Below are 56,580 nucleotides of genomic sequence, written 5' to 3' on the forward strand. Positions count from 1 at the left end.
GCTGTTTATCTGGTACTTCCTGGTGCCCGACCTGCTGCCAGCAGACCTGCAGGAATGGTACAAACAGGACCTGAACCCCACGACCTCGGCCTATTTGAGCGTTGTGGTGTGCCTGGGCCTGTTCACCGCTGCCCGGGTCTGCGAACAGGTTCGCACCGGTATCCAGGCGCTGCCGCGCGGCCAGGAAGCCGCCGCCCGGGCCATGGGTTTCAAGCTGCCGCAAATCTACTGGAACGTGCTGCTGCCCCAGGCCTACCGGATCATCATTCCGCCGCTGACCTCGGAATTCCTGAACGTCTTCAAGAACTCCTCCGTGGCCTCGCTGATCGGCCTGATGGAACTGCTCGCACAGACCAAACAGACTGCCGAGTTCTCCGCCAACCTGTTCGAAGCCTTCACCCTGGCGACGCTGATCTACTTCACCCTGAACATGAGCCTGATGCTGCTCATGCGCATGGTCGAGAAGAAGGTCGCGGTGCCCGGCCTGATTTCCGTGGGGGGTAAATAATGGAACTCGACTTCACTGGCATCATCCCGGCCATTCCCGGTTTGTGGAACGGCATGGTGATGACGCTCAAGCTGATGGCCCTGGGCGTCGTCGGCGGGATCATCCTGGGGACGATCCTGGCGCTGATGCGCCTGTCCCATAACAAACTGATCTCCAGCATTGCTGGCGCCTACGTCAACTACTTCCGTTCGATCCCGCTGCTGCTGGTCATCACCTGGTTCTACCTGGCGGTGCCGTTCGTACTGCGCTGGATCACCGGCGAAGACACACCGATCGGTGCGTTTGGCTCCTGCGTCGTGGCGTTCATGATGTTCGAAGCGGCGTACTTCTGCGAAATCGTACGGGCCGGCGTGCAGTCGATCCCCAAGGGTCAGATGGGCGCTGCCCAGGCGCTGGGCATGAATTATGGCCAGACCATGCGCCTGATCATCCTGCCCCAGGCGTTTCGCAAGATGACCCCGCTGCTGTTGCAACAAAGCATCATCCTGTTTCAGGACACCTCGCTGGTCTACACGGTCGGTCTGGTGGATTTCCTCAATGCTTCGCGGGCCAATGGCGACATCATCGGCCGCTCCCATGAGTTCCTGATCGTCGCAGGTCTCGTGTACTTCACAATCAGCTTTGCCGCCTCGCTGCTGGTCAAGCGTCTGCAAAAAAGGTTCGCCGTATGATCTCTATCAAGAACATCAACAAGTGGTATGGGGACTTCCAGGTACTGACCAATTGCAGCACCGAGGTCAGCAAGGGGGAGGTTGTGGTGGTGTGCGGCCCTTCGGGTTCGGGCAAGTCCACGCTGATCAAGTGCGTGAACGCCCTGGAGCCGTTCCAGGAAGGTGACGTCGTGGTCGACGGCACGTCCATCGCCGACCCGAAGACCAACCTGCCAAAACTGCGCTCGCGCGTCGGCATGGTGTTCCAGCACTTCGAGCTGTTTCCACACCTGACCATCACCGAAAACCTGACCATCGCGCAGATCAAGGTGCTGGGGCGCAGCAAGGAAGAAGCCACCCAGAAAGGGCTGCAACTGCTTGAGCGGGTCGGTCTGTCGGCCCATGCCCACAAGCACCCGGGCCAGCTCTCCGGCGGCCAGCAGCAGCGTGTGGCGATTGCCCGTGCCCTGGCGATGGACCCGATCGTGATGCTGTTCGACGAACCGACCTCGGCCCTTGACCCGGAAATGGTCAACGAAGTGCTCGACGTGATGGTGCAACTGGCCCACGAAGGCATGACCATGATGTGCGTGACCCACGAAATGGGCTTCGCCCGCAAAGTGGCGAACCGGGTGATCTTCATGGACCAGGGCCAGATCATCGAAGACTGCGAGAAGGAAGAGTTCTTCGGCGACATCAGCGCTCGCTCCGAACGTGCGCAGCATTTCCTTGAGAAAATCCTGCAGCACTAAAAACACCGCTCCAATCCTGTGGGAGCGAGCTTGCTCGCGATAGCAGACTGTCAGTCAACATTATTGTCGGCCGGTAAGCAGTCATCGCGAGCAAGCTCGCTCCCACAAGGATCCAGTGTTGGTTTGTAGATTTGTGTTGTGGTTGACCCAAGGCTTCTGTGATGAAATGCGACCCCACTCTCTATCGCGCCGCGCCGCCATCACTTGCCGTGAAACCCCGTCTGATTCGCCATCTGTTCCTGCCGCCGCTGATCATTGCCCTGATGATCGGCCTGGGTTACCTCGGTTTCTGGATCAGTGAGCACTACGGCATTCGTGGTTTGGGCGAGAACGGCGAGCGCCAGTTGGAACTGCACGCCCGTGCGGTCGAGAGCGAGATCAGCAAGTACACCTACCTGCCCAGCCTGCTGGAGCTTGAATCCAGCGTTTCGCAACTGCTCGACGACCCCACGCCCGAGCATCGCAAGACCGTCAACGAATACCTCGAAGGCCTGAACCGGCGCAGCCGCAGTCGGGCCATTTACGTGATGGACACCACAGGTCGGGTCATGGCGACCAGCAACTGGCGCGACGTCGACAGTTACCTGGGCGAAGACCTGTCCTTTCGCGCCTATTTCCAGAACGCCGTACGCGGCCAGCCCGGGCGCTTCTATGGCATCGGCAGCACCAGCGGCGAGCCTGGCTATTACCTGGCCCATGGCCTGGAACAGCAGGGCAAGATCATCGGCGTGGCGGTGGTCAAAGTGCGCCTGGAAGCCATGGAAGAGCGCTGGCAGCGCGCGCGCCTGGAAGCCTTCGTCAGCGACGAAAATGGCATCATCATTTTGTCCAGCGATCCGGCGCGACGGCTCAAGTCCGTGCGACCTTTGAGCGACGAAACCAAGGAGCGCCTGGCTCGCAGCCTGCAGTATTACTGGTTCCCGTTGAATGAGCTGATTCCCCTGGCTCGCGAACGACTGGCCGAAGGCATGGAGAAACTGACCTTCCCGGCCAACGCCGAACTGGTGTCCGACGAACGGGCCATCAGCTACCTGTCACAGACCCGCCCCTTGAGCGACACGCCCTGGAATTTCACCCTGCTGACGCCCCTTGAAGACCTGCGTCGCCAGGCGATCAACCAGGGCATCCTGGTGGCCGTGGCCTTCGCCCTGGTGGCGTTCCTGCTGATCGCCTGGAACGAGCGGCGCAAGGTCATCGCCACTCGCCTCGCTGCCCGGGAAGCCTTGCAGGAAGCCAACAATCAGCTCGAACGTCGGATTACCGAACGCACCACCGACCTGCGGGCCAGCAATGAACGGCTCAAGGGCCAGATCCGCGAACGGCGGCAGGCCGAAGAGACGTTGCGCCGGGCCCAGGACGAACTGGTGCAGGCCGGTAAGCTCGCCGCCATCGGCCAGATGTCCACCAGCATCGCCCATGAACTCAACCAGCCGCTGGCCGCGTTGCGCACCTTGTCCGGCAACACCGTGCGCTTCCTGGAGCGGGGTCAACTGGATATCGCCAGCGCCAACCTCAAGACCATCAACGACCTGATCGACCGCATGGGCCGGATCACCGCCAGCCTGCGTTCCTTTGCCCGACGCGGTGACGATCAGGGCCGGGCCAGCCTTGGCAAGGCAGTCGAAGCCGCGCTGCAACTGCTGGGTGGACGCCTCGAAAGCCTGAAGATCCAGGTGCATGCCGGTTACGACGACGTGCAGGTACAGATCGACCAGACGCGTCTTGAACAAATCCTGGTGAACCTGATCGGCAACGCCCTGGACGCTATGCAGAGCCAACCCGAGCCGCGGCTGGGGCTTGAAGGCACTGCCTCGGATGGCAAATATCGCCTGCGGGTACGGGATAACGGCCATGGCATCGACCCCGAGGCGCGCAAGCATTTGTTCGAACCGTTCTTTACCACCAAACCCGGCGAACAGGGCCTTGGCTTGGGCCTGACCCTCTCGGCAAGCCTGGCCGCCGCCGCGGGTGGCCATCTGGGCGTCGAGCACCCCACCGAAGGTGGAACCACTTTTATCCTCAGTTTACCGTTGGTAAGCCCTCAACCTGCCGAGCAGCCATGAATAACGACCTGAGCGTACTGATCGTCGAAGACGACCCGCATGTCCTGCTGGGTTGCCAGCAGGCCCTGACCCTGGAAGACATTCCCTGCATCGGTGTAGGCAGCGCCGAAGAGGCTCTGGAGCGGGTCGGCGATGACTTTGCCGGCATCGTCATCAGCGACATTCGCCTGCCGGGTATCGATGGCCTGGAGCTGCTGACCCGCCTCAAGGCCCGGGACCGCAGCCTGCCGGTGGTGCTGATCACTGGCCACGGCGATATCTCCATGGCCGTGGGGGCCATGCAAAAAGGCGCCTATGACTTCATGGAGAAACCCTTCTCCCCTGAACGCCTGGTGGACGTCGCCCGCCGTGCCCTGGAGCAACGCAGCCTGGCCCGGGAGGTTTCATCGCTGCGCCGGCAACTGGCCGAACGCGACTCCCTGGAAGGCCGGATCATCGGCCGCTCACCGGCCATGCAGCACCTTCGCGAGCTGATCGCCAACGTGGCCGACACCTCGGCCAACGTACTGATCGAAGGTGAAACCGGCACTGGCAAGGAACTGGTCGCTCGCTGCCTGCACGACTTCAGTCGACGCCACAGCAAACAATTCGTCGCGCTCAACTGCGGCGGCCTGCCGGAAAACCTCTTCGAAAGCGAGATTTTCGGCCATGAAGCCAATGCCTTTACCGGTGCCGGCAAACGCCGGATCGGCAAGATCGAGCACGCCGATGGCGGCACCCTGTTTCTCGATGAAGTGGAAAGCATGCCCCTGCCCTTGCAGATCAAGTTGCTGCGGGTGTTGCAGGAACGCACCCTCGAGCGCCTGGGATCAAACCAGAGCGTGGCGGTGGATTGCCGGGTCATCGCCGCCACCAAGTCCGATCTGGACGAACTGGGCCGGGCCGGGCAGTTTCGCAGCGACTTGTATTACCGCCTCAACGTGGTAACCCTGGAACTGCCGCCACTGCGCGAGCGCCGCGAAGACATTCTGCAACTGTTCGAACATTTTCTTCAGCAGTCGTCCCTGCGCTTCGACCGCACCGTGCCGGAGCTGGATAACCAGACGCTGTCCAACCTGATGAGCCACGACTGGCCGGGCAACGTGCGGGAACTGCGCAACGTTGCCGAACGCTATGCACTGGGCCTGCCGGCCTTCAAGAAGTCGGGGGCCAGCGGCGCCAGCCAGGGCCTGGCCTTCGCCGAAGCAGTAGAAGCCTTCGAACGCAACCTGCTGGTGGACGCCCTGCAACGCAGCGGTGGCAACCTGACCCAGGCCAGCCAGGAGCTGGGCATGGCCAAAACCACGCTGTTCGACAAAGTCAAAAAATATGGCCTGAGCCATTAACCTGGGGCAGTAGACCTGTGGACCTGATTTTCAAAGCAGCGCTCGGTGCCTCCGTGGTGGTCATCCTGGCGATGCTCGCCAAGACCAAGAACTATTACATCGCCGGGCTGGTGCCACTGTTTCCCACCTTCGCCCTGATCGCCCACTACATTGTTGGCAAGGGCCGTTCGGTGGACGATCTGAAAACCACCATCGTGTTCGGCATGTGGTCGATCATCCCCTACTTCGTGTACCTGGCCACACTGTATGTGATGGTCGACCGGATGCGCCTTGAGGCTTCGCTGGCCGTGGCAGCGGTGGCGTGGCTGATGGCGGCGACGGTGCTGGTCAGCGTGTGGATGAGACTCCACAGCTGACCCCCGTAGGAGCTGCCGAAGGCTCGGGCCGCGTTCGGACGATCTTTTGATCTTGACCTTGATCGTTCGCTCGCGACTCAATTGCCAGGGGCAAGATCGCAGCCTCGTTGCACTCGGCAGCTCCTACAGTTCGCGCAGGTCAGAAAGTTCGTGCAGGTTGTGCAAGATCAATAACCGACGGTAAAGCGCTGCCGCGAAAACTGCGGGGCCTCCACTTCATCGATCATTGCAATGGCGTAATCGGCAAAGCTGATCCAACTGCGCCCGGTGGCATCGAACAGCAGGTGATCCTTGCCGATACGGAACTGCCCGGTGCGCTCGGTCTCGACGAACTCCGCCGAAGGCGAGAGGAAGGTCCAGTCCAGGTCCTGCTCCTTGAGCAGCACGTCCAGGAACAATGCGCCGGCGCTGGCTTCGGCGAGGTATTCCTCAGGGAAGCCTTCGCTGTCGATCACACGGCTATTGTCCGGCAGCAGCAACGAACCGGCCCCGCCCACCACCAGCAAGCGCTTGACGCCGGCCGCCTTGACGGGGGCGATCACTTTGTCGGCCGGCACGGTGGCGAAATGGGCGGCGCAGATCACCGCGTCATGACCGGCTACCGCTGCGGTCAACGCCTCGCTGTCCAATACATCCAACTGCTGGCTGACCACACCGGCCCGCTCGCCGATTTTTGCGGTGTTACGGGCAATGGCCGTCACGCTGTGACCGCGACGCAAGGCTTCTTCCAACAACTGGCTGCCGGCCCGACCGGTGGCGCCGATGATTGCGATTTTGCTCATGATGTTCTCCGTTGGTTAGCGATGTTTGAAAGACAGGCTGATGGGGCGCTACAACCGAATCACCACTTCATCTCACCCTTGGCCACCTTGGCACTGAGCGCCAGGGAGCTGTCTTCCCCCAGATCGGGGTAGCGCTGCTTCATGGCGGCGATCAGGGCAGCGGAATCCTTGGCTTTGGCGGTTTCCTCGTCGAAGGCCTTGATGTAGTCGGCGGTGAATTTCACCGGCGCCAGGGACCGGGCGCTTTCACCCAGGTAATGGCCGGGAACCACGGTGTTCGGTTGCAGTTTTTCAATGCCCTTCAGCGTCGCCAGCCAATCCTTGTGGGACTGCGGCGTCTGCGTGTCGGCCATCCAAACGTGAATGTTCTCAGCCACCACGACGCCGCCGACCACCGCCTTGATCGACGGGATCCAGACGAAGCTGCGGTCCGGTTGCGGGCCATCAAGGCCGATGATCTGCAAGCGTTTGCCCTCCAGGGTCAGGCTGTCGCCCTTGAGTACCTGGGGCACAATCGCTTTGCTCGGCGCATCAGCCTTGAGGATCGGCCCCCAATATTTCAACTTGCCGTCCAGGGTGTGCTTGATGTGTTCGACGGTCGGCGCAGAGGCCAGCACCTTGGCGTCCGGGAACGCGGCGGTCAGGCTCTCCAGACCAAAATAGTAGTCGGGATCGCCGTGGCTGATGTAAATCGTGGTCAATTGCTTGCCGCTGGCGCGGATTTTCTGCACCAGTTGTTCGGCCTGAGACTTACCAAACTGGGCGTCCACCAGAATCGCCTCTTTTTCCCCACTGACCAATACCGAGGTCACCGGAAAAATCGCCGACGCGCCAGGATTGTAGACATCCAGCGTGAGGTCGGCGGCCCAGGTGTGGGCTGCAAAAGCCATCGTGACGGTCGCCAGCAACAGGCGCTTGAGTGAGGTAAATCCGGTCATGGGGTGCTCCGTTGTGTAAATGCCCGAGAGGGAATGAGACGGAGCTTACTGGCCTCAATCGTTTCAAAAAATGCGATGATCACACATAGTTTGTTTCTAAAATCGGGCAAATCATGGATCGTCTACAAGCAATGCGGGTGTTCGTCACGGTGACAGAGCTGGGCAGCCAGTCGGCGGCGGCCGAACACCTGGAGCTGTCGCGACCGGTGGTGTCACGGTATCTGGCGGAACTGGAAGACTGGGTCGGAGCCCGGTTGATGCACCGCACCACCCGCAAGTTGAGCCTGACGGCTGCGGGCTTGGAAATCCTGCCGCGCTGTCGGCAGATGCTGGAGCTGTCCGGCGACATGCAGGCCGCCGTCAGTACGCCGGACGACGCGCCCCGGGGCATGCTGCGCATCAGCGCCAGCACCTCCTTCGGCCAGGCCCAACTGGCGGCAGCCATGGCCGAGTTCGTCGGGCGTTATCCGGGGGTCAGCATCGACCTGCAAATGCTCGATCGCACCGTGAACCTGGTGGACGAACGCATCGACCTGGCAATCCGCATGAGCAACGACCTTGACCCGAACCTGATTGCCCGGCGTTTGACGGTCTGTCATTCGGTGATCTGCGCCTCGCCCGCTTACCTGCAGGAACATCCGGCGCCACAGCGGGTCGAGGACCTGAGCCGGCACAACTGCCTGACCCACTCCTACGTCGGAAAAAGCCTGTGGCATTTCGAGCAGGACGGCGAGCAGGTCTCGGTGCCGGTGCAGGGCAACATCAGCGTCAACGAGGCCAGCACCCTGTTGCGAGCGACCATGGCGGGGGCCGGCGTAGCGATGCTGCCCAGCTACCAGGCGGGCACGCACATCCAGAACGGCGAGCTGATCCGCCTGCTGCCCCACGCCGAACCCCGGAAAATGAACATGTACGCGGTGTATGCATCACGCAAGCACATGCCCTCGGCGCTGCGCAGCCTGCTGGATTTTTTGGTGCTCAAATTCCCCGAGACGCCGGAGTGGGATATTGGGTTGTAAACGATCTCCGCCTCACCGCCGATCTCCTGTGGGAGCGGGCTTGCTCGCGCAGGCGTAGTGTCAGCCAACTCGATGTCGACTGATACACCGCTTTCGCGAGCAAGCCCGCTCCCACAGGGGGTCACCGCGGGTCTCAAGTACTGCACCAGGATTTCACCAATAGCCCGCCCCAAGGCATACTGGCCACCCTCCGTATTCCAGAACCCAAAACCGCCCCATGCGTATCCACGTCAGTTTCATCGACCGCGTCGGCATTACTCAGGAAGTCCTGGCTTTGCTGGGTGGGCGCAATCTCAATCTGGATGCGGTGGAGATGGTGCCGCCCAACGTCTACATCGACGCCCCGACCCTCAGCCCGCAGGTGCTGGACGAATTACGTGAGGCGCTGTTCAGCGTGCGGGGCGTGCAGGCCGTCACCGTGGTGGACATCCTGCCAGGCCAGCGTCGGCACTTGCAGCTCGACGCCCTGCTCGCGGCCATGACGGACCCGGTACTGGCTCTGGACAGCGCCGGCCACGTGTTGCTGGCCAACCCGGCGCTGATCGCCCTGTACGGGCGTGAACCAGCCGGAGAAAGCGTTGCCGAACTGTTCGGGGACGAGGCCCTGTTGGGGGCGCTGCTGGAGAATGCTTTCCGCCTGCCGCTGCGGGAAATCACCCTCAACGGCCAGACTTTGCTGCTGGACGCCACGCCCATCACGAACGCCGGTGCGTTGCTGACCCTCTATCAGCCAAACCGCATCGGCGAACGCCTGTCGGCGCTGCACCACGACCACGCCGAAGGGTTTGACGCGTTGCTCGGCGAATCCCCGGCGATCCGCACCCTCAAGGCCCGGGCCCAGCGGGTGGCGGCGCTGGATGCGCCTTTACTGATCCAGGGCGAAACCGGCACCGGCAAAGAGCTGGTGGCCCGGGCCTGCCACGCTATCAGCGCCCGTCACGGCGCGCCGTTCCTGGCTTTGAACTGCGCCGCGTTGCCGGAAAACCTGGCCGAAAGCGAGCTGTTCGGCTACGCACCGGGCGCCTTCACCGGGGCGCAGCGGGGTGGCAAGCCAGGGCTGATGGAACTGGCGAACCAGGGCACGGTATTTCTCGATGAAATCGGCGAGATGTCGCCTTACCTGCAAGCCAAACTGCTGCGGTTCTTGAACGATGGCAGCTTCCGTCGGGTCGGCGGCGACCGGGAAATCAAGGTCAACGTGCGCATTCTCAGCGCGACCCACCGCAACCTGGAAAAAATGGTCAGCGAAGGGTCGTTCCGCGAAGACCTGTTCTATCGCCTGAACGTGCTCAACGTCGAAGTGCCGCCGCTGCGTGAACGCGGCCAGGACATCTTGCTGCTGGCGCGCTATTTCATGCAGCAGGCGTGCGCGCAGATCCAGCGCCCGGTCTGCCGCCTGGCCCCCGGCACCTACCCGGCACTGCTGGGCAACCGCTGGCCAGGCAATGTGCGGCAATTGCAGAACGTGATTTTCCGCGCCGCGGCCATTTGCGAGAGCAGCCTGGTGGACATTGGCGACCTGGACATTGCCGGCACTTCCGTGGCGCGCCAGGGTGACGTGGAAGTCGAGAGCCTTGAGCAAGCCGTGGAAGCCTTCGAAAAGCACCTGCTCGAAAGTCTCTACGTCAACTACCCCTCCACCCGCCAGCTCGCCAGCCGCCTGCAAACCTCCCACACCGCCATTGCCCATCGGTTGCGCAAATACGGGATTTCCGGCAAGCCGTAGCCTTACTCGGTCTCCTGTGGGAGCGGGCTTGCTCGCGAAGACGGAGTGTCAGCAAAGCAGATGTCGATTGACACACCGCTTTCGCGAGCAAGCCCGCTCCCACAGGGTTCAGTGTCGTATTCAAAAACGCCTCAAAAACGACCTCCATCTGTACTGAAAGCGCTACAGTGGAATGATATCGCTACAGCGGTCGCCAGGCAGCGCTGTGCAAGGCTTTGATCCCACTACGATTTTATCCGGGCGTGGATCTGTAGCGATTTCGCTACACACAGAATCAACCATGCTGCGTCAAAACCAGCCAATTCATTGATATATAACTACTTTTCTGTATTGGCCGCATTCTTGCTAAGGATATAACCATTCGGCCGGGCCAAGCCCCGTGCCTTTCTTCGCGTCCACCAGACGAATCTGGCCCCAGGAGTTTCCATGAGCGAGTTGCGTTTCACTGAAGATCACGAATGGCTGCGCACCGAAGCCGACGGCAGCGTTACCGTCGGTATTACCGCGTTTGCCCAGAACGCCTTGGGCGATGTGGTCTATGTTCAGTTACCGGAACTGCAAAGCTACGCCAAGGGTGACGAAGCCTCGACCGTGGAATCGGTAAAAGCCGCCAGCGGTGTGTACATGCCCCTGGACGGAGACGTGCTGGAAGTGAACCCGGCCCTGGAAAGCAATCCGGAACTGGTCAACGAAGATCCGCTGGGCGCAGGCTGGTTTTTCCGATTCAAGCCCGCCGACGCCAGCCAAGTTGGCCAACTGCTGAATCAGGACGCCTACGACCGCCTGATCAAAGCCAACGCCGAAGCCTGAGGAGCGCAACATGACCGTTAATCTCGGCACCGCCAACGAATTCATCGCCCGTCACATTGGCCCGCGCGCCAGCGACGAGCAAGCCATGCTCGAGCGCCTGGGCTACGACTCCCTGGAAGCGTTGAGCGCCAGCGTCATTCCGGAAAGCATCAAGGGCACCAGCGTGCTGGACATGGGCGACGGCCAGAGTGAAGCCGACGCACTGGCCTCGATCAAGGCCATCGCCGGCAAGAACCAACTGTTCAAGACCTACATCGGCCAGGGCTACTACAACTGCCACACGCCAGCGCCGATTCTGCGCAACCTGCTGGAAAACCCGGCCTGGTACACCGCCTACACCCCTTACCAGCCGGAAATTTCCCAGGGCCGTCTCGAAGCACTGCTGAATTTCCAGACCTTGATCAGCGACCTCACCGGTCTGCCGATCGCCAACGCATCCTTGCTGGACGAAGCCACCGCCGCCGCCGAGGCCATGACCTTCTGCAAGCGCCTGAGCAAGAACAAGAGCAGCAATGCCTTCTTCGCTTCCCGCCACTGCCACCCGCAAACCCTCGATGTGCTGCGCACCCGTGCCGAGCCCTTGGGCATCGACGTGGTCGTGGGCGACGAACGCGAACTGACCGATGTCGGCAGTTTCTTCGGCGCGCTGTTGCAATACCCAGCCAGCAACGGTGACCTGTTCGATTACCGTGAACTGACCGAACGCTTCCATGCCGCCAACGCCCTGGTCGCCGTGGCCGCCGACCTGCTGGCCCTGACCCTGCTGTCGGCACCGGGTGAGTTCGGCGCCGACGTGGCCATCGGCAGCGCCCAGCGCTTCGGCGTGCCATTGGGCTTTGGCGGCCCGCACGCGGCGTATTTCTCCACCAAGGATGCCTTCAAGCGCGATATGCCTGGCCGCCTTGTGGGTGTTTCCGTGGACCGTTTCGGCAAGCCAGCCTTGCGCCTGGCGATGCAGACCCGCGAACAACACATCCGTCGCGAGAAAGCCACGAGCAACATCTGCACCGCCCAGGTCTTGCTGGCCAACATCGCCAGCATGTACGCCGTGTATCACGGCCCTAAAGGCCTGACGCAAATCGCCAACCGCATCCACCACCTCACCGCGATCCTCGCCAAGGGCCTGGGCGCGTTGGGCCTGGCTGTCGAGCAGGACAGCTTTTTCGACACCCTGACCCTGCACACCGGCGCGCAAACCGCTGCCGTGCATGACAAGGCTCGCGCCCAGCGCATCAACTTGCGCGTGGTGGACGCTGAACGCCTGGGCCTGTCCCTGGACGAAACCACCTGCCAGGCAGACGTCGAAACGCTGTGGAGCCTGTTGGCCGACGGCAAGGCCCTGCCGGACTTCGCCGCCCTGGCTGCCACCGTGCAAAGCCGTATCCCGGCCGAACTGGTGCGCCAATCGGCGATCCTCAGCCACCCGGTGTTCAACCGCTATCACTCCGAAACCGAGCTGATGCGCTACCTGCGCAAGCTTGCCGACAAGGACCTGGCCCTGGATCGCACCATGATCCCGCTGGGTTCCTGCACCATGAAGCTCAACGCCGCCAGCGAAATGATCCCGGTGACCTGGGCCGAGTTCGGCGCCCTGCACCCGTTCGCCCCCGCCGAACAGAGCGCCGGCTACCAACAACTGACCGACGAACTGGAAGCCATGCTCTGCGCCGCCACCGGTTACGACGCGGTGTCGCTGCAACCCAACGCCGGTTCCCAGGGCGAATACGCCGGTCTGCTGGCCATCCGCGCCTATCACCAGAGCCGTGGCGAAGACCGTCGCGATATCTGTCTGATCCCATCGTCGGCCCACGGCACCAACCCGGCCACCGCCAACATGGCCGGCATGCGTGTGGTCGTGACCGCCTGCGATGCGCGCGGCAACGTCGACATCGAAGACCTGCGGGCCAAGGCCACCGAGCACCGCGAACACCTGGCGGCGCTGATGATCACCTACCCGTCCACCCACGGTGTGTTCGAAGAAGGCATCCGCGAAATCTGCGGCATCATTCATGACAACGGCGGCCAGGTGTACATCGACGGCGCCAACATGAACGCCATGGTCGGCCTCTGTGCGCCGGGCAAGTTTGGCGGCGACGTGTCGCACCTGAACCTGCACAAGACCTTCTGCATTCCTCACGGCGGTGGCGGCCCGGGTGTCGGCCCGATCGGCGTCAAGTCCCATCTGGCGCCGTTCCTGCCAGGCCATGCCAACATGGAACGCAAGGAAGGCGCGGTGTGCGCGGCGCCGTTCGGCAGCGCGAGCATCCTGCCGATCACCTGGATGTACATCCGCATGATGGGTGGCGCTGGCCTCAAGCGTGCCTCGCAACTGGCGATCCTCAACGCCAACTACATCGCCCGCCGTCTGGAAGAACACTACCCGGTGCTCTACTCCGGCAGCAACGGCCTGGTGGCCCACGAATGTATCCTCGACCTGCGTCCGCTCAAGGACAGCAGCGGCATCAGCGTCGATGACGTGGCCAAGCGCCTGATCGACTTCGGCTTCCACGCGCCGACCATGTCGTTCCCGGTGGCCGGTACGCTGATGATCGAGCCGACCGAAAGCGAATCCAAGGAAGAACTGGACCGCTTCTGCGACGCTATGATCTGCATCCGCGAAGAAATCCGTGCGGTGGAAAACGGCAGCCTGGACAAAGACGACAACCCACTGAAAAACGCCCCCCACACCGCCGCGGAAATCGTGGGTGAGTGGACTCATCCCTACAGCCGCGAACAGGCGGTCTACCCGGTGGCGTCGTTGATCGATGGCAAGTACTGGCCGCCGGTGGGCCGGGTCGACAACGTATTCGGCGACCGCAACCTGGTCTGCGCCTGCCCGTCGATCGAAAGCTACGCTTGACCTGTGGAGGGGGCGGGTTCGCCCTCCCCCTCCACAACACCGCATATCCCCTTGTGGGAGCGGGCTTGCTCGCGAAGGCGGTGTGTCAGCCAAGTAGATGTCGACTGACACTCCGCCTTCGCGAGCAAGCCCGCTCCCACATTGGATCTACGCCAAGCTCATAATCGTCGATCCTCATAAAAAGAAACCGGAGAAACACCATGTCGTTAAGCGTGTTCGACCTGTTCAAAATCGGCATCGGCCCCTCCAGTTCCCATACGGTCGGCCCGATGCGTGCCGCTGCCCGTTTCGTCGAAGGGCTGCGTCGTGATGACCTGCTCAACGCCATCACCAGCGTCAAGGTCGAGCTCTACGGCTCACTCGGCGCCACCGGCAAAGGCCACGGCAGTGACAAGGCCGTGCTGCTGGGCCTGGAAGGCGAACACCCGGATACCGTGGACACTGAAACGGTCGACGCCCGCTTGCGAGAGATTCGCAGCAACGGGCGCCTGAACCTGCTCGGTGAACATTGCATTGAATTCAACGAAAAACTGCACCTGGCGATGATTCGCAAGCCGCTGCCCTTTCACCCCAACGGCATGATTTTCCGCGCCTTCGACGCGGCGGGCCTGCAGGTGCGCAGCCGCGAGTATTACTCGGTGGGCGGTGGTTTTGTCGTCGACGAAAGCGCCGCTGGCGCCGACCGTATCGTCGAAGATGCCACCCCCCTGACCTTCCCGTTCAAAAGTGCCAAGGACCTGCTCGGCCACTGCACCACCTACGGCTTGTCCATCAGTCAGGTTATGCTGACCAACGAAAGCGCCTGGCGCCCCGAAGCCGAAACCCGCGCCGGCCTGCTGAAGATCTGGCAAGTGATGCAGGATTGCGTGGCCGCCGGCTGTCGCAACGAAGGCATCCTGCCGGGCGGACTGAAGGTCAAGCGCCGGGCCGCAGCGCTGCACCGCCAGTTGTGCAAGAACCCCGAAGCCGCCCTGCGCGATCCATTGTCGGTGCTGGACTGGGTCAACCTGTATGCCCTGGCGGTCAACGAAGAAAACGCCTACGGCGGCCGCGTCGTCACCGCTCCAACGAACGGTGCGGCGGGAATCGTCCCGGCCGTGCTGCATTACTACATGCGTTTCATCCCTGGGGCCAATGAAGACGGCGTCGTGCGATTCCTGCTGACCGCCGCCGCCATCGGCATCCTGTACAAGGAAAACGCCTCCATCTCCGGCGCCGAGGTGGGTTGCCAAGGTGAAGTCGGCGTGGCCTGTTCCATGGCCGCCGGCGCCCTGTGCGAAGTGCTCGGCGGTACCGTGCAGCAAGTGGAAAACGCCGCCGAGATCGGCATGGAACACAACCTCGGCCTGACCTGCGACCCCATCGGCGGCCTGGTGCAGGTGCCATGCATCGAGCGCAATGCCATGGGCTCGGTGAAAGCCATCAATGCGGTGCGCATGGCCATGCGCGGCGACGGGCATCACTTTGTTTCCCTCGACAAAGTCATCCGTACCATGCGCCAGACCGGCGCCGACATGAAAAGCAAATACAAGGAAACCGCCCGCGGCGGTCTGGCGGTCAACATCATCGAATGTTGATGCGCCTGCCTTACTTCTACATTTTTCCCAGGAGCTGATATGTCCACCGAACAACTGCTAAAGACCCCATTGCACGCCCTGCACCTCGAACTCGGCGCCCGCATGGTGCCGTTCGCCGGCTATGACATGCCGGTGCAATACCCATTGGGCGTGATGAAAGAGCACCAGCACACCCGCGATCAGGCCGGTTTGTTCGACGTGTCCCACATGGGCCAGATCCGTTTGAGCGGCGCCGACGCCGCCAAAGCACTGGAAACCCTGGTGCCGGTGGACATCATCGACCTGCCGGTGGGCATGCAGCGCTATGCGATGTTCACCAACGAAAACGGCGGCATCCTCGACGACCTGATGGTCGCCAACCTGGGCAACAACGAGCTGTTCCTGGTGGTCAACGCGGCCTGCAAGGACCAGGATCTGGCCCACCTGCGCGCCCATATCGGCGATCAGTGCAACATTGAGCCGCTGTTCGAAGCCCGCGCCCTGCTCGCCCTGCAAGGCCCAGCCGCCATCACTGTGCTTGCGCGCCTGGCGCCAGAGGTGGCGAAGATGACCTTCATGCAGTTCCAGCGCGTCACGCTGCTGGGCATGGACTGCTTTGTCAGCCGTTCGGGCTACACCGGTGAAGACGGTTTTGAAATCTCCGTACCCGCCGCCGATGCCGAGAAACTGGCTCGCGCGCTGCTGGCCGAACCGGAAGTGGCCGCCATCGGCCTTGGCGCCCGCGACTCTCTGCGCCTGGAAGCCGGCCTGTGCCTTTACGGCCACGACATGAACACGGAAACCACCCCGATCGAAGCCAGCCTGCTGTGGGCGATCTCCAAGGTCCGCCGCGCCGATGGCGCCCGCGCCGGCGGTTTCCCTGGAGCTGAAACGGTGTTTGCCCAGCAACAGGGCGGCGTGAAGCGCAAACGTGTTGGCTTGCTGCCCCAGGAACGCACACCCGTGCGCGAAGGCGCTGAGGTCGTTAACGAGGCAGGCGAGATCATCGGCACGGTTTGCAGTGGCGGTTTCGGCCCCTCGTTGGGCGGACCATTGGCGATGGGTTATCTGGACAGTGCCTATGTCGCACTGGACACGCCAGTTTGGGCCATGGTGCGTGGGAAAAAGGTGCCTTTGCTTGTAAGCAAAATGCCATTTGTGCCACAACGCTACTACCGGGGCTGATTGACTGTTTCTATACGTAACGCGATTGCGTTATACGTGCACTAATGTGTAACGCAACCGCCATAAAAAGGTGCATCTACTCGATATTGAAACTGCACCTAAACGATTCAAAGAAATTGAACTAGTCTATCGAATAAGCCCCGCCCCGCAGCCCTTGCAAATGCGAGAATAGCGAGCAAATACGGGCTCTTCAGAGGGGGTTGTTTTTTTGTTACTGGTTGGCGTAGAGTTTGATCACTGTGTTTGCATGGGTCGCTTGGAATCGTGACCTGGGCAGTAGCTTATGAAGTTCGCTACATCCCGTTCGACGTCTCTTACTTTCCTGCAACCCAGCCCCAGTACTCTTTCATATGGAAGAGGCTGTCATTAATTTAGCGTCAAGGAAATAAGAAAATGTCTCAGCGTCAGAGCGGTACCGTCAAGTGGTTCAACGACGAAAAGGGTTTTGGTTTTATCACTCCTGAGAGCGGACCGGATCTGTTCGTACATTTCCGCGCCATTCAGGGCTCCGGCTTCAAAAGCCTGAAAGAAGGCCAGAAGGTCACCTTCGTTGCCGTGCAAGGCCAGAAAGGCATGCAGGCTGACGAGGTTCAAGCCGAAAGCTAAGCTTTTCGAGCACTAAAAAGCCCCTGATTGATATCAGGGGCTTTTTTATGGGCGTAAATCCGTAAAATGGCTTCTTTTTTCAGCCGAGGCCGTCATGCCGAAACACCTGCTCACGCCCCAGGGCGACTTTCCCCCCGCCGGCCTGGGCCGTCGCCTGGCGGCGATGTTTTATGACTTTTTGCTGTGCACAGCGCTGCTGATCGTCACCGGTGGCGTCTACAAGATGATTCAGATGGCGATCATCGGCGAAGAAAAAATGCGTGCCCTCACCGATGCCGGCGCCCTGGACGGCGATCCCCTGCTGTCTACCGTGCTGCTGTTCGTGCTGTTCGGTTTCTTCGCCAAGTTCTGGACCCACAACGGCCAGACCCTGGGCATGCAGGTGTGGTGCATCCGCGTGCAGAACGCCGATGGCACGGCCATCAGCCTGTGGCAGGCACTGTTGCGATTTGTGGTGTCGATCGCCTCATTGCTGCTGGTGGGGCTGGGTTTTATCTGGTCGCTGTTCGACAAGCGCAAACGCACCTGGCATGACGTCTACTCGGATACCCAGTTGGTGCGGGTTCCTAAGAAAAAGAAATAAGCTACAAGCTACAAGCTACAAGCTACAAGCTACAAGCTACAAGCTTTGAACTTGAAGCTTGTAGCTTGCAACTTGAAGCTGCCCTCAAGCATTGCCCGCCAGCTTCATCCGCGCCGCTTGGGTGAAGTCCAACATGCGCTTGAGCGGACGAATGGCCTGAGGGATCAGCGCCGGGTCGACGAAGATCTCGTTGGAGCCTTCCTGCAGGCTCTTGAGCGTACGCTCCAGGGTGTTCATCGCCATCCACGGGCAGTGCGCGCAACTGCGGCACGCCGCGCCGTTGCCGGCCGTGGGGGCTTCGATGAAGACCTTGTCGGGGCACAACTGCTGCATCTTGTAGAAAATGCCACGGTCGGTCGCGACGATCAGCGTTTTGTTCGGCAGGCTTTGGGCCGCGGCAATCAACTGACTGGTGGAGCCGACGGCGTCGGCCAGTTCAATCACCGAAGTTGGCGACTCGGGATGCACCAGAATGGCGGCGTCCGGGTACAGCGCTTTCATGTCCTCCAACTGCTTGGACTTGAACTCCTCGTGGACAATACAGGCGCCGTCCCAGAGCAGCATGTCGGCACCAGTCTTGCGCTGGATATAAGTCCCCAGGTGCTTGTCCGGCCCCCAGATGATCGTCTCGCCGTTGTCCATCAGGCTCTCGACGATTTCCAGCGCACAACTGGACGTCACCACCCAGTCGGCCCTGGCTTTGACCGCCGCCGACGTGTTGGCGTACACCACCACGGTACGCTCCGGATGCTGATCGCAGAACGCCGAGAACTCGTCCACCGGGCACCCCAGGTCCAGGGAGCACGTGGCCTCCAGGGTCGGCATCAACACGCGTTTTTCGGGGTTGAGGATCTTGGCGGTTTCGCCCATGAACTTGACCCCGGCCACCACCACGGTCTTGGCCGGATGAGCGTTGCCGAAGCGGGCCATTTCCAAGGAGTCGGACACACAGCCCCCGGTCTCTTCGGCCAGGGCCTGGATGATCGGGTCGCAGTAGAAGTGCGCGACCAGCACCGCATCCTGAGCCTTGAGCTCGGCGGCGATGGCGGCGCGGTACCAGGCCTCTTGCTCGGCGGTCAGCGGCTTGGGCTGCTTGGCGTCGAGATGGGCCTGAACCAGAAGGCGTTCGGAAATTTGCGTCATGTTCGCAAGACCTGCAGGCGCGTTTTGCGCGAAAGTCGAGTATACACCCGGCTCCGGACCACTCGGGTACCGCCGGGAAAGTGGGTATCAATCAGGCACGGTATAGCGTGAAGCCGGCAAGGCTACAGAATAACCCGTCGTTGCAAAAGATCATTCTGACCTGTGCCACGCCCCAGAACCGGACGCGGCCCACCGTGGCGAGGGAGCTTGCTCCCGCTGGGGCGCGTAGCGGCCCTCCAGACCTGCCATCTTGACCCGCCAGATGTGTTGTACCCAGCTTTTTAGGGCTGCTTCGCAACCCGGCGGGAGCAAGCTCCCTCGCCACAAAAGCCCGATCACGCCGATGGATAAGCGCCTCACTCAAGCTGACTGAAATGTAATCACTCACCGCTGCCGCCTGTGTCATCTTTCTTTCAACCCTGCACACGGACAACCCTGTGCTCGCTGCAAATCGACTGACGGACTTCAAACGGCATGCAATCAAATACTTCCCGGCGAACCTTCGTAAAAGGCCTGACTGCCGGCGGCATCCTGGGTGGCCTGGGCTTGTGGCGCGCGCCCGTCTGGGCGGTCACCCGTGCTGGCCAACCCAACGTGCTGACAGGCACCGAGTTCGACCTGTTCATCGGCGAAAGCCCGGTCAACTTCACCGGCAATCCGCGCATCGCCCAGACCATCAACGGCGGCATCCCCGGCCCGCTGTTGCGCTGGCGAGAAGGCGACACCGTGACCCTGCGGGTACGCAACCGTTTGAAAGACCCAACCTCCATCCACTGGCACGGCATTCTGCTGCCGGCCAACATGGACGGCGTGCCGGGGCTGAGCTTCAAGGGCATCGAGCCCGATGGCCTGTACGTCTATCAGTTCAAGGTCCGGCAAAACGGTACTTACTGGTACCACAGTCATTCCGGTTTCCAGGAACAATCCGGGGTCTACGGCCCATTGGTAATCGACGCCAAGGAGCCCGAGCCCTTCGAGTACGAGCGCGACTACGTGGTGATGCTCACCGACTGGACTGACGAAGACCCCGCCGATGTCATCGGCAAGCTCAAGAAGCAATCGGACTACTACAACTACAACAAACGCACCGTCGGTGATTTCATTGACGATGTCGGCAAGAACGGCTGGGCCGCCACCGTGGCCGATCGCAAGATGTGGGCCGAAATGAAGATGAACCCCACCGACCTGGCCGACGTCAGTGGCGCCACCTACACCTACCTCATGAACGGCCAGACGCCGGACATGAACTGGACCGGTCTGTTCAAACCCGGCGAACGCCTTCGCCTGCGCTTGATCAATGGCTCCTCCATGACCTACTTCGACGTGCGCATCCCCGGCCTGAAAATGACCGTGGTGGCGTCCGACGGACAGTACGTCAAACCGGTGAGCGTCGATGAGCTGCGCATCGCCGTGGCCGAAACCTATGACGTGATTGTCGAGCCAAGCGAGGAAGCCTATACGCTGTTTGCCCAATCGATGGATCGCACCGGGTACGCCTGCGGCACCCTGGCGACCCGTTCCGGTCTTTCGCCAGCGGTGCCGCCGCTGGATCCGCGGCCGCTGGTCACCATGGATGACATGGGCATGGGCGGCATGGATCACGGATCGATGCAGGGCATGGCGGGCATGGATCACAGTCAAATGGCGGGGATGGACCACGGCTCCATGCAAGGCATGGACGACGGGCTGTCCCATCCAGACGCCGAGAAAGACAATCCGCTGGTGGACATGCAGGCCATGAGCGTCAGCCCCAAGCTCGACGACCCGGGCATGGGCCTGCGCAACAACGGTCGCAAGGTCCTCACCTACTCGGACCTGCGCAGCACATTCCCCGACCCCGACGGGCGTGAACCGGGCCGCACCCTCGAACTGCACCTGACCGGCCACATGGAGAAATTCAGTTGGTCGTTCAACGGCGTGAAGTTCTCCGATGCCGCGCCGCTGCTGCTCAAGTACGGCGAGCGCCTGCGCATCGTGCTGATCAACGACACCATGATGACTCACCCCATCCACCTGCACGGTATGTGGAGCGATCTGGAGGACGAGAATGGCCAGTTCATGGTGCGTAAACACACCATCGATGTGCCGCCGGGTTCCAGACGCAGTTACCGGGTCACCGCCGACGCCCTCGGACGCTGGGCCTATCACTGCCACTTGCTGTTCCACATGGAGATGGGGATGTTTCGTGAAGTTCGGGTGCAGGAATGAGGAGCCGACCATGACCACTGTTTTTCACTACCCCTTGGCATTTCTTGCCAGCCTCACCCTGGGCGCCACCGGCTCGGCCTGGGCCGCGAGCGATGACATGCAAGGCATGGATCACAGTCAGATGCAGGGCATGGACCATAGCCAGATGCAAGGCATGGACTCAATGCAGAGTATGGAACCGATGCAGGGTATGGAACCGATGCAATCGGCCCCCACCAGCAGCCGCACGCCGATCCCCGAACTGACCGCTGCCGACCGCGCCGCCGTCTACGAAGACCATGGCGGTCACGCGGTGCACGACAGCGCGATCAACTCATTGTTGCTCATCGACCAACTGGAATGGCAGGACGCCGATGATGGCAGTGCCCTGAGCTGGGACGCCTCGGGCTGGATCGGCGGCGACATCGATCGCTTGTGGTTGCGCTCCGAAGGCGAACGCACCAACGGCAAGACCGAGCACGCCGAGCTCCAGGCCCTGTGGGGGCACGCGGTCAGCCCCTGGTGGGACGTGGTCGCCGGCGTGCGCCAGGATTTCAAGCCGGGCGCCCCGCAAACCTGGGCCGCGTTCGGTGTACAGGGCATGGCGCTGTATAACTTCGAAGCCGAGGCCACCGCGTTCATCGGTGAAGGCGGTCAGAGTGCGATGCGCCTGGAAGGCGACTACGACATCCTGCTGACCAATCGTCTGATCCTGCAACCCACCGCCGAAGCCAACTTCTACGGCAAGAACGATCCTGATCGAGGGGTCGGCTCCGGGCTGTCGGACACTGAAGTGGGTGTGCGGCTGCGCTACGAAATCCGCCGCGAGTTCGCTCCGTACATTGGCGTCACCTGGAACCGCGTCTACGGCAACACCGCCGACTATGCCCGGGAAGAAGGCGAAGACCGCAGCGAGGCACGCCTGGTGCTGGGCGTGCGCCTGTGGTTCTGAGGGTGTCTGTCATCGCAATCAACCAAAAAACTAGAAACCTGAGCTGTAGGAGTCCTTGCATGTCCTTTATCAGAACCGCTGTAGTCACCGTCGCATTGTCCACAGGCCTGTTGATCAGTGGCTGGGCCCAAGCGCACCCAAAGCTGCTTTCCTCCACACCCGCCGAGGGCGCTGAAGGTGCGGCGCCGGCAAAAATCGAACTGCATTTTTCCGAAAACCTGATGAGCAAATTCTCCGGTGCCAAGCTGCTCATGACCGGGATGCCCGGCATGTCGGCGCACTCGCCGATGCCCATGAAGGCGAAGGTCTCCGGCAGCGATGACCCCAAAACCATGATCATTAGCCCGAACGCTCCGCTCACCACCGGTACCTACCAGGTCCAGTGGCGCGCGGTGTCGTCCGATACTCACCCGATCACTGGCAATGTCACGTTCAAGGTGAAGTGACTTGGGCACCTCAATCGACATCGACCTGCTCAACATTGTTCTGCGCTTGGCCCTGTATGTGGATTTGATGTTGTTGTTCGGCCTGGCGGCTTTCGGCCTGTATAGCTTGCGCGGCCCAGAGCGGACCTCGGGGGTGGTGCTGCATTTCAGGGCACTTCTACTGACCACGGCGCTGTTCGGCGTGCTGTTGTCCGTGGCCGCCATGCTGTGCATGGCCTGGGCCATGAGCGGCGTCAGCGACTGGAGCGAGTTGCTGCCGCACATTGAAATGATGGTGTTGGAGACCGACGTGGGTTTGAGTTGGAGCGTTCGGATCGCGGCGCTGGTGCTGGCGGCGATAGCTGTGGCCCTGAACCACCTGGCACCGACCGCCAGCTTGTGGCTGATCACCCTCAGCGGAGCCGTGGCCCTTGCGACGCTGGCCTGGGCCGGGCATGGCGCCATGGACGAGGGCGTACGTCGTAACTGGCACTTCATCACCGATTTTATGCACCTGTGGGCGGCAGGCGGCTGGGTGGGCGCCCTGGCGGCGTTTGCCCTGCTGCTTCGCCAGGCCGAACGGCGACTGCCGGTCCTGGCTCGAACGCTGACCGGATTTGAAACCGCCGGGGCGGTGATTGTGGTGGTGATCAGTGTGACGGGGGTGGTGAATTATCTGTTCATCGTCGGCCCTCGTGTCGACGGGCTGTTGGATAGCACCTATGGTCAACTGCTGGCCCTGAAAGTCGTGTTGTTCGCGGCGATGCTGGTGTTCGCCGCGCTGAACCGTTTTCATCTCACGCCCTTGCTGGAACAGGCCCGTCAAAGCGGGGAGCACAACGTGGCGATCAATGCCCTGCGGCGCAGCATGGCTCTGGAGTTATCCGTGGCCGTGGCCATACTGGCTTTGGTGGCATGGCTGGGCACGTTGAGCCCGCAGATGGACTCCTGACAGGCTGCCAGGGATTTTCCAATCAACCCGCAGCCCTGTGGGAGCGAGCTTGCTCGCGAAGAGGCCTTCACATCCAATATGGAGGCACGCTGATCCACCGCCATCGCGAGCAAGCTTTGCTCCCACAGAGGTTCACTCACCAGACCGGTTCGTGAACCACCTGATTTTTAAATACCCCCCACCAGATTTCAGTTTGCCCCGCCCCGCTCATCCCAGCCTAAATGGAGCTTTATCCAGCAAGGCTCTGTTATGGAAAACGTTCGAACTTCAAGCAACCATGCCGTCTGGCTGATGGTCAGCGTGGTGTTGGTGGCACTGAACCTGCGCCCCTCTATGGCGGCGGTAGGGCCGTTGTTGTCAGCCATTCGTGGCGAGGTGCCGCTGAGTTTCAGCACCGCTTCGTTACTGACCATGTTGCCGGTCATGGCCATGGGGCTGGCGATGTTCTTAGGCATGCGCATTGCCCTGCGCATCGGTGAACACCGCACCATTGTGCTGTCGCTGCTGATCATCGGCATCGCCACGGCGTCGCGCCTGTACCTGGACAGCGCCGCCGAGCTGATTATCAGCGCGGTGCTGGCGGGGATCGGTATCGCCCTGATCCAGGCAGTCATGCCGGCACTGATCAAATCGCGCTTCGCCGACAATGTCTCGTTGTTCATGGGCCTGTACGTCACGTCCATCATGGGCGGCGCGGCGATTGCAGCGTCATTTTCACCGTTCGTCCTGGCGCAGACCGGCAGTTGGCGTATCGGCCTGGCGATCTGGGCACTGCTGGCGCTGATCGCCCTGGGCTGCTGGTACGCCCAGCGCGCGGCCGTCACGCCCTTGCCCGACGCCCCGGCGCAGCGCCAGGAATCGTTTTTCAGCAATTCGCGGGCCTGGTTGCTGGCGATCTTCTTCGGCCTCGGCACCGCCTCCTACACCTGCGTGCTGGCGTGGCTGGCGCCGTATTACGTGGAAAAAGGCTGGAGCGAACAGCACGCCGGCCTGCTGCTGGGGTTCCTCACTGCGATGGAAGTATTGTCCGGCCTCGTCACCCCGGCGATTGCCAACCGCAGCCAGGATAAGCGCCTGGTCCTGGCCGTTTTGCTGGCCCTGATCATCGCGGGGTTCTGCGGCCTGATCCTCAGCCCGGACCGCTTCAGCCTGTTGTGGCCTTGCCTGCTGGGGCTGGGCATTGGCGGCCTGTTCCCGATGAGCCTGATCGTGTCCCTCGATCACTTGGACAACCCACGTCGGGCCGGTGGCCTGACAGCATTCGTGCAAGGCATCGGCTACCTGATCGCCGGGCTCTCGCCGCTGATTGCCGGGATGATCCGCGATCAATTGGGCAGCTTCGAATGGGCCTGGTGGGCGCTCACGGCGGTCATGGCGCTGATGATCGTGATGGTCCTGCGCTTCAATCCCAAACACTACGCGCGACATATCAGCTAGTGGCGTCAAAGGGCTGCAGTGCATTGCGGCCCTGTTTCTCACACTCACCATGCCGGCCGATTTGTCCCTCATGACGTTCCGGTATCTGAACGCAGGAATAGAACCTTGATGAAAAACGTCGGTTTCGCAGCCGCTCACTGGGGCATGCTCATCTGGGCGATACTGATCGCAGCGTCGTTTTTTGCTGCGGCGCAGGTCAGTCAGTCAATCGATCCGATTCTGCTCACGGGGTTGCGGCTGCTGTTTTCGGCATTGATGTTCCTGCCGCTGCTGCTCCTGAAAACCACCTCGCCTGTCTCCGCCAAAGGCCTGCTGGCCCATGCCGTGCTTGGCCTGCTGCTGGCGACGTATTTTGGTTCGTTGTTCGAAGCCTTGCGCTACACCTCGGCGGTCAATACCGCGACGCTGTACACGCTGGTGCCGTTGATGACCTTGTTGTTCGAGGTGTTCCTGCTGCCCAACCCAAGCCTCAAGACCCGCCTGCTGCCGATGTCGACCGCAGCGATCGGCGCGGTGTTGCTGACGCTCAAAGGCTCGGCCCCGGGACAATTGCCGGCGCTCTATCCCGTGCTGGTTTTCGGTGCCGGTTGCCTGGCGATGGCACTGTACTCCCCCCTCAGCCAACGGTTCAAGGCCGCCGCGCTCAAAGGCCGCGACCCGGTGACGATGACGTTCTGGAACATGCTGTTCGGTGCGCTGTTTCTGCTGGTGTTTTGCCTGTTCAGCGGCGGCTGGCGCAGCGCTGTGCAGTTGTCGACGCTGGACATCGGCTGGCTGATGTACCTGGCCGTGTTCGGCACCCTTGCCACTTTCTGGCTGTTGCACCGGGCAATCGGGGTGATCGCACCGTCCACGGTGATTTCCTATGTCTACCTCAGCACCCTGTTCGTGACCGTGCTGCACTGGTTCTGGCTCAGGCAGCAACCGCTGATGATCGAGATCCTCGGTGCTGTCCTGGTGGGTATCGGCATGCTGGCACTGGTGGTCAGCAGCCGTAACGCCAGAACCGTCACGGCTTGAGGGCGGTCAATACGTCGATGCTGGACGGGGCGTAACCGGACGCCAGCGCTCCAGCTCCCGCTCCAGAAAAGCAGCCACCGCCAACAACCGTTCTTCCTGCCAATGAGGCCCGACCATCTGGATGCCGATGGGCATCCCGGTAGCCGGGTCGGTTCCGGCGCGGATCACTACTGCCGGGGAACCACTCAGGCTGAACGGGAACACGAAGGCATACTGGTCGCGATCCTTCAGGGACTCTCCGTGACGGAACGCGACGTCCGGAAAGACCGGGCAGATGAACAGGTCGTGCTGCTTGAAGAACTTCGCCAACTCATAGCGAAACGTATCGATCATGATCCAGTCGCGCTTGACTTCATCTACGGTCAACTCCACCGCCTCGCTCATGTCCAGCAATTGAGCGATGGCCGGGGTAAAACGTCGCTTGTTCATGGACTCGAACAATTGCCGCCAACCGCGACCGGCGTCAGCGCCGGTGATGAATACCCGCCACAGCACGTCACAGGCCTCATCGAGCATCGGTGGTGCGACCGTGCTCACCTCAGCCACCACCGGGCTCAGGCACCGTTCGACGTGCTGCAATACCTGGCTCACCGCCGCGCTGACCGGCGGGCGGCTCGGCGCCGAGAACAGCGCCACCCGCAGGTTGGCCAGCGGCTCGCTGGCGGTGAACGGTACATCAACGGTGTCCGGATCCTGCCCGTCGGCACCGCTGATCAATTGGCCGAGCAGCGCCAGGTCATCGACATAACGGCCCATCACGCCAAAGGCTGAGGTCAGGTGGAACAGCCCGGAGCGGTCATTGGGAAACTGGCCGGTCAGCGGCACCCGCCCCTGGGTCAGTTTCAAGCCGCAAATGCCATTGAAGTGCGCCGGTATCCGCACACTGCCACAGGCATCGGAGGCCAGCCCGGCCGGCGAACACCCGGCAGCGATCGCCGCGGCCTCACCGCCGCTGCTGCCGCCGGCGGAGCGTTGCAGGTCGTGGGGGTTCAGGGTCCGGCCGTAGATCAGGTTTTCGGTTTCGAAGGCCATGCACAGCTCAGGCACATTGCTGATGCCCAGGATGATCGCCCCGGCCTGTCGAAGCCGGGCAACGGCCGTTGCGTCCTGCTCACTGGGTTCGCCCAACAGCTCCCCCAGCCCGCGGGACATCTTGAAACCACGCACATGCAGGACATCCTTGATGGTGATGGGAATGCCATGCAGCGGGCCACTGATCTGGCCAACGCGCGCCATCTCGTCAGCCTCGCGAGCCTGGCGCCGCAGTTCCTCGACTGGCGCCAGCTGGATCAGTGCATTGATGTGCCGGTTACGCTCAGCGATGCGTTGCAGGTAAAACTCCAGCAACGTGACACTGGTCAGCACACCTCGTCGCAGCAGACCGGCCATTTCCCGCAGGGTCAGCGTATCGGGGTTGAACGTGTTCATGACGCCTCCTTGCTGCGCAGCCACTTGTTGGGCAACAGATACATGTTGCGCACCACCAGGGAAAACGCCTTCACCGCCAGCGCCGGGCGCCGATCGATGGCTTGCAGGGACTCCTCGATCATCGCCAGGACATGCTGCAAGGCTTCGGGCGTGATATTCAGCGGCGGATAGAAACGCAACACCGGGCGTTCGGCCTTTTCATTCATGGAATGCCCGGCGTGGACGCCACGCTTACCCAGCTCCATGCTCATCAGCGCCTCATAGACCGAACCGCGCAGGCGCAGCCCCGTCATCAGGCCGACGCCCGGCACATCTTCGACGATGTGCGGATAACGCAAGGCCAGTCGTTGCAGACCGTGGCGCAGCAACCCGCCGTTGTCCCGCGATAGCTCCACCAAGTTGTGTTGCTCGATGTAGTCGATGGCCGCCAGCGCCGAAGCGCAGGCGAGCGGATGCCCGCCATTGGTTCGCCTGTCGGGCTCGATTTCGCTGAGTGGATACTGGGTGGCCAGGCGCCGGCTATACAGGGCGCAGGCGAACGACGTGTAGCCGCCGGTCAGGCCCTTGGAGAGGATCATGATGTCAGGCACCACGTCGTCATACTGCACGGCGAACCATTTTCCGCAGCGCCCGAAACCGGTCTGGATTTCATCCGCCACCAGCAGCGTGCCCGTGGCATCGCACAAGGCCCGAATATTGGCCATGTAGCCCACCGGCGGCACCTGCAGATGAGCACCGCCCAGAATCGGCTCGACGTACACCGCACAGACCCCCTCGCCCACGGCCTTTTGCAGGGCGGCGAAATCGCCATAGGGGACACAGGTCACTTCGGGGCAAGCGATGCCATAACTGCTGTGGTGCTGTTGCTGGCCCAGAATGCTCATCGCCGCCAAAGTCTTGCCATGATAAGAGCCGCTCATCACAACGATCCTGCGCCGCTGGGGCTGGACCCGCAGCACATAACGCAGGCTTTGCTCGACGGCCTCGGCGCCCGAGACCATGAATTGCACGTCGCCCCATTCTCCTGGCACCAATTGGCAAAGCCGCTCGGACAGCTTGTCTTGAAGCGGATGGCGCCGGCCTTCCGGGACCCAGGCCAGCTGATTCAATTGCGTCTGCACCCGTTCACGCACCGTCGGGTTGCGATGCCCGACGATAAACACCCCGTAGCTGCACGCGCAGTCAATGAAGCGCTTGCCGGTGTGATCGGTGACATGAATGCCATCGGTCTGCTGTTCGACGCTGGTCTTGCCCAGGCGATACAGCTTGGCTGCCGATGCGCTCCAGTGCCGCTGGCAATCATCCAGCAGTTGTTCATGCGGCCTGAGTGAGGACATGGCTTAGCGTCTCCTTGATGAGGTGGGCGGCACGTTGAATCTGTTCGGGGCGTGCAGTGATCGGGCAGCGCAAGATCAATTCGCGGCCCCGGGGTGGGCTGACATAAACGCCTTGCTGGTAAAGCGCTTCGCACAGCAGGGACGGTTGCAGGTCATCGGCCAGCGGCAGGCTGACCCAGCCACCCACGTCTACGGCACCGAAGGAAGCAAGGGTTTGCGCCAATCGCTGACCGTTCTCCAGGCAATGACGAGGCGAGTCGTGGGCTTGCACATAATCCAGGGCCGCCAGGGCCGCGACACACGCCATCGGGTTACCGGCGGTGGTGCTGCCGTGTTTGGCCGGACTGCTGCGCCCATAGACCTGCCAGGCCATGCGCTCGCTGCAGGTATAGGTGCCGATGGGGATCGCGCTGCCCCCCAGTGGCCCCCCAAGCACGACAATGTCCGGGACAGGACGATAACGCTGGAAACCGAACAGCGAACCCAGGCTACCGAGACAACTGAGGGTGTCGACCGCGATGACCGGCGCGCAAGCCTGTGCTGCGCGGGCATGCAATTGCGCGAGCAATGCAGCATCGAGCAGTTGCAATCGGCCGTTGGCATCCACGCGGGTGTTGCTGTGGCACACCGCGAAGCAATCGCTCCAGTCCACCGTGTCCAGGTCAGCCAGATGCCGAATCGCCACTCGCTTGAATCCTAGAAAATTCTGTACGGCCAGATCATCTTGCGCGGCATTGAGGCAACGTCCGTAAGTCAGCGCGCCATAATCACCGCCCTGGATGAACACGATGGTGTTGCCCTTGGGCTTGAGGCCCTTGCACAACTTCAACGCGCCTTCGAACGCCTCATCCCCGGAACTGCACACATAAGAGCTGACGAGCGGCGCGGGCAGCAGCTCGGCCAGGCGTCGACACAAGGCAATCAGCGGTTCGGACATCAATACCCGGTTGGATAAGCCCATGATGTCCGCTTGGCGACTGACCGCTTCGATCACCGGCGGCACCTGGAAACCGAACCCGCCGCTCAGGTCGATGATCTGCCGGCCATCGCCATCGAGGTAAGTCTCGTACTGTCCGCTGATGATGTATTTGTTGTTCTTCATGAGGGGTCTCAGCGATAGCTCAAGGCGTTGAAGATGCGTCGACGCTCATCGACGATGGTTTCACGACCGTGCATGACCCGACGGTTGTCGATCATCACCACATCGTGATCGCGCCAGCCGACCGGGCAGGTGTACTGGGCGGACACTTCGGCAATTTCCAGCAGAAACCCGGCGGGGATCGGCTGCCCGCCCACGGTGTCGATCACTGGCGCTTCGTAGTTGAAGGAGGGCCCCAGAATGCTGTTGGCAAACGCCGGCCGCTGGCTGAACGCCGACGTGAGGATCGCCGGGGTGCTGAAGGCGTAGTGAATGGAGTCATCGGCGGGGTTGAAGGAAATGACCGTCTGCGGGTCCTCCCCGACGATTTGCCACAGGTCCTCGATTTCGACGGCCGCCGGGTCCGACAACGCTGGCGAATAGTGACAAACCAGGCGACGCCACTTTTCCCCCGCAACGGTACGGCTGTAGCGGATAGGGTTTTCTTCAAAAAAACTGCGGCAGGCTGGGGACAGTTTCGCCAACACCTTCTCACCGTCACACAACGTGGTTTGCGACCCCTTGCGGGGGGCTTCCTGGCAATAGAACCAGGTCATGTCCGGCCAGAACGGTGAGTTACCGTTTTCGCAGTGCAGGCCAACCGCCTGATGTCCCGCGTCCACCAACTGTGCCGCGCCGCCCACCATGACGCGGGCCGGATCCAGGCTCAGCCGCGAACTGTTTTGCTTGACGTAGGCGCTGAACTCTTCGGCGCTGTGGATACAGTTACGAAACAGCACCACGCCGTAATGGCCCAACAGCTCATACAACTCGCTCTTGCCCAGGCTGGCGAAGTGGTGCGGCTCGACGATGGAGATGTCCGCGGTTTCAAAGTGAAAGGCAGGTGTGGTCATTGGATGCAGTCCCTTGCAGAGTGGAAAAAACACTGGCGATGTCGGCGCGTTTCGGCCGGCCGGTAACGGTGTAAAGCTGCTCGATCAACGGGTCGTCCTGGGTCAACAACCAGAGTCGGCTGGGTCTTTCGATGTCGGAAAACCGCCCGGCTGACCAGGCCACCAACTCATCGCATGCCGGGGCCGTCTCGACACACAGCAACGCCACCAGGCCGTGGTGTTCATCGAAAAACACGGCGGCATCGTTGACGCCGGGGTATTTGCGATACTCCAGCTCAACCTGTTCGGGGCTGACGTTGCGTCCGTTGGGCAGACAGATCACGTTCTTCTTGCGCCCGTGCACATAGAGGTAGCCATCGGCGTCCAGCCAGCCCAGGTCTCCAGTGTCCATCCAGCCATCGCCGGACATCGAGCAGGCACTGGGGTCCGTGCCGGAATAGCCGCTGAACAATGAGCTGCTCTTGACCTCAATGGTCTGGTCGGCGCCGATACGCACCTGGACATGGGGCAAGGGTTTGCCCACGCTGCCCAGGCGCTGCTGTTCGAAGGTGTTCATGCTGACCACCGAGGCGTTCTCGGACAGGCCGTAGCCTTGGTACACCGCAATGCCCCGTTCTTCCAGCCCGCGCAGCACATCGATGCTGACCGCCGCGCCGCCGCAGGTAATATGCGCACCCGATTGCAGATAACGCGTCAGTCGCTCGCCCTGCTCACCGCCCTCACTCATTTGCTCCAGGAAGCGGTTGACCATCACCGGCGGCACCGTCAGGGCCGTTGGCTGGACCTGCAGGATCCAGTCGACCAGACGCTGAGGCGAAGCCCCAGGCTCACCGAGCAACGCTTCGTTCGATGGTAAGAAATGCACGGTGCCGCCCGCCAGCAATGGCAGATAGGCAGCCGTCACCTGCTCAAGCAGCAAACTCAACGGTACCAGCGACAGGTAACGGCGATGCGCATCGGCGGGCATACGTTGACGCAACGACGCCAGTACCGCGCCGACCGCCTGGGTACTCAACTGCACGCCCTTCGGCCGACTGGTCGTGCCCGAGGTGTGAATGATCTTGCAGATCCAGCTCTCATCACCGTTGGGTGTATGCAACAAAGGCTGCTCGATGACCGGTTCGCTGATGTGGCGCAAACGGCTTTCAGGGAAATTCAGCTTCCATCGCTGTGCCAGTGTTCGCTGCCCGGCGGCATCCACTACAAACCCGTCGCAACGCTCGGCCAGATGCTCAGCCTGGGCCTGGCTGAAAGCCAACGGCAACGGTAACGCGGTAATCCCGGCAAACAGACAAGCAAGATCGGCCACCAGCCAGTCGCTGCTGTTACGCGTAGCAATGCCCAAGACCACATGATCGCCATGGGCCGGGCTGGGAAAACGCCGTTGCAGTTCGGCGGCCAGATTGAGCGCCCGATGTTCCAGCTCGCCATAGGTCAATACCACCGGCTCGTCGCCCGACGCCAGCCAGTCCACCGCGCAGACAGCCTGGCGATTGTCTTGCAACGCGCTTTGCAAGTGATGGATAAATCCTCCGCTCATGGCTGCGCCCTCGCCAGTGAGTCGCTGGGCAGTTGGGTGAATGAGGTGTTGAGCGTCATGGCCGCGAAGCGCGAGCGCTGCGGATCCACCCGGATGAACCCGGTGACCGGCAATTTGGAGTAATAGGTTCCCCAGTTCTTGCCACCGTCCTCGGTCAGGCGTGTAGGGTCTGCTGTCAGCAGCGGCTCGAAATCGATCTGGCAACTTTCCATCATTTGCCGAACGCGGGGCGTCACCGTGCATAACAAGTAATGTCCGCCCATGCACCAGGACAACAGGGGAATCATGTTGACCAGAATCATCCCAGCCGTTAGGTGATGGGAGATCAGGTTGCCGATCTCGACAATGTTTGCGCGGTCGATCGGTTTTTCGAAGCGCTGGGACAAAATCACTTCTATCGGCTGCGCCAGGTATTGCTCGGAAAACAGTGTGCGGTGGTCCGCGAATGTAATACCGGCACAGGCAAGAATACGGTCTGACGGATCCTGGGTGACCGCAAAGTATTGTGGGTTCGGCTCAACCGAAGCCGAATAAGAACGGCGGAATTTCTCTTTTACTACTTCAGTGGCTTGCACCCATAACGCTGTCTTAGTTTCTGCGACGCGAATTTGCATTTCGTCCTCCTCCGTCCTTGTGCAGGATTTCTATAAAAAGCGAGGCGAGCATATTTAAGAAAATTCTCGCAAGCCATTTAAAAACTAAATGCGGTCCGCTAATATATAAATAAATACCTTTGTCATAAAAACAAAGGACGCTACCTGATGGATTGCGCCGAGAAGGATCTTATGCTCAATAGTAATTTGCTGAGAAAGCTGGACATGCAGGACCTGATGGTGTTTGTCGCGGTGTACGAGCAGAGCAGCGTCACCGAGGTCTCCGAGGCCCTGTGTGTCAGCCAGTCCACCGTGAGCTACTGCCTGAAGAAGCTGCGCACGAGTTTCGAAGATGAATTGTTCATCAACACCCGTAGCGGCATGCGGCCCACGAACAAAGCCACGGCCATGCACAGCCACGTACTCAACATTCTCAAAACCATTAATATATGCCACTCCGGCATTCAAACATTCGACCCCACGCAGAAAGAGATAACATTCAATCTTTGCGCTCCGGAGTACTTCGAACTTCTTATACTTCCCCAATTAGTCAAACGATTCATTGGCAGCCGCTTCCCCGTCATCGTTAACATCACGAAATTCCACAAGGACATTCCGGTTGATGAATTGATGGACGGTCGATTCGATCTGGTTGTTTGTTTCGGCCCCAACTTTCATCGCGGCGCGAAGGGGTTGCGCTCGCAAGTATTACTGGAAGATGAACTGGTCTGCGTGGTCGATAAGGACTTTTCGCTGCCCAGGGAGGAATTTGATCTGGAGGCGTTCGTCGCCTGCCAGCATGTTTTTCCGACGCCCTGGACGTCCGACACCAACATGGTGGATGGCTGGCTCGCCCGGCAAGGCTACAACCGACAGATTGTCGCCCGGGCCAACAGCTACGTGGCCGCACTGAATATGATTCCCGGGACCGATTTCATCCTGACCTTGCCTAGGCGTATTCAGGCGCTGACCTGCGATGAAGGCAAATACAGCCAGCGCAGACCGCCAGCAGGCTTACCGAACTTTACGCTGGAAATGATGTGGAGCGACAAACCCGGCCAGGACAACGCCAACATCTGGTTTCGCGAACAGATCGTGACGGTATGCGCCGAGGACGGCCTGCTTTAACAAGCTCAAGGAACCACTCGGATCATCGGGTGGTTCCGGTGGTCGAGCTGTGACTTTTCTACAGGCAAAAAAAAATCCGGAAATCCTCACTTTCGTGGGCCTTCCAGACTTTTAAAACTGCAAAAAATGGTGGGTCGTGTGGGATTCGAACCTACGACCAATTGGTTAAAAGCCAACTGCTCTACCAACTGAGCTAACGACCCGCTGTGTGGTGGCGCGTATAATACTGATTTCTAAGGACTATTCAACACCTAATTTGAAATAAATCAAAAATAAGGGGTTGGATCGCTCACACCCGCCGCTGCGAAGCCTTCGGCACGCAGGCGACAGCTGTCGCATTTGCCGCAAGCACGTCCCTGATCATCAGCCTGATAGCAGGAAACGGTGAGCCCGTAGTCCACGCCAAGCTTCACCCCAGCCCGGACGATATCGGCCTTGCTGAGATTCTGCAGTGGCGCCTGAATACGGAAGCCCTGCCCTTCTACACCGGCCTTGGTCGCCAGGTTGGCCATACGCTCGAACGCCTCGACAAACTCCGGGCGGCAGTCCGGGTAGCCGGAATAATCCACAGCGTTGACGCCGATGAAGATGTCACGGGCGCCCAGCACCTCGGCCCAGCCCAGGGCCAGGGACAGGAACACGGTGTTGCGTGCCGGCACGTAGGTCACCGGAATACCTTCGCTGGGGGTTTCAGGCACGTCGATGGAGCTGTCGGTCAAGGCCGAGCCGCCGATGCCGTTGAGGTTCAGTCCGATCACCTTGTGTTCGACGACGCCCAGGTCCCGGGCCACCCGCTCGGCGGCGTGCAGTTCAGCGCGGTGGCGCTGGCCGTAATCGAAACTCATGGTGTAGCAGCGGTAGCCCTCGGCACGCGCCATGGCCACGACCGTCGCGGAATCCAGGCCGCCGGACAACAGGATGACCGCACGTTTTTCTGCAATGTTCGAGTGTTCAGTCATATCAGCGCCCCGGCTCGTCGTTCCAAAGATATTTATGCAGTTGCAATTGCAGGCGCACCGGCAAATTGTCCGCCACCACCCAGTCCGCCAGTTCCCGGGCATTCAGGTCATGATGACTCGGCGAAAACAACACCTCGCCGGCCCGCTGGTCGAGCCCGTACTGAATCAGCTTGGACACGGCCCAGTCATAATCTTCCCGCGAACAGATGACGAACTTGACCTGATCGTTAGGCGTCAGCAGTTCGATGTTCTCATAGCGATTGCGATGAGCCTCCTTGGACCCTGGGGTCTTCAGATCGACGACGCGGCTGACCCGCGGATCAACAGGCGCGATGTCCAAGGCGCCGCTGGTTTCCAGCGAGACCTCGTAGCCGGCATCGCACAATCGCTTGAGCAAGGGGATGGCGTTGGGTTGCGCCAGTGGTTCGCCGCCCGTGACGCAGACGTAGCGCGGGCGAAAACCGGCCACCTGCTCAAGGATGTCGTCGAGGCTTCGCTGGGTGCCGCCACTGAAGGCGTAGGCACTGTCACAGTATTGGCAACGCAACGGGCAACCGGTAAGACGCACAAACACTGTGGGCAGCCCGGCCGTTCGCGTTTCACCCTGTAACGAGTAAAAAACTTCGGTAATTCTCAATGTGTCTTGCATAGTCGCCACGGGCGTAACAGCTAAACAGGCTGTCCGCCTCCGTCAGGCACTTCCAGCAACCCCGCCAACGCGCAGATCCCAAGAAGCGTGTTTCATAAAAAGGGCGTGAATTCTAACGAAAAAACCCGCGACAAGCGCGGGTTTCTTCGAAACGGATCAAACAGCTTCACATACGCTGCAAGTCACGCTGAGCCAATTGGGCGGCGGATGTCCCCGGGTACTGGGCCACCACCTGTTGCAGAATGCCTTTGACCTTATCGGTGTGACCGAGGCGGCGTTCCACGTCAGCGAGCTTGTACAGCGAATCCGGCACCTTGGCGTGCTTGGGATACAACTGCGAAACCTTGGCAAATGCCTCGCCGGCACCTTGTAGGTCGCCCTTGGCCAGGTTCACTTCGCCGAGCCAGTATTGAGCATTGCCCGCGTACTGGCTGTTGGGGTATTTGCGCAGGAAAGCGGCAAAGGCCAAGCTGGCCTTGTCGAAATCCTTGGCCTTGATCAGATCGAAGGCAGCGTCGTAATAGAGCTTTTCCTTCGCCGGATCAGCCGGCTCACCACCGGCTGCAGGTGCCGGAGCAGCTGCTCCCGCGCCTGCGGCTGCGCCAGGGGCGTTTGAGTCGCCACCGGCTGGAGAATTCTCAGGAGTCCCGGCAGGTGCAACACCGGTTCCTATGCGCCGATCAAGATCCTGGTATCGCTCCAGGTTTTCCTGCTTCATGCGCGAAATTTCATTTTGCAGAACCTCAATCGCGCCTTGCTGGCGTGAAATCTGGTCTTGCATTTGCTGCAGTTGGTTGAACAGCTGGCCCTGTGCCGAGACAGGGGCCGAAACCCCTCCCCCGGCATAGGCGCCGCTCGTACCGTAACCTGCAGGCGGATAATTGCTTGCGCTATTGTTATAGCCGGAATCATTATCGACCACGGGAACCGCAGCCCACACCGCAAGCGGCGCGAGGCTGAGAGCCAGAACAGTTACAGCACGGCGGCACGTTCGCATGACGAATTACTTACGCAGTTCGACGCGACGGTTTTGAGCCCAGGACTGCTCGTCGTTGCCGGTAGCAACTGGACGCTCTTCGCCGTAGGAAACCAGTTCCAGCTGAGCTGGGGAAACACCTTGCAGTACCAGATAGCGCTGAACGGCTTTCGCACGACGCTCGCCCAGTGCCATGTTGTACTCACGAGTACCACGTTCGTCGGTGTTGCCTTCCAGAACAACGCGAGCGCCGTTCGACTTCAGGTCTTTGGCGTGAACGTCCAGAGCGCGCATGGCTTCTGGCTTCAGGTCCGAGCTGTCGTATTCGAAGTAGAAGGTGGTGATTGCGCGCAGAGCAGCTTCTTCGCTCAGGGAGCCATCAACTGCACCAGTGTTAGCGCCGTAACCAGCGTTTGGATCAACAGCGCCTTCACCGGCGTTGTCGCCGCCTTTGGACGAGCAACCTACAGCTACAGCCATGGCCAGAGCCAGCGCAGCAAATTTACCAAACTTCAGCATTTCCATCGTGAAACTCCTAATGAACCCCAGTGTGTTAAGTAAAACGTATTGCGCCGCGTCAGTTCAGGTAAGGGGACCAGGACGGTTCTCTGACTTCGCCTTGTGCGGTAGGAAGCGGGAGCCTCACGCGTCCATTAATGGACACGAGCATCAAGACTCCCCGGCCCTGCTGGCGGGTGGCGTAGATTACCATGGTGCCGTTGGGCGCAACAGTAGGTGACTCGTCCAGAGTGCTATCAGTGAGGATCTTTACACTACCTCGCTGCAAATCCTGAGCCGCCACCTTGAAATTGGTAAAGCCATCCTGGCGATGGATCATCACCAGGGTCTTTTCGTCCGCCGACAGTTTAGGGTTGGCGTTGTAGTTACCGACGAACGTCACGCGCTCGGCACCGCCACCACTGGCGCTGGTCTTGTAGATCTGCGGCTTGCCGCCACGGTCGGAGGTGAAGTAGATGGTCGAGCCATCCTTGCCCCAGAACGGTTCGGTATTGATGCCAGGGCCGTTGGTCACGCGGGAAATCGCACGCGAAGCCAGGTTCATCACATAGATGTCCGGGTTACCGTCCTTGGACAGCACGAATGCCAGGCGCGTACCGTCTGGCGACCAGGCTGGCGCACCGTTCAGGCCTTCGAAATTGGTGATTTGCTCACGGCGACCAGTGTCAATGTGTTGCATGAAAATACGCGGACGCTTCTGTTCGAACGAAACATAGGCGATGCGCTTTCCATCGGGGGCGAAACGCGGCGACAGGATTGGCTCGCGCGATTGCAGCAGGGTCACTGCACGAGCGCCGTCATAGTCGGAACGCTGCAAGGTGTAGCGGGTATTTTTCTCAGAGAAGCGTTCGGCCGTCACGTAGAGCATGCGGGTAGAAAACGCACCCTTGATGCCGGTGAGTTTCTCGAACGACTGGTCGGAGATGTAGTGCGCCATGTCACGCAGTTGATCGACGCTGCCCGACACACTGCCGGTCAGCACTTGCTGCTCGGTGGCGACGTTGAACAGGGTGTACTGCACCTGCAGGCGACCGCCGGCCGGCACGATGTTGCCGACCATGAGGTACTGGGCGCCCAGGGCTTTCCAGTCGCGATAGATGACTTCGCTGGCCTGGGTCGGCAGGCTGATCATGTTCTGCTTCGGAATCGGCGCGTAGTAACCCGAGTTGCGCAGGTCATTACCGATGATTTCCGCCATGTCGTCCGGCAGGACGCTACCGCCCTGCCAGCCGAACGGTACGACGGCGATCGGGGTCGCCCGGTCGCTGCCGCTGGTGACCAGAATGTTCTTTTCCTCTGCTACCGCTATCCCTGCCAGGCAGCAGATAACGACCAGCATTGATCGAAGAAGGTTTCTCACAAGGCTAGATCCTCAGGTGTGAATGTCATCTTGAATGAACGATAGGGAGCAAAATCGCTCGGTTTCATTCCTTGCATTTCCGTCAATCGCCCAATGTTCTTGACCGCTGCGACCGCCGAGGCGTCGAACGGGCCATCACCGCTGGACTTGGCCACGCTGACCGAGGTAACCGTACCGTCGGGCAACATGCCGATTTGCAATACTACAGTCATGCCTTTGCGTGCCGAAGGTGGACGAGCCCAGCCTTCTGCTGCTCGGGCGCGAATCAAATCATCGAAACTGCCGGCGACTTCATCGCCCTGCTCATCAGCCAATGCCTGCTGACGCTCTGGCGTGTCGGAAAGCAAATCTGCCAAGGCCTGGGCCTTTTTCTCTTCGGCGGATTTACGCGCTGCGTCCTGAGCCTTTTTCTTGGCGGCGTCGGCGGCGGCTTTCTTCTTCGCGTCTTCGGCGATTTTCTTTTTCGCCTCGTCAGCTTCAGCTTTCTTCTTGGCGTCCTCGGCCGCTTTTTTCTTGGCGTCCTCGACAATCTTTTTCTTCGCTGCCTCAGCGGCCGCTTTCTTGGCCTCTTCTTCAGCAGCTTTCTTGGCTTCTTCTTCGGACTTCTTCTTGGCTATATCAGCCAATTGTTTCTCTTCGGCCTTTTTCGCCTCGGCGGTCTTCTTCGCTTCATCGGCTTTCTTGGCTTCGTCAGCCTTCCTGGCTTCTTCGGCCTTTTGAGCCGCTTGCTCTTTCTTTTGTTCCGCAGCTCTTATCGCTTCCTGCTCGACCTTCTTTTGCTCCATCTGCTCGACTTCGGTCTGGCGCGCGGCGGATTTCTTCGCCTCACCGGCAAGCTTCTGGTTGGTCTGCGTGGTGGCCTGGCTCTTGGACTTGAGCTGATACAGGGTCGCCTGCACGATCGGCTTGGCCGGCGGCAGCTCCGGAGTCATGGCGAAACTGACGAACAGCATGCCAAATACCAGCACATGCAAGCCAATTGCCCAGACACTAGGCCAGAAGTAGCTTTCCGAGGCGGACGGCTCTCGCTGTTGCTGCATCAGGGCGCCTCAGTGATTAAGCCAACATTACCGACCCCGGCTTTTTGCAGGCCGCCCATGGCGCCCATCACCGCACCGTAGTCGACAGTCTTGTCGCCGCGAATGAAAACCTGGGTGCGCTTGCCGTTACTGTTGCCGGCGTTGATGATCTTGGTCACCGCATCGGTCATCTGCGGCAAGGTCATGGCCCGGTCCTGCTGCTTCTCGGTGTCGACTTCGCTGCCAAGGTTCCAGTAGTAGGTCTTGTCAGCCTTGATCGAAATGGTCAGGACCTGGGTGTCGTTGTCCTGCGGCAAGGCTTCACTGGAAACCTTGGGCAGATCAACCTTCACGCCCTGATTGAGCATCGGCGCGGTCACCATGAAGATGACCAGCAGCACCAACATCACGTCGATGTAGGGCACCACGTTCATCTCGGCAACCGGCTTGCGCTTTTTTCGGGCTCGAGCGATTAAAGCCATTGGGAAATACCTGCTTATTCTTCGCTGGTGTGCACTTTGCGGTGCAGGATCGCCTGGAATTCATCGGCGAAGGTGTAGTAACGGCTGGTCAGCGTTTCGCTGCGGGCAGCAAAGCGGTTGTAGGCGATTACAGCCGGGATGGCCGCGAACAGACCAATGGCGGTGGCAATCAGTGCCTCGGCAATACCCGGGGCCACGGTGGCCAGGGTCGCTTGCTGGGCTGTGGCCAGGCCACGGAAGGAGTTCATGATCCCCCACACGGTACCGAACAGGCCGATGTACGGGCTGACCGAACCGACGGTGGCCAGGAACGGCAGGCCCTGCTCGAGTTTTTCTTCCTCGCGGGAGATGGCGACGCGCATGGCACGGGCCACGCCTTCCATCACGGCTTCAGGGTCCACGCCTGGTTGCTGGCGCAGACGGGAGAACTCCTTGAAGCCGGCACGGAAGATCTGCTCGACACCCGAGTCCGGGTCCGGGTTGCTGCCCGCCTGGCGGTAGAGTTTGGACAGGTCGATACCGGACCAGAAGCGCTCCTCGAAGCTCTCCAGGGCTCGACGACCGGCGCGCAGCATGTTGCTGCGCTGAAAGATCATGATCCATGAGGTCACCGATGCGGCTACCAGGATCAGCATTACCAACTGCACCACAACGCTGGCATTGCTGACCAGGCTCCACATGGAGGAATGGTCGACGACGTTAGCTTCCACGCTTTATCTCCTGCTCTGAGTATGTACCGGCGCCGCTCACGCCGGCAAAGGCCGCGCGTAGAGCTTCGGGAATGGCCCGGGGTTTCAAACTATGGGTGCGCACACAGGCCACCAGAAACTGCCCTTCACAGAGCAGCGCATTATCCGTAGCCCGCCTGACCTGCTGCTTGAAGCGCAGGCTGGCACGGTTCAATTCGATGACATCGGCACTTACCAGAAGCTCGTCGTCCAGTCGCGCCGGCGCGTGGTAACGCGCTTCGCTGGAATGCACGACGAATAACAGGTCCTCCCCCACCAGCGCGGATTGGGCAAAACCCAGTTCCCGCAGCCGTTCGGTTCGAGCCCGTTCCATAAACTTGAGGTAATTGACGTAGTAAACGATGCCGCCGGCATCGGTGTCCTCGTAATAAACGCGACAGCGATGTGCGAACGACTCCAGCCCGTTTTGCGCGCGCATACTCTAGTGCTTACTCCTCAGGTTGCCAATCGGCCAGGCAACTGTTTTTTTCATTCTCGAATGCAATGACGCTCCGGGTGTCGTCTGGGACAGCACGAACCTGAAAAAAGTCGCTGCACAGAGGTCGTTCAATCGTCCACGGCATCGAGGAATTCGTCTACTACCGGCATCTCACCCATTCGTGTCGGGATGTTTAAGCCGAAGTGCAGATAGGCGTGGCGAGTCACTACACGCCCGCGCGGGGTGCGCATGATGTAGCCCTGCTGGATCAGGTACGGTTCCAGTACATCTTCGATGGTATGGCGCTCTTCGCTGATGGCCGCCGCCAGGCTGTCCACGCCCACCGGACCGCCGTCGAATTTCTCGATCATGGTCAGCAGCAGGCGCCGGTCCTGATGGTCGAAACCACGTTCATCGATGTCCAGCAGGTTCAACGCCAGGTCGGCAATCGGCTTGGTGATGTGGCCCTTGGCGCGAACCTCGGCAAAATCCCGGACCCGCCGCAACAGCCGGTTGGCGATCCGCGGCGTACCCCGCGCCCGCCGGGCGATCTCATAAGCGCCATCCGGGTCCAGCGGCAACCCGAGAATGCCGGCCGAGCGACCGACAATCGTTGCAAGATCGGCGTTGTTGTAGAACTCCAGGCGCTGGACGATACCGAACCGGTCACGCAACGGGTTGGTCAACATGCCGGCGCGGGTAGTGGCGCCCACCAGGGTGAAAGGCGGCAGATCCAGCTTGATGGAACGTGCCGCCGGCCCCTCACCGATCATGATATCGAGCTGGAAATCTTCCATAGCCGGGTACAGCACTTCCTCGACGATCGGCGACAGCCGATGGATTTCGTCGATGAACAGCACATCATGGGGCTCAAGGTTGGTCAGCAGCGCCGCCAGGTCGCCCGGCCGCTCGAGGACCGGCCCGGAGGTGCTCTTGATCGACACGCCCATCTCTTGGGCAATGATGTTGGCCAGGGTGGTCTTGCCCAAACCGGGAGGGCCGAAGATCAAGGTATGGTCCAGGGACTCGCTGCGCCCGCGGGCCGCCTGGATAAACAGTTCCATTTGCTCGCGAACCGCCGGCTGACCGATGTAATCGGCCAGGCTGACGGGACGAATCGCACGGTCTTGTACTTCTTCACGGTCACGGGGGGCGCCCGTGGCAGCGATCAGACGATCGGCTTCAATCACTTAAATCATTCCCTTCAGGGCGCGACGAATCATGTCTTCGGTGCTCAAGCCTTTTTCCTTGATCGCGGAAATCGCCTTGCTGGCTTCCTGCGGCTTGTAGCCCAGGGAGATCAGGGCGGTGACCGCATCGTTTTCCGCGCTGACCGCGGGCGCCGGCGCGTCCGGCTGGTTAGGCACCAGCGCGAACATGGCTGGCACCGCCTCCCAGGCCTTGAAGCGGTCCTTGAGCTCAACCAGCAGGCGCTCGGCGGTTTTCTTGCCCACCCCTGGTACCTTGGTCAGGGCCGACGTGTCCTGGGACTGCACGCAGCGCACCAGTTCATCGACTTCCAGGCTCGACATCAAGGCCAGGGCCAGTTTCGGACCGACGCCGTTGAGACGAATCAGCTCGCGGAAGAAATCCCGTTCGCGCTTGCCGACGAAGCCATAGAGTAACTGGGCATCCTCGCGCACGACCAAATGGGTGTGCAGCGTCAGCGGTTCACCGACCGACGGCAGGCGATACAGCGTGGTCATGGGCACTTCAAGCTCATATCCCAGGCCATTTACATCCAGAATCAGGTGCGGCGGCTGTTTTTCAGCCAGGGTGCCGCGCAAGCGTCCAATCACGTTTCAGATCCTTGGGCGTAGGCCAGCCGAGGGCTGGCGAGTAACGGCCGGAGCATGGAGGCCGACGACACAGGCGCAAAATGCTCGGGCTCACAAAAGATTGCGCTGATGCTATCAGAGACGCAGGCGCCCGCCACGACTGCGTGCGGCTCCCAGGCCATGAGGCAGCAGGCTGGAACGGGTATGGGCATGGCAAATGGCGATGGCCAGGGCGTCGGAGGCGTCGATCTGCGGCTTGCTGACCAGTTTCAGCAGATGCATCACCATCATTTGCACCTGCTCCTTGTTGGCCGCGCCCGTTCCAACGACCGCCTGCTTGACCTGGGTCGCGGTGTATTCGGCAATTTCCAGATTTTCCTCGGCACCGGCCACAATGGCCGCCCCGCGAGCCTGCCCCAGCTTCAGGGCAGAATCGGCGTTGCGCGCCATGAAGACTTTTTCAATGCCCATGGTGACCGGGCCGTAGGTCTGGATGACTTCACGCACGCCGCGATAAACAATCTGCAAGCGCTCGTGCAACTCACCGGCACCGGTGCGGATACAGCCTGAGGCGACGTATACGCAGCCGCGCCCGGTATCACGAACCACGCCGTAGCCGGTGATGCGCGAACCGGGGTCGATACCAAGGATTAAAGTCATAACGCCTGCGAAAGGTAATGCGGTTGCTTGAGGATACAGCCGTGTAGGAGCTGGCGAAGCCTGCGATTTTTTGATTTTGCCTTTTCGACCAGAAAATCAAAAGATCGCAGGCTTCGCCAGCTCCTACGGGGGTTAGCCGAGTTGTTCGGCGACCGCTTCAGGGATATCCGCGTTAGAGTAGACGTTCTGCACATCATCCAGGTCTTCAAGCATGTCGATCAGCTTGAGCACCTTCTCGGCGCCTTCCAGATCCAGTTCGGCACTGGTGGTGGGCTGCATGACGATTTCGGCGTCGGCGGGTGTGAAACCGGCGGCCTCCAACGCATTGCGCACGGCGTAGAAGCTGGCGAACGAGGTGAACACGTCGAACGAACCGTCCTCATGACTGACCACGTCATCGGCGTCGGCTTCCAGGGCCGCTTCCGTCAGGGCGTCTTCATCGATACCCGGCGCGAAACTGATCTGCCCCTTGCGCTCGAACAGGTACGCCACCGAACCGTCGGTGCCCAGGTTGCCCCCGCATTTGCTGAAGGCATGACGCACGGCGGCAGCGGTGCGGTTGCGGTTGTCGGTCATGCATTCGACCATCACCGCCACGCCACCGGGGCCGTAACCTTCGTAGGTCAGCTCTTCCACATTATCGGCTTCGGTCGCACCCGCGCCGCGGGCGATAGCGCGGTCGATGATGTCGCGACTCATGTTCGCCCCCAGCGCCTTGTCCAGGGCCAGGCGCAAGCGTGGATTGGAACCCGGATCGCCGCCACCCTGGCGGGCAGCGACCGTCAGCTCACGGATCCACTTGGTGAAAATCTTGCCCCTCTTGGCATCCTGACGTTCTTTGCGGTGCTTGATGTTCGCCCACTTGGAATGACCTGCCATAACTCGCTCCGGTTTCTCTTTGAAACATTGCCCGCCCTGCGCTCGCGCAAGAGCCGGCAACCAGAAATATCGACCCCAATGAAAAGGCGCATCCGAAGATGCGCCTCCAGGTGTCGGCCTTACTCAGCCTTTGGCTGTTCACGCAGACGGATGTGCAGCTCGCGCAGAGCTTTCGCATCCACTACGCCCGGAGCCTGGGTCATGACATCGGCTGCGCTCTGGGTTTTCGGGAACGCGATCACTTCACGGATCGACTGGGCGCCGGTCATCAGCATCACCAGACGGTCCAGGCCAAAGGCCAAGCCGCCGTGGGGCGGTGCACCGTACTTCAGCGCATCGAGCAGGAAGCCGAATTTCTCTTCCTGTTCCGCTTCACTGATGCCCAGCAGACGGAAGACCGCCTGTTGCATTTCCTTGCGGTGGATACGGATCGAACCGCCACCCAGCTCGGTGCCGTTCAAGACCATGTCGTAAGCGCGTGACAGGGCGGTGGCCGGGTTGGCTTCCAACTCCTCAGGTGAGCACTTCGGCGCGGTGAACGGGTGGTGCAGCGCGGAGAAACTGCCGTCGTCGTTCTCTTCAAACATCGGGAAGTCGACGACCCACATCGGCGCCCACTCGCAGGTCAGCAGCTTGAGGTCGTGACCCAGCTTGATGCGCAACGCGCCCAAGGCTTCGCTGACGATCTTGGCCTTGTCGGCGCCGAAGAACACGATGTCGCCATCAACCGCGCCCACACGATCGAGGATCACGTTCAGGTTGGCTTCAGGGATGTTTTTCACGATCGGCGATTGCAAGCCGTCGACACCCGCCGCGCGCTCGTTGACCTTGATGTACGCCAGCCCCTTGGCACCATAGATGCCGACGAACTTGGTGTAGTCGTCGATCTGCTTGCGCGGCATGCTTGCCCCGCCTGGCACACGCAGGGCCGCGATCCGGCATTTCGGGTCATTGGCCGGGCCGCTGAAGACCTTGAAGTCAACGTCCTTGAGCTGGTCGGCCACGTCCACCAGTTCCAGCGGGTTACGCAGGTCCGGCTTGTCGGAACCGTAGCGACGCATGGCCTCTTCGAAGGTCATGTGCGGGAACTCGCCGAACTCCAGACCCAGCACTTCCTTGAACAGGTTGCGGATCATGCCTTCGGTCAGGCCCATGATGTCTTTTTCGTCGAGGAAGCTGGTCTCGATGTCGATCTGAGTGAACTCAGGCTGACGGTCGGCACGCAGGTCTTCGTCGCGGAAACACTTGGCGATCTGGTAGTAGCGGTCAAAGCCGGCCACCATCAGCAGTTGCTTGAACAACTGCGGCGATTGCGGCAAGGCGAAGAAGCTGCCGGGGTGGGTACGGCTCGGCACCAGGTAGTCGCGAGCGCCTTCAGGCGTTGCGCGGGTCAGAATCGGCGTCTCGACGTCGAGGAAGCCGTTCTCGTCCAGGTAGCGACGGATGCTGGTGGTCATGCGCGAACGCAGACGCAGCTTCTCGGCCATTTCCGGGCGACGCAGGTCAATGAAGCGGTACCGCAGGCGGGTTTCTTCGCCCACGTCGGAGTATTCGTTGAGCGGGAACGGCGGGGTTTCCGCTTCGTTCAGCACTTCCAACTCGTAGCCCAGCACTTCAATCATGCCCGAGGCCATGTTGGCGTTGCCGGCACCGGCCGGACGCAAGCGCACCTTGCCGGTGATCTTGACCACGTATTCGCTGCGCACGCGGTCGGCGGCGGCGAAGGTTTCAGCGCGGTCCGGGTCGAACACCACTTGGGCCAGGCCTTCACGATCACGGATATCGAGGAAAATCACCCCGCCATGGTCACGGCGACGATGGACCCATCCGCAAAGAGTAACTTCCTGACCTTCCAGGCTTTCGTTCAGTTGGCCGCAATAATGGCTGCGCATCATGGTAGTGGTTTCACTTCTCGTAATTCGAAATTCGGTTGGAGGCCCTGCCCGTGCAAGAGCTCGCGCGTGTTCAACTCAGTCTGCTTTGTCGCCACCGGCCAGGTTCTTCTTGGCGCCGGTCTTGAAGTCGGTTTCATACCAGCCGGTGCCACCGAGGCGGAAACCTGGCATGGACAGCATCTTTTTCAGTTCCGGCGCCTGGCAGGCAGGGCAGTCGACCAGCGGTGCCGCGCTGATCTTTTGAATGGCTTCCATCTGATGACCACAGGAAGCACATTGATAGTCGTACATCGGCATGGGGGTTGTCTCGGCGATCAGGTTACTCGCGCAAAGGCTGGGCTTTGCGGCAAAGAGCGGGATTATATCCATTAAATGCGGCCTGTGCAGCCGTAAGACCAAACAGTCATTGTCGAGTAGATACTGTGTAGGAGCCTACGTAGGAGCTGACGAGTGCAACGAGGCTGCGATCTTGCCCCAGGCACTTGAGTCTAAAGCGCAAGATCAAAAGATCGTCCGAACGCGGCCCGAGCCTTCGGCAGCGCCTACGGTCAGCAGGCTAGCCCCTATGATCCATGCCGGCGTCCTTCAAACTGTGCACCACGCAAACCACGCGCACTAAACCGCTGAAATTGCGCACCCCGCCATGACGCAGGTGCACCTCCCGGTCCACATGGGAGAGCAAGGTGCTGATGGAACAGCTGTTGAGCTGGGCCATGTCACCGAGAATATCCCAATAGACCTGCTCCAGCCGAAGACAGGTGGCGAACCCGTTCAGGCGAATCGATCGGGACAGGGGCCGGGCCAGTTGCATGTCGAACCCCCGGACGAACGGGTCGACGGTAATGGGCTGAAAGCGCCCATGCACACCTTCCCCGGGTTCTTTTCCTTGAATCATACCGTTGACACTCCTTTGCCATACGAACCTCTCAATTGGAACAACCAATCTGTGGCTCTATGGAAGCTCAACGGCATCGCCAGATCCAGATGACTTTATGACCATCGGCGTAGGACAAGCCAGCAGCAGGCAGGCGACGAATTACAACGTCCTACACAAAGTGCAGACGATAATGCCTGCCTCCCCTGTCATCCCCTGGCCGGCGCTTACCGGTCTTCCAACAGCGAGCGCAGCATCCATGCGGTTTTTTCATGAACCTGCATGCGCTGGGTCAGCAGATCGGTGGTCGGTTCGTCACTGACCTTGTCCGATAAAGGCAGGACGCTGCGGGCCGTACGCGTCACGGCTTCCTGACCCTCGACCAACTGGCGGATCATGTCTTCGGCGCCAGGCACGCCCTCTTCTTCCTTGATAGAAGACAAACGTGCATACACGGCGTATGCGCCCGGCGCGGGAAAGCCCAGGGCTCGAATGCGCTCGGCAATCAGGTCCACCGCCAACGCCAGCTCGTTGTACTGCTCCTCGAACATCAGGTGCAGGGTACGAAACATCGGCCCCGTGACGTTCCAGTGGAAATTGTGGGTCTTGAGGTACAAGACATAGGTGTCCGACAGCAGGCGTGAAAGCCCCTCGACGATGGACTTGCGATCTTCTTCACTGATTCCGATATCAATTGCCATGGTGGTTGATCTCCTTGTGGTGATGAATTCGACAGCGGCCCTTCAACTCTAGCGGGTGTTGCCGCTGGCAGCCTGCGACAAATCGCCAGCCCTCCTGAACCGACAAGCCGGAACACCGGACGGTTCCGGCCAGACCGGAAAATTCGACGCCTGCGCCTGTGACCTTGCGCCCTTGCGCCGACGAACAGCGTGCTGCGCCCCCGCAACGGGTTTGAGAAGGTTGGGGCTTTGCTGTTAAATAGGCAGTGTGTCGCTACGCCCATTTTTCCGGGCATGGCGCATAGGCTGATTCGGGAATGTGTCCAACGCCTCTCTTATTGTTCCGAAGCGAACCGCCCCGATCAGCTCTTCCTTAGTGATCCGTCTTAACCGTGAGTCAATCAAAATGTTGAAAATCGTCCACTTGCTAATGGGCGCAGCTGCCCTGCTGCTGTCCTTCATCCCTAGCCTGGGTTCCGAAGCCACGCCTTACCTGCAACATCCCGATGCGCTTTACCTGGCCTTTTTCGGCCTGCTCAACCTGACCCTTGCCCCTGTTATCCCCTACTGGAACAAAGGCCCACGTCATCAACTGCAAAACCTGGTCAGCGCCTTGCTGGTGTTGGCCGTTGCCCTGCAAACCCTGACCCTGCTGGCACCCATGCCGCAAATCGCCGGTCAACCGGCCGTGCTGTTCAGCCTGACCGCATCACTGCTCGCCGTGGCATTGCACCTGGCTGTCAGCTTCTACAAGAAGTCGTCACCGGCCGCCGCACCGCAAAACTACGACATGTCCAACCGCGATACCGGCACCGTGAAGTGGTTCAACACCTCCAAGGGGTTCGGCTTCATCTCCCGCGACTCCGGCGATGACATTTTTGTGCATTTCCGGGCCATTCGTGGGGAAGGCCACCGCGTGCTGGTCGAAGGCCAGCGCGTGGAGTTCTCCGTGATGAACCGCGACAAGGGCCTGCAGGCCGAAGATGTGATCGCCGCGCTACCGCGTCGCTGATCCCAAGCGTAAAAAAACCGCGAGGCAGCCACGCTGCTCGCGGTTTTTTATTGCCTGGCATTCCACTCGGTCAGTAGTGAGGCGGAGGCGCTTCTTCCTCAAAAGTTTCGAATTGCCCGGCCATCTCTTCCTGGCGCTTGAGCAAAGCAGCCATTTGCAGCTGCAGACGCTCGACCACTCGCTGCTGCGCCACCAGCACATCATTAAGTGCCTGGATGGTGTCATCCTGAAACGCCAGGCGGCTTTCCAGATCCGTTACACGCTCTTCAAGGTTCATGGTTTCAGCCCTCCAGAAACTTGAAATCATCGGTCAAGGCCGCTCGCAATCGGTCGCGAATGACCTTCACCTGTTCAGTAGTATAAGGCTTGGCCGGGTGCTTGCCCCAGACCGGCGCAGGCCAGGCCGCGTCATCACGTTTGCGCACGATGACGTGCATGTGCAACTGGCTGACGACGTTACCTAGGGTTGCAACGTTCAGCTTGTCGGCGTCGAACGAGTCCTTGAGGGTTTCGGCCAGCGCGGTGGTTTCTTTCCACAACTGCTGTTGATCGGCGTCATCCAACTGAAACAATTCACTGATATCTTCCCGCCGCGGTACAAGAATGAACCACGGGTAATTGGCGTCGTTGGACAAGAGCAACCGGCACAGCGGGAAGTCACCCATGACCAACGTGTCCTGTTGCAGTTGTGGATCTAAAGCAAACACCGCGCACACTCCTCGCTGGTTATCGTTTTTTGCCCGACTCAGCGGGCCTGCGTGGGACACAGAACTGCAGCATACCCTTGAACGCCGAAGGGTTCACTGCATACGGCCATGACCCTGCCTGATGCTTTTTTTCAAGTGTGCGCACCATCTCAGCGCAGCCGGTAACACATAGGCCTGAGACGGGCACTGCGAACACTGCCTCCTGCACCGAGCCTGTAAAATTTTCGTACAAGGTAAAGATTTTTTGCACCAAAACAGCTCAGCACGTCTACGCTCAGTGCACAAAGCATCCGTGATCTACTCACTGAGAGGGTGAACCGGTAACGTTTTTGGTTGTCTCGCCGCGTTTAGCGGCTGTAAACACGAGAGCAGCACAGCAGTCAACCCTAATTAAAACAAGGCCTTTGGAGCCCGGTTTCATGAGGTTTCACCGCGCCGGCAGGGAGAATGTGAAAAAAACGTGAACAAAAACCGGGTTTGAGCATGCTTGTTGCATTCATCCCCACATCGTCTACAGGGCACCCGCGGCACGCGAGAACCTGCAGGCTTGAAAATAAAGTGGCAAGGCTGCCCGCAAGGAGCTCCAAGCGCAGTAATAAAGGACTCTTTACACCGTCGCCGGGAAAAAAGAAGCAACTTCGAGTTGTGAGTCCGATTGCGCCGGAACAGCTTCATTACGACATGGATCAAGCTATTAACGACAGGGTCGTAAAGAAGCTGAAAGATTGGATGGGCAAGTATCGCCAATGAATGTCGTCGTGATATAAGTTCGCGCCGACACAAAAAGAAAGAGCCGCCCAGATAAAAAAACAGGTGGGACGGCAAGACTCTATCTAAAAACCAAAGGAGCAAATCACGATGCGCGTGATGAAGTGGAGCATGATCGCACTGGCTGTTTCGGCCAGTACCTCGCAGTTCGCAATGGCCTCTTCCCAGGAAGAATCCAAGGGCTTTTTTGAAGATCAGAGCCTGAACGTTCTGACCCGTATGCTGTACATGAATCGTGATTTCAAGAATAACCCGGGTGGCCAGAGCTATCGTGAAGAAACCGGCCTTGCTGCGCGCGCCACATACGAGTCGGGCTTCACCCAAGGTACCGTTGGTTTCGGTGTAGACGCCTTGGTCAATGGCATGGTCAAACTGGACAGCGGTCGTGGCCGCACCGGTAATGGCATCTTCGGTAACGATAGCGATGGCCGACCAGAAGACACCCAATCCATTGGTGGTGGAGCGGTCAAGTTCCGCGTCTCTGACACCGTTCTGAAATACGGCAGCCAATACGTTGGCAGCCCGGTTCTCGCCACCGACGACAGCCGTCTGCTGCCGGAAATCGCCACCGGCACCATGATCACCAGCAAAGAAATTGAAGGCCTGGAGCTGAGCGCTGGCCGGTTTACCGCGATCAGCGGACAGAACCACATGGGTCACGACAGCATCAATGGCACCGGTCTGAAATCCGCTGATATCGCTGGTGCAACCTACCAATTCACCGAGAATTTTGTAGCGGGCGTTGCAGCTTCCGACATTGAAGACCACTACAAAAAGAAATACATCAACCTGAACTACACCCTGCCGATCAGCGAAGATCAGTCCCTGAACTTCGATTTCAACGGCTATGACAGCAAGGATCAAGGCCAGAAACTCAGCGGTGACGTTGACAACCGTATCTGGTCCCTTGCGGCTGCCTATTCCATCGGTGCCCACAAGTTCACCCTGGCTCACCAGCGCTCCACCGGCGATACCGGCTACGTTTACGGCGCCGACGGCAACGGTACTATTTTCCTCTCCAACTCCGTCCAGTACTCCGACTTCAACGGCGCAGACGAGCGTTCGTGGCAGGCTCGCTACGACTTGAACATGAAGACCTACGGCGTTCCAGGCCTGAGCTTCATGACTCGTTACATCACCGGTGACAACATTGAGACTGGCGGCGAAGAAGGCAAAGAGCACGAGTTGGACTTCGAGACCAAATACGTCATGCAGAGCGGTCCAGCCAAAGACCTGTCTTTCCGCATTCGTAGCGCGTTCTACCGCACAAATAGCTCTTACAACGCTATCAATGGTGCCGACAACAACGACTTCCGCTTCATCGTCGAATATCCTCTGAGCATCTTGTAATTCAGCGGTCACTCGATAGTTACACCCGCAACACATAAAAAACCGCTCACCTGATTCAGGTGAGCGGTTTTTTTGTGCCCATTTACAGGTCAACTTAAAGCAACTTCGTAATTAGCAAGCTAACTAACAATCCAAACCTATTATCCAATGGTTACTGAGCAGCCCCTTCGTGAACCATACGAATAACCCGCTGTGGAAACGGAATATCGATCCCCGCGTCCTTTAGACGATCCCGGGCCTGTTCATTGAACATGAACATCACGTTCCAGTAATCGGCCGTCTTGACCCATACCCGCAACGACACCGTGATCGAACTGTCGCCCAGGGTCGAAATCACCGCTTCCGGCGCCGGGTCGGCCAGTACGCGCTCGTCCTTGGCCAACTCCAACAACACTTCGCGAGCCTTTTGCAGGTCGGCCTGATAATCCACGCCTACATCGAACACCACCTTGCGGGTGGGCTGGCGATTGGTGTTGGTGATGATGCCGTTCGACAGGTTGCCGTTGGGTACGATGACGGTTTTGTTGTCACCGGTGCGAATCACCGTGTGGAAGATCTGGATGCTGTCGACCGTACCGGCCACGCCCTGAGCTTCAATCCAGTCACCGATGCGGAACGGGCGGAACAACAGAATCAGCACGCCACCGGCAAAGTTCGCCAGGCTGCCCTGCAACGCCAGACCGATCGCCAGGCCCGCCGCACCAATGGCCGCGATGAATGAGGTGGTTTCAATGCCGATCATCGACGCCACGCTGACGATCAGCAGGATCTTGAGGATGATGTTCGCCAGGTTGCTGATGAACCCTTGCAGCGCCAGGTCGGCATTGCGCAGTGCCAGCAGCCCGCCGAGTTTGCGGGTTACCTTGTTGATCAGCCACCAGCCGATGGCCAGCGTGATCACCGCCAGCAGCACCCGGCTGCCGTACTCCATAATCATGGGGATCCAGGCCTCGGACGCCTTGATCAAATTGTCCACTTCAGCATTCAAGTCCATCTACCTCTCCTTTATTCCTGTTACCACTTAAGACTTGTGCAAATACCCTGTGGCGAGGGAGCTTGCTCCCGCTGGGCTGCGTAGCGGCCCTTCTTGTGGGTGCTACGCACCCAAGCGGGAGCAAGCTCCCTCGCCACAGTACTTCTCTGTGCCAACCGTTTTCCTGTGTAACCGGCTATCAATCGCGGAAGTTATTGAACTGCAAAGGCATGCCGAACTCCTTGGCCCGCAGTGCCGCGATGGCTTCCTGCAAGTCATCACGCTTTTTGCCGGTGACGCGCACTTGCTCGCCCTGAATGGCCGCTTGCACCTTGAGCTTGGCGTCCTTGATATGAGCAACGATCTTCTTCGCCAGTTCCTTGTCGATGCCTTCCTTGAGCACGGCTTCCTGCTTCATCAGCTTGCCCGAGGCATAGGCGTCCTTGACCTCAAGGCACTGCACATCGATCTTGCGCTTGACCAGGGCCAGCTTGAGGATCTCGATCATTGCCTCAAGCTGGAAGTCGGCCTCGGCGGTCAGGTTGACGGTCAGGTCCTTCTCCTTGAACTCGAAACTGCCCTTGCCCTTGAGGTCATAACGACGGTCGAGTTCCTTGACGGCGTTTTCAACGGCGTTGGTGACTTCGTGTTTGTCCAGTTCGGATACCACGTCGAATGACGGCATGTAGTGTTCTCCAATAAAAAAGACGCGCCGATAACAAAGGCGCGTGCTTGGCTTGTGGTTAAAATCGGGCTCATTATAACGGGTCTTTTCCTGTCGACACTGCGAGCCCCGGATGCCTGCGCCAAACCGAGTAAAAAACTGATGCCCACCACCTGGCATGTCCTGGGGGCCGGCAGCCTCGGCACGTTGTGGGCGGCGCGCCTGGCCCGGGCCGGTTTGCCGGTGCAGTTGGTGCTGCGCAATGAACAACGCTTGCAGGCCTATCGGGCCGCCGGTGGCCTGACGCTGGTGGAACAGGGCCAAGCCCGGCACTACCCGGTGCCCGGCCAGACAGCCGACGACCCCGCGCCGATCAAACGCCTGCTCCTGGCCTGCAAAGCCTATGACGCTGAAGCGGCCGTGGCTTCTGTGGCCCATCGCTTGAGCGCCGATGCGCAGTTGATCCTGCTGCAGAATGGCCTCGGCAGTCAGGACTCGGTCGCCAATCGTGTTCCGCAAGCTCGTTGCATCAGCGCCTCCAGCACCGAAGGGGCATTCCGCGACGGTGACTGGCGCGTGGTATTCGCCGGCCACGGCTACACCTGGCTGGGTGACCCCGCCCACCCGATGGCACCGATCTGGCTGGACGACCTCACCGCCGCCGGTATACCCCACGAATGGACGGCTGACATCCTCACCCGCCTGTGGCGCAAACTGGCGCTCAACTGTGCAATCAACCCACTGACCGTCCTGTACCACTGCAAGAACGGCGGCTTGCAGGCCCATCGCTGCGAAGTGGCGACCCTCTGCGCAGAACTCACGGACCTGCTGGAACGCTGCGGCCAGCCCATGGCGGCCGAAGACTTGCAGCCTGAAGTCGAACGGGTCATCCAGGCCACCGCCGCCAACTACTCTTCGATGTACCAGGACGTCGCCAATGGGCGCCGCACCGAAATCAGCTACCTGCTCGGCCACGCGTGCAAGGTTGCCGAGCGCCACCGATTGGCGGTGCCCCATCTGGAACAAGTGCGTCAACGACTGATTGCCCACTTGCACAACCTCGGATTGCCCGGCGACTGAGCAGCGGCTACGCTGGCCCTCGTGTTCCTTTTTAACGAAGAGTCCAATGCCATTGCGCCAGCGTCTTGAAAACCTCCCGGTCGGCCAGAAACTGCTGGCCGCCCTGCTGGTGTTGTTGACCACCGTCCTGCTGGTGGCCAATCTGACCTTTATCAGCGCCGCCTATTACATCTCCCAGGAAAGCATGGCGCCCCAGGCTCTGCAGACCATCGGTCGACTGGTGGCCAACCCGAGCCTGATCGCCGACGCCCTGCAGTCGCCCCGGGCCGCCCAGCGCTTGCTGGATGAACTCAACAGCTACACACCGTTGCGGGCCGCCGCCTTGTATGACGGCGAAGGCGAACGCCTGGCGCAACTGCAGGAGGGCGAAAAGCTCAGGCTGCCGGACCATTACCGCCATATGCAGGCGTGGCAAGCCAGCGAGTTTCGCAGCAATCAGGTCATCACCCTGCCCCGTCCCGGCACGGCGCCGGGTCATCTGTTGCTGGTGGCCAGCAGCGAACTGCCGACGGCGTTCTACACCGGCACCCTCACCGCCAGCCTCGGCATCCTGATTTTCAGCGTGTTGCTGTGGCTGGTCATTGCCCAGCAAATCAAGCGCCTGATCACCCAACCGATTCATCAGCTCGAGGAACTGTCGCGCCAGGTTACCCGCGAGGAGAACTATTCCCTGCGCGCCGCCCGCGGCAACCACGACGAAATCGGCAGCCTGGCTGAGGCGTTCAACACCATGCTCTCGCGAATCGAAGCCCGGGAGCAGCAGCTCAAGCGCGCGCGGGACGATTCCCAGGCCGCCTACGACCAGGCCCAGGGCCTGGCGGAAGAAACCCGCCACACCAATCGCAAACTGGAACTGGAAGTCCAGGTGCGCAGCAAGATCGAGAAAAAGCTCACCGGTTTCCAGAACTACCTCAACAGCATTATCGATTCCATGCCCTCGGCCCTGATTGCCCTCGACGAACAGCTGTATGTCACCCAATGGAACCAAGAAGCCAGTGCCCTCTCGGGCACGCGCCTGGACGAGGCACTGAACCAGCCGATCTTCCTCGCCTTCGAACCGCTCAAGCCTTACTTGCCGCAGCTCAAGCAAACGGTCGAACAGCACACGGTGGCGAAGATCGAACGCGTCACCTGGACCAAGGACGACGAGGCCCGGCACTACGCCCTGACCTTCTATCCACTGATGGGCGGCGCCGGCCGCGGCGTGGTGATACGCATCGATGACATCACCCAGCGCCTGTCGCTGGAAGAAATGATGGTGCAGTCGGAGAAAATGCTCTCGGTCGGCGGCCTCGCGGCGGGCATGGCCCATGAAATCAACAACCCGCTGGGAGCCATCCTGCACAACGTGCAAAACATCCGTCGGCGTCTGTCACCGGAACTTGCGAAGAACATCGAACAGGCCGAACAGCTGAATATCGAACTGCAAACGGTGAACCTTTACCTGCAAAGCCGGGAAATCCCGCAGTTGCTCGACGGCATCCAGCAGGCCGGGGCTCGGGCGGCGAAGATCGTCACCCACATGCTCAGCTTCAGCCGGCGCAGTACCCGACAGATGGCCCCCTGCGATCTGCCGGCACTGATCGACCAGGCGGTGGAGATCGCCGGAAACGACTTTGACCTGGCGATCGGTTTCGACTTCAAGGGCCAGGCGATCATCCGGCAGTTCGACCCGAACCTGGGCCCGGTACCCGGCACGGCCAACGAGCTGGAGCAAGTGCTGCTCAACCTGCTGAAAAACGCCGCCCAGGCGATCCATCAACGCCAGGACGACAGCGAGCCCGGCCGGATTATCCTGCGCACGCGGCTGAACCCTCCGTGGGCGGAGATTCAGGTGGAGGACAACGGCATCGGCATGAGCGAGAACGTGCGTAAACGCACCTTCGAGCCGTTCTTCACCACCAAGGAAATCGGCCAAGGGACCGGACTGGGGCTGTCGGTGTCGTATTTCATCATCACCAATAACCACAAGGGCCAGATGGAAGTGCAGTCCGCGCCGGGCCAGGGCACCTGTTTCACCTTGCGCCTGCCGTTGACTGGTCCTTCAATGGTGCCGCTGGAACACAAGCCACTGGAGCGCTGAACATGGGTTTTCGCCTGTCGAAGATTTACACCCGCACCGGCGACAAAGGTGAAACCGGGTTGGGGGATGGTCGCCGCGTCGCCAAGGATCATCCACGGGTCGAGGCCATTGGCGAGGTGGACACACTTAACAGTCAGTTGGGATTGTTGCTCGCCTGCCTTGCTGTAGAGGTGGCTGAATGTCCGGCGCTACA

56 protein-coding genes and 1 tRNA gene (2 of these 57 only partly in view) are annotated in these 56,580 nt (G+C 60.3%); 26 read left to right on the forward strand and 31 right to left on the reverse strand.

Annotated elements, in window-relative coordinates:
• The 6 genes from AAIS01_RS01120 to AAIS01_RS01145 form a co-directional block, all read left to right on the forward strand.
• A protein-coding gene (locus AAIS01_RS01120) for an amino acid ABC transporter permease (RefSeq protein ID WP_343467441.1) crosses the window boundary here: on the forward strand, positions 1–508 show its 3' portion. It extends 239 nt beyond the left edge of the window; 508 of the gene's 747 nt are visible here — the last part of the coding sequence; its start codon lies beyond the left edge, outside the window; its stop codon occupies positions 506–508.
• On the forward strand, positions 508–1,179 hold the full coding sequence (locus AAIS01_RS01125) for an amino acid ABC transporter permease (protein ID WP_186658909.1): 672 nt from the start codon (positions 508–510) through the stop codon (positions 1,177–1,179). Before AAIS01_RS01120 ends, AAIS01_RS01125 begins: the two co-directional genes overlap by 1 nt.
• The gene (locus AAIS01_RS01130) at positions 1,176–1,910 is read left to right on the forward strand and encodes an amino acid ABC transporter ATP-binding protein (protein WP_256231315.1); all 735 of its coding nucleotides are present in this window, start codon (positions 1,176–1,178) and stop codon (positions 1,908–1,910) included. The genes AAIS01_RS01125 and AAIS01_RS01130 overlap by 4 nt, the downstream gene beginning before the upstream one ends.
• A 161-nt stretch (positions 1,911–2,071) precedes the next feature.
• Positions 2,072–3,973, forward strand: coding sequence for a two-component sensor histidine kinase AauS (gene aauS, locus AAIS01_RS01135; protein ID WP_343467442.1), 1,902 nt, complete (start codon positions 2,072–2,074; stop codon positions 3,971–3,973).
• Positions 3,970–5,298, forward strand: a complete 1,329-nt coding sequence (gene aauR, locus AAIS01_RS01140) for a two-component response regulator AauR (protein ID WP_343467443.1) — start codon at positions 3,970–3,972, stop codon at positions 5,296–5,298. Before aauS ends, aauR begins: the two co-directional genes overlap by 4 nt.
• Positions 5,299–5,324: 26 nt before the next feature.
• Positions 5,325–5,654, forward strand: a complete 330-nt coding sequence (locus AAIS01_RS01145; RefSeq protein ID WP_343467614.1) for a GlpM family protein — start codon at positions 5,325–5,327, stop codon at positions 5,652–5,654.
• Positions 5,655–5,821: 167 nt separating this feature from the next.
• Here the strand turns inward: AAIS01_RS01145 and AAIS01_RS01150 are convergent, their stop codons facing one another.
• Together AAIS01_RS01150 and AAIS01_RS01155 are read right to left on the reverse strand one after the other, a co-directional pair.
• Entirely contained in the window at positions 5,822–6,436 is a 615-nt protein-coding gene (locus AAIS01_RS01150) for an NAD(P)-dependent oxidoreductase (RefSeq protein WP_343467444.1), read from the reverse strand.
• A gap of 59 nt (positions 6,437–6,495) precedes the next feature.
• Positions 6,496–7,374, reverse strand: a complete 879-nt coding sequence (locus AAIS01_RS01155) for an MBL fold metallo-hydrolase (protein WP_343467445.1) — start codon at positions 7,372–7,374, stop codon at positions 6,496–6,498.
• A gap of 113 nt (positions 7,375–7,487) precedes the next feature.
• Between AAIS01_RS01155 and AAIS01_RS01160 the strand changes: the two genes are divergently transcribed.
• From AAIS01_RS01160 to AAIS01_RS01195, 8 genes are all read left to right on the forward strand, one after another.
• Positions 7,488–8,393, forward strand: coding sequence for a LysR family transcriptional regulator (locus tag AAIS01_RS01160; protein WP_343467446.1), 906 nt, complete (start codon positions 7,488–7,490; stop codon positions 8,391–8,393).
• Positions 8,394–8,610: 217 nt separating this feature from the next.
• Entirely contained in the window at positions 8,611–10,119 is a 1,509-nt protein-coding gene (locus AAIS01_RS01165; RefSeq protein ID WP_343467447.1) for a sigma-54-dependent transcriptional regulator, read from the forward strand.
• Between the two features lie 426 nt (positions 10,120–10,545).
• Positions 10,546–10,929, forward strand: a complete 384-nt coding sequence (gene gcvH / locus AAIS01_RS01170) for a glycine cleavage system protein GcvH (protein WP_343467448.1) — start codon at positions 10,546–10,548, stop codon at positions 10,927–10,929.
• Between the two features lie 10 nt (positions 10,930–10,939).
• Positions 10,940–13,789, forward strand: a complete 2,850-nt coding sequence (gene gcvP / locus AAIS01_RS01175) for an aminomethyl-transferring glycine dehydrogenase (RefSeq protein WP_343467449.1) — start codon at positions 10,940–10,942, stop codon at positions 13,787–13,789.
• A 200-nt stretch (positions 13,790–13,989) separates the two neighbouring features.
• On the forward strand, positions 13,990–15,366 hold the full coding sequence (locus tag AAIS01_RS01180) for an L-serine ammonia-lyase (RefSeq protein ID WP_343467450.1): 1,377 nt from the start codon (positions 13,990–13,992) through the stop codon (positions 15,364–15,366).
• A gap of 39 nt (positions 15,367–15,405) precedes the next feature.
• On the forward strand, positions 15,406–16,530 hold the full coding sequence (gene gcvT / locus AAIS01_RS01185; protein ID WP_343467451.1) for a glycine cleavage system aminomethyltransferase GcvT: 1,125 nt from the start codon (positions 15,406–15,408) through the stop codon (positions 16,528–16,530).
• A 393-nt stretch (positions 16,531–16,923) separates the two neighbouring features.
• Positions 16,924–17,136, forward strand: a complete 213-nt coding sequence (locus AAIS01_RS01190) for a cold-shock protein (protein WP_343467452.1) — start codon at positions 16,924–16,926, stop codon at positions 17,134–17,136.
• Positions 17,137–17,230: 94 nt separating this feature from the next.
• Positions 17,231–17,719 carry an RDD family protein gene (locus tag AAIS01_RS01195; RefSeq protein ID WP_343467453.1) on the forward strand — a complete coding sequence of 163 codons (489 nt, stop codon included), beginning with the start codon at positions 17,231–17,233 and terminating at the stop codon, positions 17,717–17,719.
• 84 nt (positions 17,720–17,803) lie between these two features.
• On the opposite strand, the gene nadA is transcribed toward AAIS01_RS01195, so the two are convergent.
• A complete protein-coding gene (gene nadA, locus AAIS01_RS01200) occupies positions 17,804–18,862 on the reverse strand; it encodes a quinolinate synthase NadA (RefSeq protein WP_343467454.1) in 1,059 nt (352 codons plus the stop codon).
• Positions 18,863–19,336: 474 nt separating this feature from the next.
• Between nadA and AAIS01_RS01205 the strand changes: the two genes are divergently transcribed.
• From AAIS01_RS01205 to AAIS01_RS01230, 6 genes are all read left to right on the forward strand, one after another.
• Positions 19,337–21,070 (forward strand): copper resistance system multicopper oxidase, encoded by a 1,734-nt coding sequence (locus tag AAIS01_RS01205; protein WP_343467455.1) that lies wholly within the window; start codon positions 19,337–19,339, stop codon positions 21,068–21,070.
• A gap of 10 nt (positions 21,071–21,080) precedes the next feature.
• The gene (locus AAIS01_RS01210; protein WP_343467456.1) at positions 21,081–22,001 is read left to right on the forward strand and encodes a copper resistance protein B; all 921 of its coding nucleotides are present in this window, start codon (positions 21,081–21,083) and stop codon (positions 21,999–22,001) included.
• Positions 22,002–22,060: 59 nt separating this feature from the next.
• Positions 22,061–22,447 carry a copper homeostasis periplasmic binding protein CopC gene (gene copC / locus AAIS01_RS01215; protein ID WP_343467457.1) on the forward strand — a complete coding sequence of 129 codons (387 nt, stop codon included), beginning with the start codon at positions 22,061–22,063 and terminating at the stop codon, positions 22,445–22,447.
• 1 nt (position 22,448) lies between these two features.
• Positions 22,449–23,378, forward strand: a complete 930-nt coding sequence (gene copD, locus AAIS01_RS01220; protein WP_343467458.1) for a copper homeostasis membrane protein CopD — start codon at positions 22,449–22,451, stop codon at positions 23,376–23,378.
• Positions 23,379–23,627: 249 nt separating this feature from the next.
• Positions 23,628–24,815 (forward strand): cyanate transporter, encoded by a 1,188-nt coding sequence (locus tag AAIS01_RS01225; protein WP_343467459.1) that lies wholly within the window; start codon positions 23,628–23,630, stop codon positions 24,813–24,815.
• A 108-nt stretch (positions 24,816–24,923) separates the two neighbouring features.
• Positions 24,924–25,835: a DMT family transporter gene (locus tag AAIS01_RS01230; RefSeq protein ID WP_343467460.1), complete on the forward strand. Its 912-nt coding sequence runs from the start codon at positions 24,924–24,926 to the stop codon at positions 25,833–25,835.
• A 6-nt stretch (positions 25,836–25,841) separates the two neighbouring features.
• On the opposite strand, the gene AAIS01_RS01235 is transcribed toward AAIS01_RS01230, so the two are convergent.
• From AAIS01_RS01235 to AAIS01_RS01260, 6 genes are read right to left on the reverse strand one after another with little or no spacing between them, the layout of a single operon-like run.
• Entirely contained in the window at positions 25,842–27,263 is a 1,422-nt protein-coding gene (locus tag AAIS01_RS01235) for an amidase (RefSeq protein WP_343467461.1), read from the reverse strand.
• Positions 27,260–28,600: an aspartate aminotransferase family protein gene (locus AAIS01_RS01240; protein ID WP_343467462.1), complete on the reverse strand. Its 1,341-nt coding sequence runs from the start codon at positions 28,598–28,600 to the stop codon at positions 27,260–27,262. The genes AAIS01_RS01235 and AAIS01_RS01240 overlap by 4 nt, the downstream gene beginning before the upstream one ends.
• Complete coding sequence (locus AAIS01_RS01245; protein WP_343467463.1) at positions 28,578–29,702, reverse strand: aminotransferase class III-fold pyridoxal phosphate-dependent enzyme; 1,125 nt, start codon at positions 29,700–29,702, stop codon at positions 28,578–28,580. The genes AAIS01_RS01240 and AAIS01_RS01245 overlap by 23 nt, the downstream gene beginning before the upstream one ends.
• Positions 29,703–29,710: 8 nt before the next feature.
• Positions 29,711–30,592 carry a TauD/TfdA family dioxygenase gene (locus AAIS01_RS01250; protein ID WP_343467464.1) on the reverse strand — a complete coding sequence of 294 codons (882 nt, stop codon included), beginning with the start codon at positions 30,590–30,592 and terminating at the stop codon, positions 29,711–29,713.
• Positions 30,567–32,132, reverse strand: coding sequence for an AMP-binding protein (locus AAIS01_RS01255; RefSeq protein WP_343467465.1), 1,566 nt, complete (start codon positions 32,130–32,132; stop codon positions 30,567–30,569). The genes AAIS01_RS01250 and AAIS01_RS01255 overlap by 26 nt, the downstream gene beginning before the upstream one ends.
• Positions 32,129–32,746 (reverse strand): thermostable hemolysin, encoded by a 618-nt coding sequence (locus AAIS01_RS01260; protein WP_343467466.1) that lies wholly within the window; start codon positions 32,744–32,746, stop codon positions 32,129–32,131. Before AAIS01_RS01260 ends, AAIS01_RS01255 begins: the two co-directional genes overlap by 4 nt.
• A 171-nt stretch (positions 32,747–32,917) precedes the next feature.
• On the opposite strand from AAIS01_RS01260, the gene AAIS01_RS01265 reads away from it, so the two are divergent.
• Positions 32,918–33,853 (forward strand): LysR family transcriptional regulator, encoded by a 936-nt coding sequence (locus AAIS01_RS01265; RefSeq protein WP_343467615.1) that lies wholly within the window; start codon positions 32,918–32,920, stop codon positions 33,851–33,853.
• A gap of 127 nt (positions 33,854–33,980) precedes the next feature.
• Here the strand turns inward: AAIS01_RS01265 and AAIS01_RS01270 are convergent.
• From AAIS01_RS01270 to AAIS01_RS01355, 18 genes are all read right to left on the reverse strand, one after another.
• Positions 33,981–34,056: transfer RNA gene (locus tag AAIS01_RS01270), tRNA-Lys, on the reverse strand.
• A 63-nt stretch (positions 34,057–34,119) separates the two neighbouring features.
• Entirely contained in the window at positions 34,120–34,794 is a 675-nt protein-coding gene (gene queC / locus AAIS01_RS01275; RefSeq protein WP_171061329.1) for a 7-cyano-7-deazaguanine synthase QueC, read from the reverse strand.
• Positions 34,795–34,813: 19 nt separating this feature from the next.
• A complete protein-coding gene (queE, locus tag AAIS01_RS01280; protein ID WP_343467467.1) occupies positions 34,814–35,461 on the reverse strand; it encodes a 7-carboxy-7-deazaguanine synthase QueE in 648 nt (215 codons plus the stop codon).
• A 166-nt stretch (positions 35,462–35,627) separates the two neighbouring features.
• Complete coding sequence (gene ybgF, locus AAIS01_RS01285) at positions 35,628–36,458, reverse strand: tol-pal system protein YbgF (protein ID WP_343467468.1); 831 nt, start codon at positions 36,456–36,458, stop codon at positions 35,628–35,630.
• A gap of 6 nt (positions 36,459–36,464) precedes the next feature.
• Positions 36,465–36,962: a peptidoglycan-associated lipoprotein Pal gene (gene pal / locus AAIS01_RS01290; protein WP_003205029.1), complete on the reverse strand. Its 498-nt coding sequence runs from the start codon at positions 36,960–36,962 to the stop codon at positions 36,465–36,467.
• 52 nt (positions 36,963–37,014) lie between these two features.
• Positions 37,015–38,316 carry a Tol-Pal system beta propeller repeat protein TolB gene (tolB, locus tag AAIS01_RS01295; RefSeq protein WP_092393294.1) on the reverse strand — a complete coding sequence of 434 codons (1,302 nt, stop codon included), beginning with the start codon at positions 38,314–38,316 and terminating at the stop codon, positions 37,015–37,017.
• The gene (gene tolA / locus AAIS01_RS01300; RefSeq protein WP_092393297.1) at positions 38,313–39,356 is read right to left on the reverse strand and encodes a cell envelope integrity protein TolA; all 1,044 of its coding nucleotides are present in this window, start codon (positions 39,354–39,356) and stop codon (positions 38,313–38,315) included. The genes tolB and tolA overlap by 4 nt, the downstream gene beginning before the upstream one ends.
• Positions 39,356–39,808 carry a protein TolR gene (gene tolR / locus AAIS01_RS01305; protein ID WP_160893274.1) on the reverse strand — a complete coding sequence of 151 codons (453 nt, stop codon included), beginning with the start codon at positions 39,806–39,808 and terminating at the stop codon, positions 39,356–39,358. Before tolR ends, tolA begins: the two co-directional genes overlap by 1 nt.
• Before the next feature lie 23 nt (positions 39,809–39,831).
• Positions 39,832–40,527 carry a protein TolQ gene (gene tolQ / locus AAIS01_RS01310; RefSeq protein WP_047227067.1) on the reverse strand — a complete coding sequence of 232 codons (696 nt, stop codon included), beginning with the start codon at positions 40,525–40,527 and terminating at the stop codon, positions 39,832–39,834.
• Positions 40,517–40,984, reverse strand: a complete 468-nt coding sequence (ybgC, locus tag AAIS01_RS01315; protein WP_092393300.1) for a tol-pal system-associated acyl-CoA thioesterase — start codon at positions 40,982–40,984, stop codon at positions 40,517–40,519. The genes tolQ and ybgC overlap by 11 nt, the downstream gene beginning before the upstream one ends.
• A gap of 128 nt (positions 40,985–41,112) precedes the next feature.
• Positions 41,113–42,174 (reverse strand): Holliday junction branch migration DNA helicase RuvB, encoded by a 1,062-nt coding sequence (gene ruvB, locus AAIS01_RS01320; RefSeq protein ID WP_047227069.1) that lies wholly within the window; start codon positions 42,172–42,174, stop codon positions 41,113–41,115.
• On the reverse strand, positions 42,175–42,783 hold the full coding sequence (ruvA, locus tag AAIS01_RS01325; protein ID WP_058542614.1) for a Holliday junction branch migration protein RuvA: 609 nt from the start codon (positions 42,781–42,783) through the stop codon (positions 42,175–42,177).
• A gap of 114 nt (positions 42,784–42,897) precedes the next feature.
• A complete protein-coding gene (gene ruvC / locus AAIS01_RS01330) occupies positions 42,898–43,422 on the reverse strand; it encodes a crossover junction endodeoxyribonuclease RuvC (protein ID WP_030140802.1) in 525 nt (174 codons plus the stop codon).
• Between the two features lie 132 nt (positions 43,423–43,554).
• The gene (locus AAIS01_RS01335) at positions 43,555–44,301 is read right to left on the reverse strand and encodes a YebC/PmpR family DNA-binding transcriptional regulator (RefSeq protein WP_343467469.1); all 747 of its coding nucleotides are present in this window, start codon (positions 44,299–44,301) and stop codon (positions 43,555–43,557) included.
• Positions 44,302–44,420: 119 nt separating this feature from the next.
• Complete coding sequence (aspS, locus tag AAIS01_RS01340) at positions 44,421–46,196, reverse strand: aspartate--tRNA ligase (protein ID WP_343467470.1); 1,776 nt, start codon at positions 46,194–46,196, stop codon at positions 44,421–44,423.
• 75 nt (positions 46,197–46,271) lie between these two features.
• Complete coding sequence (locus tag AAIS01_RS01345) at positions 46,272–46,493, reverse strand: FmdB family zinc ribbon protein (RefSeq protein WP_003178589.1); 222 nt, start codon at positions 46,491–46,493, stop codon at positions 46,272–46,274.
• A 259-nt stretch (positions 46,494–46,752) separates the two neighbouring features.
• Positions 46,753–47,091, reverse strand: coding sequence for a ribbon-helix-helix domain-containing protein (locus AAIS01_RS01350; protein WP_343467471.1), 339 nt, complete (start codon positions 47,089–47,091; stop codon positions 46,753–46,755).
• 206 nt (positions 47,092–47,297) lie between these two features.
• Positions 47,298–47,771, reverse strand: coding sequence for a Dps family protein (locus AAIS01_RS01355; RefSeq protein ID WP_343467472.1), 474 nt, complete (start codon positions 47,769–47,771; stop codon positions 47,298–47,300).
• 385 nt (positions 47,772–48,156) lie between these two features.
• On the opposite strand from AAIS01_RS01355, the gene AAIS01_RS01360 reads away from it, so the two are divergent.
• Positions 48,157–48,762 (forward strand): cold-shock protein, encoded by a 606-nt coding sequence (locus tag AAIS01_RS01360; protein WP_092393320.1) that lies wholly within the window; start codon positions 48,157–48,159, stop codon positions 48,760–48,762.
• A 70-nt stretch (positions 48,763–48,832) separates the two neighbouring features.
• Here the strand turns inward: AAIS01_RS01360 and AAIS01_RS01365 are convergent, their stop codons facing one another.
• On the reverse strand, positions 48,833–49,039 hold the full coding sequence (locus AAIS01_RS01365) for a SlyX family protein (protein WP_025215235.1): 207 nt from the start codon (positions 49,037–49,039) through the stop codon (positions 48,833–48,835).
• Positions 49,040–49,043: 4 nt separating this feature from the next.
• The gene (locus tag AAIS01_RS01370) at positions 49,044–49,469 is read right to left on the reverse strand and encodes an HIT family protein (protein WP_343467473.1); all 426 of its coding nucleotides are present in this window, start codon (positions 49,467–49,469) and stop codon (positions 49,044–49,046) included.
• Positions 49,470–50,327: 858 nt separating this feature from the next.
• Between AAIS01_RS01370 and AAIS01_RS01375 the strand changes: the two genes are divergently transcribed.
• Positions 50,328–51,587: an OprD family porin gene (locus tag AAIS01_RS01375; protein WP_343467474.1), complete on the forward strand. Its 1,260-nt coding sequence runs from the start codon at positions 50,328–50,330 to the stop codon at positions 51,585–51,587.
• A 151-nt stretch (positions 51,588–51,738) separates the two neighbouring features.
• On the opposite strand, the gene AAIS01_RS01380 is transcribed toward AAIS01_RS01375, so the two are convergent.
• Both AAIS01_RS01380 and AAIS01_RS01385 read right to left on the reverse strand, forming a co-directional pair.
• Positions 51,739–52,581, reverse strand: coding sequence for a mechanosensitive ion channel family protein (locus AAIS01_RS01380; RefSeq protein WP_092393331.1), 843 nt, complete (start codon positions 52,579–52,581; stop codon positions 51,739–51,741).
• 178 nt (positions 52,582–52,759) lie between these two features.
• Positions 52,760–53,245, reverse strand: a complete 486-nt coding sequence (locus AAIS01_RS01385) for a YajQ family cyclic di-GMP-binding protein (RefSeq protein ID WP_135846922.1) — start codon at positions 53,243–53,245, stop codon at positions 52,760–52,762.
• 141 nt (positions 53,246–53,386) lie between these two features.
• Between AAIS01_RS01385 and AAIS01_RS01390 the strand changes: the two genes are divergently transcribed.
• The 3 genes in view from AAIS01_RS01390 to AAIS01_RS01400 are tightly spaced (at most 46 nt apart) and all read left to right on the forward strand, a layout consistent with a single transcriptional unit that may run on beyond the window.
• Positions 53,387–54,304 (forward strand): putative 2-dehydropantoate 2-reductase, encoded by a 918-nt coding sequence (locus AAIS01_RS01390; protein WP_343467475.1) that lies wholly within the window; start codon positions 53,387–53,389, stop codon positions 54,302–54,304.
• A 46-nt stretch (positions 54,305–54,350) separates the two neighbouring features.
• Positions 54,351–56,387, forward strand: a complete 2,037-nt coding sequence (locus AAIS01_RS01395) for a sensor histidine kinase (protein WP_343467476.1) — start codon at positions 54,351–54,353, stop codon at positions 56,385–56,387.
• Between the two features lie 2 nt (positions 56,388–56,389).
• A protein-coding gene (locus AAIS01_RS01400) for a cob(I)yrinic acid a,c-diamide adenosyltransferase (protein WP_343467477.1) crosses the window boundary here: on the forward strand, positions 56,390–56,580 show its 5' portion. The gene runs 391 nt beyond the window's last position; 191 of the gene's 582 nt are visible here — the first part of the coding sequence; its start codon is at positions 56,390–56,392; its stop codon lies off the right edge, out of view.

The sequence above is a fragment of the Pseudomonas halotolerans genome (assembly GCF_039581215.1).
In the GTDB taxonomy this organism is placed as follows: Bacteria; Pseudomonadota; Gammaproteobacteria; order Pseudomonadales; family Pseudomonadaceae; genus Aquipseudomonas; species Aquipseudomonas tehranensis.

Bases quoted from the DNA above. Each gene is read 5' to 3' on its own strand.
- AAIS01_RS01190 (WP_343467452.1), top strand. From the start codon at position 16,924: ATGTCTCAGCGTCAGAGCGGTACCGTCAAGTGGTTCAACGACGAAAAG.
- AAIS01_RS01250 (WP_343467464.1), bottom strand. From the start codon at position 30,592: ATGACCACACCTGCCTTTCACTTTGAAACCGCGGACATCTCCATCGTC.
- AAIS01_RS01345 (WP_003178589.1), bottom strand. From the start codon at position 46,493: ATGCCGATGTACGACTATCAATGTGCTTCCTGTGGTCATCAGATGGAA.
- gcvT (WP_343467451.1), top strand. From the start codon at position 15,406: ATGTCCACCGAACAACTGCTAAAGACCCCATTGCACGCCCTGCACCTC.
- pal (WP_003205029.1), bottom strand. From the start codon at position 36,962: ATGGAAATGCTGAAGTTTGGTAAATTTGCTGCGCTGGCTCTGGCCATG.
- ybgF (WP_343467468.1), bottom strand. From the start codon at position 36,458: ATGCGAACGTGCCGCCGTGCTGTAACTGTTCTGGCTCTCAGCCTCGCG.
- AAIS01_RS01205 (WP_343467455.1), top strand. From the start codon at position 19,337: ATGCAATCAAATACTTCCCGGCGAACCTTCGTAAAAGGCCTGACTGCC.
- AAIS01_RS01265 (WP_343467615.1), top strand. From the start codon at position 32,918: ATGCTCAATAGTAATTTGCTGAGAAAGCTGGACATGCAGGACCTGATG.
- copC (WP_343467457.1), top strand. From the start codon at position 22,061: ATGTCCTTTATCAGAACCGCTGTAGTCACCGTCGCATTGTCCACAGGC.
- AAIS01_RS01155 (WP_343467445.1), bottom strand. From the start codon at position 7,374: ATGACCGGATTTACCTCACTCAAGCGCCTGTTGCTGGCGACCGTCACG.
- AAIS01_RS01350 (WP_343467471.1), bottom strand. From the start codon at position 47,091: ATGATTCAAGGAAAAGAACCCGGGGAAGGTGTGCATGGGCGCTTTCAG.
- AAIS01_RS01165 (WP_343467447.1), top strand. From the start codon at position 8,611: ATGCGTATCCACGTCAGTTTCATCGACCGCGTCGGCATTACTCAGGAA.
- AAIS01_RS01130 (WP_256231315.1), top strand. From the start codon at position 1,176: ATGATCTCTATCAAGAACATCAACAAGTGGTATGGGGACTTCCAGGTA.
- AAIS01_RS01355 (WP_343467472.1), bottom strand. From the start codon at position 47,771: ATGGCAATTGATATCGGAATCAGTGAAGAAGATCGCAAGTCCATCGTC.
- AAIS01_RS01365 (WP_025215235.1), bottom strand. From the start codon at position 49,039: ATGAACCTTGAAGAGCGTGTAACGGATCTGGAAAGCCGCCTGGCGTTT.
- AAIS01_RS01245 (WP_343467463.1), bottom strand. From the start codon at position 29,702: ATGAAGAACAACAAATACATCATCAGCGGACAGTACGAGACTTACCTC.
- ruvC (WP_030140802.1), bottom strand. From the start codon at position 43,422: ATGACTTTAATCCTTGGTATCGACCCCGGTTCGCGCATCACCGGCTAC.
- AAIS01_RS01360 (WP_092393320.1), top strand. From the start codon at position 48,157: ATGTTGAAAATCGTCCACTTGCTAATGGGCGCAGCTGCCCTGCTGCTG.
- AAIS01_RS01395 (WP_343467476.1), top strand. From the start codon at position 54,351: ATGCCATTGCGCCAGCGTCTTGAAAACCTCCCGGTCGGCCAGAAACTG.
- queE (WP_343467467.1), bottom strand. From the start codon at position 35,461: ATGCAAGACACATTGAGAATTACCGAAGTTTTTTACTCGTTACAGGGT.
- AAIS01_RS01240 (WP_343467462.1), bottom strand. From the start codon at position 28,600: ATGTCCTCACTCAGGCCGCATGAACAACTGCTGGATGATTGCCAGCGG.
- AAIS01_RS01210 (WP_343467456.1), top strand. From the start codon at position 21,081: ATGACCACTGTTTTTCACTACCCCTTGGCATTTCTTGCCAGCCTCACC.
- aspS (WP_343467470.1), bottom strand. From the start codon at position 46,196: ATGATGCGCAGCCATTATTGCGGCCAACTGAACGAAAGCCTGGAAGGT.
- gcvH (WP_343467448.1), top strand. From the start codon at position 10,546: ATGAGCGAGTTGCGTTTCACTGAAGATCACGAATGGCTGCGCACCGAA.
- AAIS01_RS01195 (WP_343467453.1), top strand. From the start codon at position 17,231: ATGCCGAAACACCTGCTCACGCCCCAGGGCGACTTTCCCCCCGCCGGC.
- AAIS01_RS01150 (WP_343467444.1), bottom strand. From the start codon at position 6,436: ATGAGCAAAATCGCAATCATCGGCGCCACCGGTCGGGCCGGCAGCCAG.
- AAIS01_RS01235 (WP_343467461.1), bottom strand. From the start codon at position 27,263: ATGAACACGTTCAACCCCGATACGCTGACCCTGCGGGAAATGGCCGGT.
- AAIS01_RS01385 (WP_135846922.1), bottom strand. From the start codon at position 53,245: ATGCCGTCATTCGACGTGGTATCCGAACTGGACAAACACGAAGTCACC.
- aauR (WP_343467443.1), top strand. From the start codon at position 3,970: ATGAATAACGACCTGAGCGTACTGATCGTCGAAGACGACCCGCATGTC.
- AAIS01_RS01180 (WP_343467450.1), top strand. From the start codon at position 13,990: ATGTCGTTAAGCGTGTTCGACCTGTTCAAAATCGGCATCGGCCCCTCC.
- AAIS01_RS01125 (WP_186658909.1), top strand. From the start codon at position 508: ATGGAACTCGACTTCACTGGCATCATCCCGGCCATTCCCGGTTTGTGG.
- AAIS01_RS01160 (WP_343467446.1), top strand. From the start codon at position 7,488: ATGGATCGTCTACAAGCAATGCGGGTGTTCGTCACGGTGACAGAGCTG.
- AAIS01_RS01380 (WP_092393331.1), bottom strand. From the start codon at position 52,581: ATGGACTTGAATGCTGAAGTGGACAATTTGATCAAGGCGTCCGAGGCC.
- nadA (WP_343467454.1), bottom strand. From the start codon at position 18,862: ATGACGCAAATTTCCGAACGCCTTCTGGTTCAGGCCCATCTCGACGCC.
- aauS (WP_343467442.1), top strand. From the start codon at position 2,072: ATGAAATGCGACCCCACTCTCTATCGCGCCGCGCCGCCATCACTTGCC.
- AAIS01_RS01375 (WP_343467474.1), top strand. From the start codon at position 50,328: ATGCGCGTGATGAAGTGGAGCATGATCGCACTGGCTGTTTCGGCCAGT.
- AAIS01_RS01390 (WP_343467475.1), top strand. From the start codon at position 53,387: ATGCCCACCACCTGGCATGTCCTGGGGGCCGGCAGCCTCGGCACGTTG.
- tolA (WP_092393297.1), bottom strand. From the start codon at position 39,356: ATGCAGCAACAGCGAGAGCCGTCCGCCTCGGAAAGCTACTTCTGGCCT.
- AAIS01_RS01225 (WP_343467459.1), top strand. From the start codon at position 23,628: ATGGAAAACGTTCGAACTTCAAGCAACCATGCCGTCTGGCTGATGGTC.
- ybgC (WP_092393300.1), bottom strand. From the start codon at position 40,984: ATGCGCGCGCAAAACGGGCTGGAGTCGTTCGCACATCGCTGTCGCGTT.
- AAIS01_RS01230 (WP_343467460.1), top strand. From the start codon at position 24,924: ATGAAAAACGTCGGTTTCGCAGCCGCTCACTGGGGCATGCTCATCTGG.
- AAIS01_RS01260 (WP_343467466.1), bottom strand. From the start codon at position 32,746: ATGCAAATTCGCGTCGCAGAAACTAAGACAGCGTTATGGGTGCAAGCC.
- AAIS01_RS01335 (WP_343467469.1), bottom strand. From the start codon at position 44,301: ATGGCAGGTCATTCCAAGTGGGCGAACATCAAGCACCGCAAAGAACGT.
- AAIS01_RS01255 (WP_343467465.1), bottom strand. From the start codon at position 32,132: ATGAGCGGAGGATTTATCCATCACTTGCAAAGCGCGTTGCAAGACAAT.
- gcvP (WP_343467449.1), top strand. From the start codon at position 10,940: ATGACCGTTAATCTCGGCACCGCCAACGAATTCATCGCCCGTCACATT.